50 protein-coding genes and 1 pseudogene (2 of these 51 running past the window's edge) are annotated in these 57,671 nt (G+C 42.7%); 38 read left to right on the top strand and 13 right to left on the bottom strand.

The window, feature by feature from the left end; all coding sequences use genetic code 11:
- The 11 genes and pseudogenes from pcaD to SD450_RS14610 form a co-directional block, all read left to right on the top strand.
- Nucleotides 1-175, top strand: partial view of a 3-oxoadipate enol-lactonase gene (gene pcaD, locus SD450_RS14660; protein WP_318345207.1) — the end only. The gene continues 605 nt to the left of window position 1, outside the view; only the last 175 of its 780 coding nucleotides appear in the window; the start codon falls outside the window, past its left edge; its stop codon occupies nt 173-175.
- Nucleotides 176-188: 13 nt separating this feature from the next.
- Nucleotides 189-1,532, top strand: coding sequence for a 3-oxoacid CoA-transferase (locus SD450_RS14655; protein ID WP_318345206.1), 1,344 nt, complete (start codon nt 189-191; stop codon nt 1,530-1,532).
- Entirely contained in the window at nt 1,529-2,023 is a 495-nt protein-coding gene (locus SD450_RS14650) for an FUSC family protein (protein WP_318345205.1), read from the top strand. Before SD450_RS14655 ends, SD450_RS14650 begins: the two co-directional genes overlap by 4 nt.
- A gap of 13 nt (nt 2,024-2,036) precedes the next feature.
- Entirely contained in the window at nt 2,037-3,242 is a 1,206-nt protein-coding gene (gene pcaF, locus SD450_RS14645; RefSeq protein WP_318345204.1) for a 3-oxoadipyl-CoA thiolase, read from the top strand.
- A 474-nt stretch (nt 3,243-3,716) separates the two neighbouring features.
- Nucleotides 3,717-3,860: pseudogene (locus tag SD450_RS14640) on the top strand (TetR/AcrR family transcriptional regulator); the annotation flags it as partial.
- Nucleotides 3,861-4,070: 210 nt separating this feature from the next.
- Nucleotides 4,071-4,319 (top strand): hypothetical protein, encoded by a 249-nt coding sequence (locus SD450_RS14635; RefSeq protein ID WP_318345221.1) that lies wholly within the window; start codon nt 4,071-4,073, stop codon nt 4,317-4,319.
- Nucleotides 4,320-4,899: 580 nt separating this feature from the next.
- A complete protein-coding gene (locus SD450_RS14630) occupies nt 4,900-5,127 on the top strand; it encodes a hypothetical protein (protein WP_318345203.1) in 228 nt (75 codons plus the stop codon).
- Nucleotides 5,124-6,248 (top strand): efflux RND transporter periplasmic adaptor subunit, encoded by a 1,125-nt coding sequence (locus SD450_RS14625; RefSeq protein ID WP_318345202.1) that lies wholly within the window; start codon nt 5,124-5,126, stop codon nt 6,246-6,248. The genes SD450_RS14630 and SD450_RS14625 overlap by 4 nt, the downstream gene beginning before the upstream one ends.
- A gap of 17 nt (nt 6,249-6,265) precedes the next feature.
- A complete protein-coding gene (locus SD450_RS14620) occupies nt 6,266-9,409 on the top strand; it encodes an efflux RND transporter permease subunit (protein WP_318345201.1) in 3,144 nt (1,047 codons plus the stop codon).
- A gap of 2 nt (nt 9,410-9,411) precedes the next feature.
- Nucleotides 9,412-10,824, top strand: a complete 1,413-nt coding sequence (locus SD450_RS14615) for a TolC family protein (protein ID WP_318345200.1) — start codon at nt 9,412-9,414, stop codon at nt 10,822-10,824.
- Nucleotides 10,825-10,839: 15 nt separating this feature from the next.
- The gene (locus tag SD450_RS14610) at nt 10,840-11,655 is read left to right on the top strand and encodes a universal stress protein (protein WP_318345199.1); all 816 of its coding nucleotides are present in this window, start codon (nt 10,840-10,842) and stop codon (nt 11,653-11,655) included.
- Between the two features lie 352 nt (nt 11,656-12,007).
- On the opposite strand, the gene SD450_RS14605 is transcribed toward SD450_RS14610, so the two are convergent.
- The gene (locus SD450_RS14605) at nt 12,008-12,364 is read right to left on the bottom strand and encodes a winged helix-turn-helix transcriptional regulator (protein ID WP_318345198.1); all 357 of its coding nucleotides are present in this window, start codon (nt 12,362-12,364) and stop codon (nt 12,008-12,010) included.
- 67 nt (nt 12,365-12,431) lie between these two features.
- Here SD450_RS14605 and SD450_RS14600 point away from each other — a divergent pair, with 67 nt between their 5' ends.
- The 7 genes from SD450_RS14600 to SD450_RS14570 all read left to right on the top strand — a co-directional run bounded on the left by SD450_RS14600 (nt 12,432) and on the right by SD450_RS14570 (nt 19,365).
- Nucleotides 12,432-13,118 carry a hydrolase gene (locus SD450_RS14600; RefSeq protein WP_318345197.1) on the top strand — a complete coding sequence of 229 codons (687 nt, stop codon included), beginning with the start codon at nt 12,432-12,434 and terminating at the stop codon, nt 13,116-13,118.
- Between the two features lie 1,014 nt (nt 13,119-14,132).
- Nucleotides 14,133-15,446 (top strand): TolC family protein, encoded by a 1,314-nt coding sequence (locus SD450_RS14595; RefSeq protein WP_318345196.1) that lies wholly within the window; start codon nt 14,133-14,135, stop codon nt 15,444-15,446.
- A gap of 48 nt (nt 15,447-15,494) precedes the next feature.
- The gene (locus SD450_RS14590) at nt 15,495-16,712 is read left to right on the top strand and encodes an efflux RND transporter periplasmic adaptor subunit (protein WP_318345195.1); all 1,218 of its coding nucleotides are present in this window, start codon (nt 15,495-15,497) and stop codon (nt 16,710-16,712) included.
- 4 nt (nt 16,713-16,716) lie between these two features.
- The gene (locus tag SD450_RS14585; RefSeq protein ID WP_318345194.1) at nt 16,717-17,466 is read left to right on the top strand and encodes an ABC transporter ATP-binding protein; all 750 of its coding nucleotides are present in this window, start codon (nt 16,717-16,719) and stop codon (nt 17,464-17,466) included.
- 7 nt (nt 17,467-17,473) lie between these two features.
- Nucleotides 17,474-17,719, top strand: a complete 246-nt coding sequence (locus SD450_RS14580; protein WP_318345193.1) for an ABC transporter permease — start codon at nt 17,474-17,476, stop codon at nt 17,717-17,719.
- Entirely contained in the window at nt 17,698-18,687 is a 990-nt protein-coding gene (locus SD450_RS14575; protein WP_318345192.1) for an ABC transporter permease, read from the top strand. Before SD450_RS14580 ends, SD450_RS14575 begins: the two co-directional genes overlap by 22 nt.
- A gap of 309 nt (nt 18,688-18,996) precedes the next feature.
- A complete protein-coding gene (locus tag SD450_RS14570) occupies nt 18,997-19,365 on the top strand; it encodes a hypothetical protein (RefSeq protein ID WP_318345191.1) in 369 nt (122 codons plus the stop codon).
- A gap of 83 nt (nt 19,366-19,448) precedes the next feature.
- Here SD450_RS14570 and SD450_RS14565 read toward each other — a convergent pair whose 3' ends face one another.
- From SD450_RS14565 to SD450_RS14545, 5 genes are all read right to left on the bottom strand, one after another.
- Nucleotides 19,449-20,948 (bottom strand): class I adenylate-forming enzyme family protein, encoded by a 1,500-nt coding sequence (locus tag SD450_RS14565; protein ID WP_318345190.1) that lies wholly within the window; start codon nt 20,946-20,948, stop codon nt 19,449-19,451.
- 9 nt (nt 20,949-20,957) lie between these two features.
- A complete protein-coding gene (locus tag SD450_RS14560; protein WP_318345189.1) occupies nt 20,958-21,944 on the bottom strand; it encodes a 3-oxoacyl-ACP synthase III family protein in 987 nt (328 codons plus the stop codon).
- 19 nt (nt 21,945-21,963) lie between these two features.
- Nucleotides 21,964-24,399 (bottom strand): TonB-dependent receptor, encoded by a 2,436-nt coding sequence (locus tag SD450_RS14555; RefSeq protein ID WP_318345188.1) that lies wholly within the window; start codon nt 24,397-24,399, stop codon nt 21,964-21,966.
- A 24-nt stretch (nt 24,400-24,423) separates the two neighbouring features.
- On the bottom strand, nt 24,424-25,284 hold the full coding sequence (locus tag SD450_RS14550; RefSeq protein ID WP_318345187.1) for an alpha/beta fold hydrolase: 861 nt from the start codon (nt 25,282-25,284) through the stop codon (nt 24,424-24,426).
- A gap of 64 nt (nt 25,285-25,348) precedes the next feature.
- Entirely contained in the window at nt 25,349-26,860 is a 1,512-nt protein-coding gene (locus SD450_RS14545) for a sodium:solute symporter family transporter (RefSeq protein ID WP_318345186.1), read from the bottom strand.
- A 374-nt stretch (nt 26,861-27,234) separates the two neighbouring features.
- Here SD450_RS14545 and SD450_RS14540 point away from each other — a divergent pair, with 374 nt between their 5' ends.
- The 5 genes from SD450_RS14540 (at nt 27,235) to SD450_RS14520 (ending at nt 31,781) form a co-directional block, all read left to right on the top strand.
- Nucleotides 27,235-27,972: a beta-ketoacyl-ACP reductase gene (locus SD450_RS14540; protein ID WP_318345185.1), complete on the top strand. Its 738-nt coding sequence runs from the start codon at nt 27,235-27,237 to the stop codon at nt 27,970-27,972.
- Between the two features lie 59 nt (nt 27,973-28,031).
- Complete coding sequence (locus tag SD450_RS14535; protein WP_318345184.1) at nt 28,032-29,429, top strand: hypothetical protein; 1,398 nt, start codon at nt 28,032-28,034, stop codon at nt 29,427-29,429.
- 798 nt (nt 29,430-30,227) lie between these two features.
- A complete protein-coding gene (locus tag SD450_RS14530) occupies nt 30,228-30,650 on the top strand; it encodes an organic hydroperoxide resistance protein (RefSeq protein WP_318345183.1) in 423 nt (140 codons plus the stop codon).
- Between the two features lie 106 nt (nt 30,651-30,756).
- Nucleotides 30,757-31,239 (top strand): DUF2480 family protein, encoded by a 483-nt coding sequence (locus SD450_RS14525; RefSeq protein WP_318345182.1) that lies wholly within the window; start codon nt 30,757-30,759, stop codon nt 31,237-31,239.
- Nucleotides 31,236-31,781: an NADPH-dependent FMN reductase gene (locus SD450_RS14520; protein ID WP_318345181.1), complete on the top strand. Its 546-nt coding sequence runs from the start codon at nt 31,236-31,238 to the stop codon at nt 31,779-31,781. Before SD450_RS14525 ends, SD450_RS14520 begins: the two co-directional genes overlap by 4 nt.
- A gap of 255 nt (nt 31,782-32,036) precedes the next feature.
- Here the strand turns inward: SD450_RS14520 and SD450_RS14515 are convergent, their stop codons facing one another.
- Nucleotides 32,037-32,873 carry a restriction endonuclease gene (locus SD450_RS14515; protein ID WP_318345180.1) on the bottom strand — a complete coding sequence of 279 codons (837 nt, stop codon included), beginning with the start codon at nt 32,871-32,873 and terminating at the stop codon, nt 32,037-32,039.
- Nucleotides 32,857-33,558, bottom strand: a complete 702-nt coding sequence (locus tag SD450_RS14510; protein ID WP_318345179.1) for an LOG family protein — start codon at nt 33,556-33,558, stop codon at nt 32,857-32,859. The genes SD450_RS14515 and SD450_RS14510 overlap by 17 nt, the downstream gene beginning before the upstream one ends.
- 22 nt (nt 33,559-33,580) lie before the next feature.
- Here SD450_RS14510 and SD450_RS14505 point away from each other — a divergent pair, with 22 nt between their 5' ends.
- Complete coding sequence (locus tag SD450_RS14505; RefSeq protein ID WP_318345178.1) at nt 33,581-33,850, top strand: hypothetical protein; 270 nt, start codon at nt 33,581-33,583, stop codon at nt 33,848-33,850.
- A 25-nt stretch (nt 33,851-33,875) separates the two neighbouring features.
- Here SD450_RS14505 and SD450_RS14500 read toward each other — a convergent pair whose 3' ends face one another.
- From SD450_RS14500 to SD450_RS14490, 3 genes are all read right to left on the bottom strand, one after another.
- Nucleotides 33,876-34,172 carry a hypothetical protein gene (locus SD450_RS14500; RefSeq protein WP_318345177.1) on the bottom strand — a complete coding sequence of 99 codons (297 nt, stop codon included), beginning with the start codon at nt 34,170-34,172 and terminating at the stop codon, nt 33,876-33,878.
- Between the two features lie 21 nt (nt 34,173-34,193).
- Nucleotides 34,194-34,595 carry a response regulator gene (locus SD450_RS14495; RefSeq protein WP_318345176.1) on the bottom strand — a complete coding sequence of 134 codons (402 nt, stop codon included), beginning with the start codon at nt 34,593-34,595 and terminating at the stop codon, nt 34,194-34,196.
- Nucleotides 34,596-35,409: 814 nt separating this feature from the next.
- The gene (locus SD450_RS14490) at nt 35,410-36,054 is read right to left on the bottom strand and encodes an HD domain-containing protein (protein ID WP_318345175.1); all 645 of its coding nucleotides are present in this window, start codon (nt 36,052-36,054) and stop codon (nt 35,410-35,412) included.
- Nucleotides 36,055-36,863: 809 nt separating this feature from the next.
- On the opposite strand from SD450_RS14490, the gene SD450_RS14485 reads away from it, so the two are divergent.
- Complete coding sequence (locus SD450_RS14485) at nt 36,864-37,619, top strand: phospholipase A (protein WP_318345174.1); 756 nt, start codon at nt 36,864-36,866, stop codon at nt 37,617-37,619.
- 489 nt (nt 37,620-38,108) lie between these two features.
- Nucleotides 38,109-38,840 carry a pirin family protein gene (locus tag SD450_RS14480; RefSeq protein ID WP_318345173.1) on the top strand — a complete coding sequence of 244 codons (732 nt, stop codon included), beginning with the start codon at nt 38,109-38,111 and terminating at the stop codon, nt 38,838-38,840.
- 135 nt (nt 38,841-38,975) lie between these two features.
- On the opposite strand, the gene SD450_RS14475 is transcribed toward SD450_RS14480, so the two are convergent.
- Nucleotides 38,976-39,617, bottom strand: coding sequence for a helix-turn-helix transcriptional regulator (locus SD450_RS14475; RefSeq protein WP_318345172.1), 642 nt, complete (start codon nt 39,615-39,617; stop codon nt 38,976-38,978).
- An 87-nt stretch (nt 39,618-39,704) separates the two neighbouring features.
- On the opposite strand from SD450_RS14475, the gene SD450_RS14470 reads away from it, so the two are divergent.
- The 10 genes from SD450_RS14470 to SD450_RS14425 all read left to right on the top strand — a co-directional run bounded on the left by SD450_RS14470 (nt 39,705) and on the right by SD450_RS14425 (nt 54,064).
- The gene (locus tag SD450_RS14470; RefSeq protein ID WP_275616892.1) at nt 39,705-40,310 is read left to right on the top strand and encodes a superoxide dismutase; all 606 of its coding nucleotides are present in this window, start codon (nt 39,705-39,707) and stop codon (nt 40,308-40,310) included.
- A gap of 152 nt (nt 40,311-40,462) precedes the next feature.
- Nucleotides 40,463-41,101: a TolC family protein gene (locus SD450_RS14465; protein WP_318345171.1), complete on the top strand. Its 639-nt coding sequence runs from the start codon at nt 40,463-40,465 to the stop codon at nt 41,099-41,101.
- Entirely contained in the window at nt 41,094-42,041 is a 948-nt protein-coding gene (locus tag SD450_RS14460; RefSeq protein ID WP_318345170.1) for an adenylate/guanylate cyclase domain-containing protein, read from the top strand. The genes SD450_RS14465 and SD450_RS14460 overlap by 8 nt, the downstream gene beginning before the upstream one ends.
- A 195-nt stretch (nt 42,042-42,236) precedes the next feature.
- Entirely contained in the window at nt 42,237-42,650 is a 414-nt protein-coding gene (locus SD450_RS14455; RefSeq protein ID WP_318345169.1) for a hypothetical protein, read from the top strand.
- Nucleotides 42,651-42,880: 230 nt separating this feature from the next.
- Nucleotides 42,881-45,463 carry an aconitate hydratase AcnA gene (gene acnA / locus SD450_RS14450; RefSeq protein ID WP_318345219.1) on the top strand — a complete coding sequence of 861 codons (2,583 nt, stop codon included), beginning with the start codon at nt 42,881-42,883 and terminating at the stop codon, nt 45,461-45,463.
- Between the two features lie 234 nt (nt 45,464-45,697).
- Nucleotides 45,698-46,585: a phosphatase PAP2 family protein gene (locus SD450_RS14445; protein WP_318345168.1), complete on the top strand. Its 888-nt coding sequence runs from the start codon at nt 45,698-45,700 to the stop codon at nt 46,583-46,585.
- Nucleotides 46,586-47,378: 793 nt separating this feature from the next.
- Nucleotides 47,379-48,212, top strand: coding sequence for a universal stress protein (locus SD450_RS14440; protein WP_318345167.1), 834 nt, complete (start codon nt 47,379-47,381; stop codon nt 48,210-48,212).
- A gap of 816 nt (nt 48,213-49,028) precedes the next feature.
- The gene (locus tag SD450_RS14435; RefSeq protein ID WP_318345166.1) at nt 49,029-49,193 is read left to right on the top strand and encodes a hypothetical protein; all 165 of its coding nucleotides are present in this window, start codon (nt 49,029-49,031) and stop codon (nt 49,191-49,193) included.
- 185 nt (nt 49,194-49,378) lie between these two features.
- On the top strand, nt 49,379-53,341 hold the full coding sequence (locus SD450_RS14430; protein ID WP_318345165.1) for a hybrid sensor histidine kinase/response regulator transcription factor: 3,963 nt from the start codon (nt 49,379-49,381) through the stop codon (nt 53,339-53,341).
- 198 nt (nt 53,342-53,539) lie between these two features.
- Nucleotides 53,540-54,064: a glycosyltransferase family protein gene (locus SD450_RS14425; RefSeq protein WP_318345164.1), complete on the top strand. Its 525-nt coding sequence runs from the start codon at nt 53,540-53,542 to the stop codon at nt 54,062-54,064.
- 650 nt (nt 54,065-54,714) lie between these two features.
- Here the strand turns inward: SD450_RS14425 and SD450_RS14420 are convergent.
- The gene (locus SD450_RS14420) at nt 54,715-55,149 is read right to left on the bottom strand and encodes a hypothetical protein (RefSeq protein ID WP_318345163.1); all 435 of its coding nucleotides are present in this window, start codon (nt 55,147-55,149) and stop codon (nt 54,715-54,717) included.
- Nucleotides 55,150-55,709: 560 nt separating this feature from the next.
- On the opposite strand from SD450_RS14420, the gene SD450_RS14415 reads away from it, so the two are divergent.
- Nucleotides 55,710-56,783 carry a Fic family protein gene (locus SD450_RS14415; RefSeq protein WP_318345162.1) on the top strand — a complete coding sequence of 358 codons (1,074 nt, stop codon included), beginning with the start codon at nt 55,710-55,712 and terminating at the stop codon, nt 56,781-56,783.
- Nucleotides 56,784-57,326: 543 nt separating this feature from the next.
- Nucleotides 57,327-57,671 carry the 5' end (the start) of a sodium:solute symporter family protein gene (locus tag SD450_RS14410; protein WP_318345161.1) on the top strand. 1,467 nt of this gene lie beyond the right edge of the window, so the window shows 345 of its 1,812 coding nt (coding positions 1-345); its start codon is at nt 57,327-57,329; its stop codon lies off the right edge, out of view.

Here is a 57,671-nt window from a genome sequence, read left to right as displayed (position 1 = left end):
CGAAACCTTAATTATAAGTGGGACCGAGGATGAGGTTACCACAGTTGAGCATGGAGCGTTTCTTGAAGCAGGAATACCCAATGCTACCCATGTTCAGGTAAGGGCGGCTCATTTGTCGAATGTGGAAAAGGCCCAGGAATTTTCGGAGCATGTGCTCCAATTCATTCAAAAATAATGATCGAAATTTAATGAAACATACACCGCAAATCAGTTTGGAAGAGGCAGTGGCATTGGTGAAAAATGGTGATACCTTATTACAGGGTGGGTTTGGAATGACAGGAAACCCCGTGCATTTGATGCATGCATTGGCCAAAACAGATACAAAAGACATCACATTTATCGGAAACAATGTTGGGGAGCCCGGACTGGGTGGAGGCAGGTTGCTTCGCAACGGACAGATCAAGAAAATGATAGGTTCCTTTTTTACGAGTAATCCCGAAGCTGTTAGCGCTGCCCAATTAGGAAAAGTTGAGTATGAATTGATCCCACAGGGGACCTTGGCCGAAGCGATTCGAGCCGGTGGGGCTGGAATAGGTGGGTTTTACACCCCCACTTCGGCAGGGACACTATTGGCTGAGAACAGGGAAACCAAAACCATAAAAGGAGTGGAACAAGTTTTTGTGGAAGGTATTCGGGGAAACGTGGCCTTTATCCGGGCATGGAAAGCAGATAAAATGGGAAACCTCCAATATCGTTTGACAGAACAAAATTTCAACAAGGCCATGGCTACCGCGGCCGACTTGGTCATTGTGGAAGTGGAGGAAATTGTAGAGGTTGGTCACTTGGACCCCAACCAAATCCATACGCCGGGCTGTTATGTGGATTATTTGGTACAGGCTTCACTCACCTTGGACGACCTGGGCTCATCCGCAGATGTGGATACTGCCAAAAAAGTAAGTGAAGCCCGCATGAATATGGCCAAAAGAGCACTCCAAGAACTCAAACAAGGGGATGTGGTCAATTTGGGAATCGGTATACCAACGTTGGTGGCCGATTTAATCCGGCCAGAGGATGATATCAACCTACATACCGAAAATGGAATGCTTGGAGTGGGGCCCGCACCTAAAGACGGCGGGGCATTGGACTATCCTGTCAATGCAGGGAAGATTCCAGTAACCGCCCTACCGGGAAGCAGCTATTTTGATAGCTCTGAATCCTTTGGCATGATCAGGGGAAAACACATTGATGTGGCGGTGATGGGAGGACTGCAAGTGGACGAGCATGCCGATTTGGCCAACTGGGCCGTTCCGGGAAAACCTTTGTTGGGGGTTGGGGGTGCCATGGATTTGGCCTCCGGGGCTAAGCGGCTCATCATTACCATGACCCATACCAATAGGGATGGTTCATCCAAAGTGGTGCCCCAATGTAGTTTGCCCTTGACTTCAAAAGGTTCCGTGGATATGATCATCACGGATAAAGCGGTTTTTGAATTTATAGAGGGGACATTGGTATTGACCGAAATTATGCCGGGAGCCACTTTGGAAGAAGTTCGTGCACTTACATCCGCTAAATTTGTGGAAAAACTTGCATGATGAAATCGTTGAATAGTGTATCTGAAAATTTTGATAGATCATTCTTTATTTACTTGATCCGATGTATCATAGGTTTTTTGATAGGCTATTATTTAATGATGACCTTTTCTTCCGAAGATTTCTTTTGGGCGTTGCTTTCCATCATCTTGGTGATACCACCGGAGGGAAGAAATTTGGCCCCAAAGCTGACAAGGGAGAGGGTTATTTCCAATTTTATTGGTTCCCTTTCGGGGTTGACCGTATTTTTTATAAACATTGATTATGTAGCGAAGGTGATATTGGGGATTGTGGTCACCACCATCATTTGCAAGTTGTTCAAATTAATGCAAGTGGTGCGTCCGGCCATTGTGGCGTTGCTTATCATTTTGATTGAACATCCGGGTAGTATCATATCCCCGTTCGAGCGATTTGTCACTGTGCTGATAGGCTGTCTTATAGGGCTATCCGTAACATTGATTACCTCGTTCATTATCCGAAAAACAAGAATTTGACAAAGTATTTATTATGGAAGAAGCATATATCATAGACGGAATCAGGACACCCATCGGTAGTTTTCGTGGCACCTTATCGACCATTCGGACGGATGATTTGGCAGCCATGGTGATCAAGAAATTGGTGGAAAGAAACCCTGAAATACCGAAGGATAAAATAGATGACGTCATATTGGGATGTCACAACCAAGCAGGAGAGGATAACCGTAACGTGGCACGTATGGCCCTTTTGCTGGCCGGACTGCCGTACACGGTTCCCGGGGAGACCGTCAACCGTCTTTGTTCCTCAGGTATGTCCAGCATCGTACATGCCGTACGGGCCATAAAAGCGGGCGATGGAGATATCTTTATCTCGGGAGGGGTGGAACACATGACCCGTGGACCTTTGGTGGTATCCAAATCTTCCAGGGCCTACGGCAACGATTCCCAGATGTACGATTCCAGTTTTGGTTGGCGGTTTGTGAACCCCAAGATGGATGAAATGTACGGGACCGATCCTATGGGCATCACCGCTGAGAACTTGGTGGACCAATATGGGATTTCAAGGGAAGACCAAGACCTGTTCGCCTATAATTCCCAGATGAAGGCGGTTGCCGCACAAGAGAACGGACGATTGGGAGAGGAAATCATGCCAGTGGAGATCCCACAAAGAAAAAAAGCTCCCATTGTTTTTGACCAAGACGAGTTCATCAGGCCCGATACGACACCCGAAGGGCTTTCCAGATTACGCGCTGCCTTTAAGGCAGATGGGACCGTCACGGCGGGCAATGCCTCGGGACTGAACGATGGGGCAGGGGCCGTGTTCATGGCCTCAGGAAAAGCGGTGGAGAAGTACGGACTGAAACCCATGGCAAGGGTGGTGGCATCCGCGGTGGTGGGTGTGGAACCACGGGTGATGGGCATCGGCCCGGTGTTCGCCACCAAAAAGGTTTTGGACAAAGCAGGCCTCACACTGGACCAAATGGACGTAATCGAGCTCAATGAGGCATTTTCAGCACAGAGTTTGGCCTGTATCAGGGAGTGGGAGGTACAAGATGATGATCCCCGGATCAATAGCAACGGAGGTGCCATTGCCATCGGACACCCTTTGGGCATGACCGGAACAAGAATCACCTATACGGCAGCATTGGAACTTCAAAACCAACGGAAAAGATACGCATTGGCCACCATGTGCGTGGGTGTGGGCATGGGGTATGCCATTGTCCTTGAAAGGGTTTGATTGGCATCTAAATAAGCTAGTAAATAAAACACAAGTCATCTGGATGATTTTTTAGAAGATCATAGGGCCAATTCAAATAAATAGGTCGAGTTACTGTTGATGAATAAGTAACGGGTCTTATAAAGGAGAACATGCTATAGAACAGTTTTTTGGGCCGCGGTAGGCACTGCTATTACCAAAGGAACTGACACTGTTTTAGCAATCAAAAGGGATACATGTTCGACTACATCTTCGCAACCGAAGGCATCGCCAGCGTTTATCGTATTGGGCACAGCGATTCCCTTCTGGATAAACAAAAGGGGTCAACTAGTTGCGGCAGGAATCCCCAAAAGTATTCCAGTCTTGGGCTATTGGGCGAATAAGTGGTAAGGACGCCTTGCAACAATGGACAGGAGGTTGTTCGGACATTAGGTCGAAAAAAGTTGTGAAGTAAAATAATTTTAAATTTCCAATAGAAGACAATATTTTTACACTATGATAGGTAAGAAAGAGGTTCTCAAGTGTTCAGTGGATAACTTCACGAAATTTGGAAGTAAGCATTTTACCATGGATGAACTTGCCCAAACTTTGGGTATTTCTAAAAAGACGATATACAAATACTATCCGAGCAAGGAGGACCTGGTGACGGCCAGTGTTAAATTTCTAATTGATGAATTTAGCTTCAAAGTGGAAAACATAGTTTACAGTCATAAGGATCCCATTACAAGCATTATCCTTGTCTATAAAAATGGTTTTGAAAGGTTGAACCAATTTAGGCCATCGTTTATTTTTGGAATCAAAAAGTACTACCCAAAAGCTTATGATCTTTTTGAAAATTTCAGATCCCATATGGTAAACAAAGTAATTTACGGTTTATTGGAAAAGGCCAAGAAGGAAGGGATTATTGTACCGGAGATCAACTTGCAGCTATTTTGTGATTTGTACTATAATAAGTTTGAGGAGATACTGTTCAAGGATGATTATTTTATAGACCAATATTTGACCAATGATATCTTCAATCACATGATCATATATAATTTACGGGGCATAATCGTTTCCGGATACCGTAACGACACTTTCAAAGAGTTTGATTGGTAGCCCCAACTGCTTAATCACAGGAGCCGGAAAGGGTATCAGTTGGCCTGGCTGATCTAAATCCATTCCAGATGGTTCAGTAGACTGTTAGCGGTAAGTGTGGCATTGAACTGAAGACAGGGCTTGACCATCACAGAAGGTCTTTTTCAATCCCATCGGTTGGCTAAGAGCTTCCCTTGACTTTAAAAAATACAACCAAGGTTTTCCGTTACAATCTTCATAAAATAACATTAACAAACATTTAACTTCGTTTGGTTCGAATTATTCCGAACCCAACTGTATTTTTGTCACATAAATCAAAATAAACATGGATTCGTCTGAAAAAAGAAAACGTGAACTGGTTGAAAGGCTGGGAATTTTGTTTGAGAAAAAGGAGCATATGGCCCCTGTCGCCGCTCGAATTTTCTCCTATATTATTTTATCGGGTAAACAAGGCACCACCTTTGAGGATTTGGTGCATAACCTTTGTGCGAGTAAAAGCACGATATCGACACACCTCAATCATTTACAAGATCTAAAAAAGCTGGGATATTTTACCAAAACCGGTGATAGGAAAAAATATTTCATTGTCAATACCAACACCATGATTCAAAGAATCACCGATATGGTCGAGGACTGGCAAGAAGAAAAGGAAATCCATTTGGAAATCATGGCCTATAAGAAGGATATCAATAAAACATTGAAAGAAAAGGACAAGTTTGAGCTAGACTTCCATTCGGATTATATCGAATTCTTGGATGGGGCTACAAGGTCAATAAACACGTTAAAGGAAACTTTTGAAATCAATAAAACCAATATTCATAAAAGATGAGACGATCATTCATAAATCATTCATTCCTTACCGGAATCGTAGTCATGTTGTTGGCAAGCTGTAAGCAAAGTCAACAAGGTCCCCAGCAACAATCGGTATTGCCCTTTGAGGTGACCACTGTTCCCACTAAAAACCTTACAACTTATACTTCGTACCCAACAACCATAGAGGGGGCGATCAACAGTGAGGTCCGTGCCAAAGTATCTGGATACATCCAAGAAGTATTGGTGGACGAGGGCCAAAAAGTAAGTAAAGGTCAACCTTTGTTTAAACTGGAAACGCAATCCTTGAGTCAGGATGCAGAAGCTGCCAAAGCACGCATTAGGGTGGCACAGGTAGAAGTGGATAAATTAAAGCCTTTGGTGGAAAAGAAAATCATCAGCGAGGTGCAATTGGAAACTGCCCAAGCTAATTTGGCGCAGGCCAAAAGCACATATAACAGTATTGTTGCCAATATAGGTTACGCCACTGTGTCAAGTCCAATAAATGGATATGTAGGTGCCATTGCCTTTAGGGAGGGTTCCTTGGTCAGTGCCACCAATACCGTTCCTCTGACAACGGTCACAAGCATTGACAAGGTCTTTGCATATTTTTCAATGAACGAAAGGGATTATCTGAACTTTCTCCAGCGTGCCGAAGGTGAGACATTACAGGAAAAAATCAAGAATTTCCCAAAAGTGGACCTGCTCATGGCCAATGGTCAGACCTATGAACAACAAGGCACTATCGAAACCGTAACAGGACAAATAAACGCCAATACGGGCACGGTCAGTTTTAGGGCTGTATTCGATAACCCAAATACCTTGTTGACCAATGGGAACAGCGGTACCATAAATATCCCGAAAACCTATGAAGATGCAGTTGTGGTTCCGCAAGCGGCGACCTATGAACAGCAGGGGCAAACCTATGTATATACCGTTGGCGAGGACAATACAGCAAAATCTACCTTGCTTGGAATTGCCGATGAAAACCGGACATTCTATGTTGTCGATTCAGGTTTGAAAGCAGGGGATTTGATTGTAGTGAGCGGAATCGACAAGTTGAGGAACGGTACGCCTATCCAGCCCCAAAAAGTTGCATTTGACAGTATTGCAAAGCCAATAAAACCCCTTTTTCAATAAAATAAGAAAAATAGATCATGTTAAAAACATTTATAGAAAGACCGATACTTTCTACCGTAATTTCCATCATTATCGTCATATTGGGGGTTTTGGGATATACAACATTGCCTGTTGAACAATATCCCGATATTGCACCTCCGACCATTCAGGTCAATGCCACCTATCCAGGGGCGAGTGCCGAAACGGTAATGGAAAGTGTCATTATTCCAATAGAAGAGCAGATCAATGGGGTGGAAGGTATGACCTATATAACTTCCACAGCTTCCAATGACGGTTCTGCCAATATCACGGTATATTTCGATCAAGAAATGGATCCGGACATTGCCTCGGTAAACGTGCAGAACAGAGTGGCACGGGCAAATGCACTATTGCCCCAAGCGGTCGTTCAGACAGGGGTCATTACACAAAAGCAGCAGACTTCCGCCTTGATGTTCTTGGCAGTATACACGGAAAATGAGGAAGAGTATGACGCTACCTATGTTCAAAATTACTTGAGAATCAATGTGATTCCCGCTATTCAACGTATCAATGGTGTGGGTAATGTCCAAGTTTTTGGCACCGGGGATTATGCCATGCGTATTTGGCTCAAGCCTGAAAAGCTCGCCGCTTATGGATTGGTGCCCGCCGATGTGACAGCTGCCCTGAGGGAACAGAGTCTTGAGGCTTCAGCAGGGTCCCTTGGGCAAAACGACGGACAGTCCTTTACCTATAACATCAAGTACGGTGGGCGTTTCAAAACCGAGGAGCAGTATTCCAACATTATTATTAAAGCACTTGATAATGGTGAATACCTGCGTTTAAATGATGTGGCTTCCATTGAATTGGATGCACAAGGCTATGATGTTTACGGTTTTATGGACGGTCGCCCCAGTCTAAACATGGGTATTTTCCAAACGGCGGGCTCCAATGCACAGGAAATTATAGAGAATATAAAGTCGGAGATGGATCGTTTATCACAAGACTTTCCGGAAGGTATAGATTATTTGATAAACTATGACACCAATGAGTTTTTAACGGCATCGATGAACAAGGTAAGAAGTACGTTGATCGAGGCTTTTTTATTGGTGTTCCTAGTGGTGTTTCTTTTCTTGCAGGACTTTAGGTCTACCTTGATACCGGCCATTGCAGTGCCAGTCGCGATTGTGGGTACGTTCTTCTTTTTGAATTTATTCGGTTATTCGGTTAACCTATTGACCTTATTTGCATTGGTGTTGGCCATTGGTATTGTGGTCGATGATGCCATTGTGGTAGTCGAAGCAGTACACGCTAAAATTGATGAAGGTGCCAACGATGCAAAAAAGGCAACATTGGATGCCATGCATGAAATTTCAGGGGCCATTATCTCCATAACCTTGGTCATGGCAGCCGTATTCGTCCCGGTAACGTTTATCCAGGGACCTTCGGGCGTGTTTTACGAGCAATTTGGGATTACCCTGATCGTTGCCATTTTGATTTCGGCCGTAAATGCCCTGACCTTGAGCCCGGCGCTATGTGCACTGTTCTTAAAAGGTCATGATGAAGAGGACCATGAAGGAAAAAAGAAATCCTTTTTACAGCGTTTTTATGATCGTTTTAACAAAGGGTTCAACGCCACGGTAACCCGCTATGGAAACTCCTTGCGATTTTTATACCGGAACAAATGGGCCACGGTCTTATTACTCTTGTTGTCCGGAGTGGGGATTTGGTGGGCCGCCAATAGCACTCCTACCGGTTTTGTACCGGAAGAGGATCGGGGAATCATATTCATGAACGTGGAATTGCCCCCAGGTGCATCGCTGGACCGAACCAGTTTGGTAAATCAGGAAATTTACCAAAAAGCGAAACAAATTCCCGGGGTGACTAACGTAACCACTATCAGTGGTAGAAGCCTTATTAGTGGGGCAGGTAGCAATTATGGTCTCGGTTTCATCAAACTCGGTGATTGGAAGGAGCGAGAAGGCGAGGGAGAATCTTCACAGGCCATTATCGGGCAATTGTTCGGTATAGCGGCGACCATTCCTGAGGCCAATATCATTTTCTTTGCGCCACCGAGTATTCCTGGGTTTGGGCTTTCAGGTGGGTTTGAGGTCAACTTGTTGGATAAATCCGGGGGCAGCTTTGATGAGCTTGATAAGACCACCAAGGAATTTATCGGTAATTTGATGAAACACCCTGAAATACAGTACGGACAAACGTCCTTTAATACCAATTATCCCCAATATGACTTGAAAATCGATGTTCCATTGGCCAAACGATATGGCGTGTCGGTCAGTAGTATTTTTTCCAATCTACAGGGATATATCGGTAGTATATATGCTGCTGATTTCGCAAGGTTCGGTAAGCAATATCGTGTGTATGTACAGGCCAAACCCGAAGATCGGGCCAATGTGGAATCCCTTAATGAAATATATATCAGGACAGGTAGTGGGGAAATGGCCCCGATTACCCAGTTTATTGAACTGAACCGTATCTATGGGCCACAATCGGTAACCCGATTCAATCTCTATACATCCGCTAAGGTCAATGGTGCATCCAATCCCGGTTATAGTACAGGGGACGCCATTGCAGTGGTTAACGAAGAATTGAAGACATTGCCAAGTAATTACGAATTGGCGTATTCAGGGCTTTCCCGTGAAGAGGTCAATGCAGGGAACCAAACGACGATGATATTCCTTCTGGTGATCATATTCGTGTATTTCCTTTTGGCTGCACAGTACGAAAGCTACTTTTTACCATTGGCTGTGATATTTTCGTTGCCCTTGGGTGTTTTCGGAGCGTTCTTTTCAACGAAGATGTTTGGTCTGGAAAACAATATCTACTTCCAAATCGCTTTGATCATGTTGGTGGGGCTCTTGGCCAAGAACGCCATCCTGATCGTGGAATTCGCCTTACAGAGAAGGCGTAGAGGAGAGAATCTGGTAGATGCAGCCATCCATGGGGCACAGACACGTCTACGGCCTATATTGATGACCTCCTTTGCCTTTATCCTGGGATTGATGCCATTGGTATTGGCAAAAGGTGTGGGTGCCGAGGGAAACAATTCCATTGGTACCGGTGCTGCCGGTGGAATGCTTATTGGAACTATATTGGGAATATTTGTCATTCCAAGTCTGTTCGTTCTTTTCCAATGGCTGCATGAAAAGGCATCCAAAAAACCCATTGTTGAAACCAGAGAAGCATAATTATGAAATTTACCACTAAAAGTATAATCAGCAAGTTCATGGTTGTGGCCGTAATGGCCGCAACCTTACAGAGTTGTTTCGTAGCAAAAAACTATGACCGTCCTGAATTAATGGAAATGGATCTGTTATACCGAACGGATAATTTGCCACAGGACAGTATATCCATGGCCGATGTGTCCTGGAGGGACCTGTTCAGCGACACACAGTTGAAATCATACATAGAGCAAGGGCTTGATAACAACATCGATATTAGGATTGCGCTACAAAATGTCGTGGCCGCCGAGGCCTACGTAAAGCAAGGAAAAGCGGGATATTATCCCACACTTTCCGGGACTGCGAGTTTTACAAGAACAAAAAATTCGGAAAACAGTCAGTTCGGTAGCTTTTTTACCAGTGCCCTCGAACAATATGAGCTCTCCGGAGCTCTTTCCTGGGAAGCCGATATTTGGGGTAAGATCCGAAGCAACAAAAGGGCTGCCAGTGCTTCATATCTACAGAGTGTTTCGGCACACCAGGCCATAAAAACAGACTTGGTCGCCGGTATTGCCAGTACCTATTATCAATTGTTGGCCTTGGACAAACAGTTGGAGGTAGCCAGGGAAACCTTGGAATCCCGAAGGAATAGTTTGGAAACCACCATTGCCCTTAGGGAAGCAGGACAACTGACCGAAGTTGCGGTAAAACAGACGGAAGCACAAGTGCATACCACGGAGATCATTGTAATCGATCTGGAGAACAACATAAAATTGTTGGAGAATGCCTTCAGTATCCTGTTGGGGGAAGCTCCACAAAAAATTCAACGCGGTAGTTTGGACAATCAAACCATTGACACGGAACTGAGCACAGGAGTACCTTATCTGCTACTTGCGAACCGTCCAGATGTGGTACAGGCGGAGTATGGCCTGATCAATGCTTTTGAATTGACCAATGTGGCCAAAAGTAGCCTATACCCATCATTAAGCCTGTCGGCTGCAGGAGGTTTTCAAAGTTTGGAATTTGACAATTGGTTGGATGCCAGCTCCCTCTTTTCCAATTTAGCGGCATCCTTGACCCAACCAATTTTTAACGGGAGACGATTGCGAACCCAAATGGAGGTGGCCAAAGCGCGCCAAGAGCAAGCGTTACTTGGTTATAGGCAAGTTTTGCTCATTGCCGGACGGGAAGTCAGTGATGCCCTGTATACCTATGATGCGGAAACCCAAAAATTGGAATCACGCTCAAAAGAGCTTGAGGCCTATGCCACTGCTGAAGATTATTCCGAGGAGTTGTTGGACAATGGTCTGGCCAACTATCTGGAAGTATTGACCGCCCGTCAAAATGCCTTGAACTCCGAACTTAATTATGTGAATTCACAATACGCACAATTAAGCGCGATCGTCGAATTGTACAGAGCTCTCGGTGGAGGCTGGAAATAAATCATGTCTTATATTATGGAAACCATATTAGTAGCAACAAATTTTTCTAAGACATCTGACAACGCTGTAACCTATTCGGCACATTTGGCAAAGTTGTTCAAAGCAAGGCTTGTACTCTTTAATGTTTTTAAGTTACCTGTACATGCGTCGAATACCTGGGTGAGCGTTGAATCCATGGATGCATTGATTGATGCCCAAAAGGATAAGTTAAGGGCGCAGGCATCTAGATTGTCAGAAGAGTTAGATATCGAGGTTGATTATGAGTGCAGGTTGTTGGATTTTGAGCGTGAAATAGATTCCTTGATGAAAGTTCATGAGGCTAGGTTTTTGGTTATGGGCATGTCCGCCAAATCGATGGAACAGAATTTAATGGGGAACCCGACGACCACCTTGATAAGCATGAAAAAATTTCCTGTGCTGGCCGTTCCGGTGGACGCTAAATTTACGGGTATTGACAAGATTCTTTTTGCTTGTGATCTCATGAAGGGAATTCCACTAAGAACCTTGGTTCGGTTGAAGCAAATTGCAATTGGTCTAAAATCCGAGGTCACCGTGTTTTATGTTGAAAAGAAACTGGACGAGCTAAAAGCAAATAACGATGTTTATGCGCATATTGACAAGGGGTTGGGAAATGTTGTCCACCTGTATAAAAAGGTAAATTCAGATGATGTCATAAGGGAAATTGAAAAGGAAATCATTAAATCAAACTCAAACCTACTTGTGATGATCCCAAAAACATATGGTTTCTGGGAATCTTTGATTCATAGAAGCAAGACAAGGGAAATGGCTTCCGGGCTCAACATTCCAATGCTATCCATTCCAGTAGATTAAATATAATGTACAGGATATAATACCTTTTCATGGTTGATGGATTTTGGATGGATATGAAGGAGCAAAAATGTAACATCAAATTAGACTCCTATTTATGAATACTCCCCGTGGGCTGGTCCCATGGGGATTTGTCTTTAATTTTAAGAGTTTAACCCTTGCCAAATTTAATTTAAGCTTTTGGGCGGTAAGGTTAGGGTTGCGAACTGGTAACATTTTCTCAATGCTCTATGTCGCACATCACACCAATTCGGAGAAGGCGGCATACCGTAAACCTCGGCTTGGCGTAGCAATCTTATGCGTCCAGATGGTCTCGATTTAAATTTAAATTATATCCTGTGTGGATAAAAGGCAGTTAATCCTTGGTTTCATTTTTGATTTCATCAATTATTTTTTTTCGGTGTTTCTTGCCCCATTCTTGAATGGACAATAATACAGGTTTTAATTCATTGCCATATTTCGTCAAAGAATATTCAACCGTGACGGGAACAGTTGCAAATGCATTTCTTTTGACCAACCCATTCATTTCAAGTTCTTTCAAGGCATTGGCCAAAGAACGTGGTGAAATACCGTTCAAATCGGTCTGTAATTCGTTATAACGCTTTTTACTTTGGCAAAGGCTGTAGATGATCGGGAATTTCCATTTTCCACCAATAATCTCAAAAGCATCCAAAACAGCCTGGATTTCTATAAACTCATCCTTGTTTTTCATAGCTATACTTTTTTATAGTAAGTATATTATTTTACTTTGTTTAAAAAAGTATTGTAAATATATAAATTTGCTTAAAAGAATAAACATAAATATTTTAAAAATGGTAAACATTCAAGAACACATCAACAAAAATGTAGCGGATAACTTGACAACAGCAAATGCCGCATTATTGATTATTGACCACCAAACAGGTCTGGCACAGGCAGTTAGGGATATGAGTCCTGAAACGTACAAAAACAATGCATTGGCAATTTCAAAATTGGGCAAGCTGTTCAATTTACCTACTATACTTACCACAAGTGCGGAAGATGGGGCGAATGGGCCATTGCTTCCGGAAATTAAAGCGATGTATCCAGATGCTCCTTATATAGCGCGTCCTGGGGAAATCAATGCATGGGACAATGAGGATTTTAGAAAGGCTGTAGCAGCCACGGGGAGAAAGAAATTGATTAATACAGGTATTTCAACCGATGTGTGCGTTCTGTTCCCATCTTTGTCGGCAATTGCTGAAGGTTACGATGTTTATGCGGTAATCGATGCTTCTGGAACTTGGAGTGAAATTGCCCAGCGTACAACCATAGGCCGTCTAACACAAGCTGGGGTGAAGGTTACCAGTTGGATGTCCGTTTCAGCCGAGTTACAAAACGATTGGAGAAACAATACCGGTCAACAATTGGGGCAGCTTTATGCGGAACATTTGCCCGCCTATGGTCATTTGTTTTCAAGTTTATTTGCGGCCCAAGGCAATAAATAATCAAAATTCATAGCCTGTTACGCATTGGAGTAGGGCACCGGATTTAGTACATTTTAATAAAAAGATGGGCTGTGACACCTATTCAAAAGGAGATGTAGGACACTTTTTCAGTAGAGGTGGATCAGCCCTTCATTGAAGGTTTGGGAGAGGATAATCCCTATCTGTAAAGACCCAAGGCGATTTTATCAATTCGATTATTTGGAAAAGTACTTTTACGGGCTGGAACTTAAATGAAATGGCACTTGAACCCCAATGATAAGATTTTGTGCCATGGACGATTCATCAAGAGGGCTAAGGAAACAAAAACACCAATGTACAATAAACAATTGTTCAGGTTTTTCAAGGGCAACCTCCCGAGACTTAAGATAGTTTGGGAAGTTCCTATCATAATCTATTTTGGATAAAGCTACAGTATCCTCGACATCATTTGTACAGTATCGGCCCCACGATCAAAGGTTTATTGTCACTAACTAATTTCTTTTCAGATATAGGGCTATTGGCCGCATGTTATCCGATTGGCCATAAGTGCGCCGGTATTACAGGTCACAATATCTTTTACAGAAATTTTGATTGCCATTTTTCGGAAATACCCGGATAGGCTTCCCTGTCCAATAGTCCGGCCCTGGGATAAGATGGATGTATCCATTCGCTAGGTTGTCGGCCGGTTGGACAGAGTCAAGCCCCACTCTTTTGACACAGGTCCATTCATACAATACCCCGATCATGGGCTAAATGCCATCTACGATCCATGGCTTTCCTCAAAAGTGGTTGTGTAAGGAAGGTTATGTCCCACAGATCCACCATTCCATTAAGTATCCAGTCCATTTGGTGTCCGTGAATCGATTTTAATCGATATCCAAGGGACAACAGATGCCCAATTGGGTAAATCTGCACAGGAATGCTCCTTCACAGCTATAGAAAAAAATGGAATTAAGATTATCTCTGTGGGATGATTGTTGTCATAGGAACAACTATGGGAAAGGATTATTTTGGTCACATCAAACAAAGAAAGACATGAAAGTGCATCAGTTATCCTTTGTGTTTATGGTATTCGTTTGGGGCCAAGGAACCCTTGCACAGGACAGTATTCCCCTTAGTCTTGGCAATGCCCTTGAACTGGCCCAAGAGAAAAACATCGACGTCAATATTGCCTTGGGGCAGGTCAATGCATCAGGGTTCGCCCTAAGGGAGGCCAAGGGCAATTTTTTACCAAAACTATCATTGAATGCAAGTTACAACCGCAATATCGATAGACAGGTCATTTTTCTGCCGGAACCTTTTGGTACCGGCGGTCCGACAAAGCTTGGATTTGACAATGATTACAGCAGTTCACTCAATTTGTCGCTTCCTGTATACTCAAACTTCAACTTTGCAAATAAACGCCTATCCCGCACCAGATATGATCTTCAAAAAGAGATTGCACGTGGTATCCGGCATTCGGTGGAGAACAACACCAAAAAGGCCTATTTCAACTATGCCATTGCCCAAGAAATCGTCAGGGTACAACAAGAACGGTTAAACAATGCTGAGGAGACGGTGGGCGACATCCGAAAAAGGGTCGAACAGGGTACCCTCACGGACTACGACCTTACCTCGGCCAAAGTACAGGTGGCCACGGCCAAGAACAACCTTTTGGAAGCCCAAAGCAATATCATCCCCTTGGCCAACACGTTGAAACTGTTATTGGGCCTTGACGAAGAGGTTATCCTGAAACTGACCGAGCCGATAGCGCTCACCGAGCCGGAAATCCCCCTAAGGGAAGCCCATGGACAAACCTTGGAAAACAACAGCCAATTGAAACAATTGGAGCTTGATATCGAACTGAAGAAGGACCAGATTGATGTGACGAAATCGGCCTATTTTCCCACCCTTACCGCCATAGGAAACTATAACTATGTGGCACAGGCCGATGATTTCAAGGTGGCCGATTACGATTGGGTGCAGACCAGTTTGGTAGGGCTGCAATTACGGTTCGACATCTTCAACGGAACAGTCACAAAGAACAAGGTGGCCCAGGCCAAGATCAACAAGGAAATCGCAGAGGAACAAAAAGATTTCACTACGAAGGAATACCGGATGCGCCATGGTGAACTGTTGTCGCAATTACGGCTTTCTCGGGAAAAAGTGGCCGTACAGCAGGAGAACATGGCCCTGACGGAAGAAGCCCTTGCCCTGAGCAAAAAGCGCTATGAGCTGGGCGTGGGGACTTTATTGGAAGTCAACGATGCCGAACTCTCCCATACCGCTGCCCGACTGAACTGGTTACAGGCGATATCGAACTATAAGTCCGCATACTATGATTATCAATTGCTGATCGGTGGGAAATAAAAAAGAACAAAACATAAAGATTGGGAACAAAAGCTTAAAAACAATACGATGAAAAAATTAAAATGGATAATCCCAGTGATCGTTGTGCTTGTCATCGCTGCTTACTTCGTCATAAAGCCCAGGCTCGATGCGAAGAACCTGGAATTCACCTATACAACCATTGAAATGGGGGATCTGGAGGCCATTGTTTCCAGTACGGGCACCTTGGAGGCCATCAATACGGTCGAAGTGGGCACACAGATCTCGGGCACCATCCAAAAGATCTATGTCGATTATAACGATAAGGTGACGAAGGGCCAGCTTTTGGCCGAAATGGACCTACGGTTGTTGAACACCAACCTGGAAAGTGCCCGGGCAAGTTTGGCCGTGAGCGAGGTACAGTTGAACCAGGCGAAGGTCGAATATGAAAGGGACCGATCACTATACGAACAAAAGGTCATTCCCGAGCAGAAATTCACGACTTCCAAATTCACCTATGAACAGGCTTTGAGCGCCAAGAAAGCTGCACAGGCCCAGGTCAACAGTATCAGGGTCAATATGGGCTATGGCCGTATCACATCGCCCATCAATGGCACCATTACGGAGCGCAGCGTTGAAGAGGGCCAGACGGTGGCTGCATCCTTTGCCACCCCACGGATGTTCATCATTGCGGAGGATCTTTCTAAAATGCAGATCTTGGCCGATGTCGATGAAAGTGACATCGGGCTTGTCACCGACAGCATGCAGGTGCGTTTTACGGTACAGACCTATCCCGAAAGGAATTTCTTCGGAAGGGTCAGCCAGATACGGTTGCAGCCCATCGAGATCAACAATGTGGTCAATTATCAGGTCGTCGTTGATGTGGACAATCGGGAAGGATCGTTGTTGCCCGGCATGACGGCCAATCTGGAGTTCATTGCCGATACGGTAAAAGATGCCCTGTTGATCAACAATTCGGCCCTGCGGTTCCGCCCCACGGAAGGGATGCTGGAAGAAATCAAACCAGGGCTGATCGAAAAGGCCAGGGCCATGTTGCCCGACTCGTTGCAAAAGGATTTCAACAGGGCCATCAACAACCCCGAGACCTTTACACCTGCCAATTTCAAAAAACGGCTGCCCGCGAACATTGATGGGTTTTTCTATGAAGATCACACGGGAAAGCTGGATTTCAAGTTTGTGGAACTGGGCATACGGACGGGACTACAATCCGAGATAAAACGTTTTTTGGACGGCGCTTTCATGGAAGCGGGAAGCATGGCCATCAACAGTATCAAGACCAAAGAATAAGCATATGTCGACCAAGAAGAAAGTCATAGAGACCAAGAAGATCGGCCGTATCTTCAAAAATGGTGAGATCGAGGTACACGCACTGACAGGCGTGGACCTTGTCATCGAGGAAGGTGAGTTCGTGGCCATCATGGGCTCCTCTGGTTCGGGAAAGTCCACCTTGCTCAATATCCTGGGCTGTTTGGACAAACCCACATCCGGTGAATATTATCTGGACGGTGTCCATGTCAACTCTTTGGATAAAAACCAATTGGCGGATATTCGAAACCAAAAGATTGGGTTTATCTTTCAGAGCTATAACCTGTTGTCCCGCACCTCTGCCCTTGAAAATGTGGAGCTGCCCTTGGTCTATGACCGCACGGGGCGGTTTTCAAACCCTAGGGAAATGGCAAAAAAAGCGCTGGAACAGGTGGGGTTGGGCCATCGTATAGATCACAAGACCAATGAACTTTCCGGGGGGCAGCAACAGCGGGTCGCCATTGCCAGGGCATTGGTCAACGACCCCGCCCTGATCTTGGCGGACGAGGCCACAGGAAACCTGGACAGTAAGACCAGTATCGACATTGCCGACCTGTTCGTAAGATTGAATAATGCCGGCAAGACCATCCTGATGATTACCCATGAGCCGGAAATCGCCCAGTTCGCCAAACGGATCGTGACCTTTAGGGACGGACGGGTATTGACCGACGAGATCATAGAAAACCGGAGCACCAAGGAAAGCGCCCTACGCGATCTGGAGGCAACGGCCCAATAAAACGAAGATGAGACAATTGTTGAAAACATTCAAGGTGGCCTTTCAGGCCATCAACAAGAACCGCACCCGCAGTCTGCTTACCATGTTGGGCATCATCATCGGTGTCGGGGCAGTGATCATGACCATCTCCGCCGGGGAGGGGGCCACCCAACAGGTACAGGACCAGATTTCCGGGCTGGGCACCAATCTTTTGATCATACAGGTCAAGGAAGAACGCAGGGGGGGATTTCCGTGCGGAAGGGAAAGGAACTGACCAAAAAAGATTATGAAATCCTCAGGGACAACTCCGTTTGGCTGGAAAAAGTATCGCCCATGATTGTTTCCGGTGGCAATGCCATCACTTCCCAGGGCAACAAAACGACTATTATATATGGTGTGTCCGAGGATTATTTCAGTATCATGTCGCGAGATGTGGATCTGGGGGAGGCCTTTTCGGAACTCGATGTGCAACTTGCCAAACAGGTCTGCCTTGTGGGCAAGACCATCAAGGATGAACTGTTCGGGGGTGAAAGCCCAGTGGGCAGAACACTGCGGATCGACAAAGTGCCCTTCACCGTGGTCGGCCTGTTGGAGGAACAGGGTCAGGTCGGCATGGGCGGTGACCAGGACGATCTGGTGGTCGCCCCCTACACCACGGTACAGAATCGCTTGGCAGGAAGTACCAATTTCAATGTCTTTATGGCCTCCGCCGTCACCGAGGACAAAATCGACGATGCAGAGGTGGAGGTGACCGATCTGTTGCGTGAATCGCATAAGATGCTGTCCAACCAGGAAGACGATTTTGAGATTACCACGCAAGTGGAACTAAACGAGATCACAGGTGAGATCACGGGCATCCTGACCATTCTGTTAGGTGCGGTGGCCAGTATATCGCTGCTTGTGGGCGGTATCGGTATAATGAACATCATGCTGGTCTCCGTGACCGAGCGTACCCGTGAGATCGGAACCCGTCTGGCCCTCGGTGCCCGGGAGAGCGATATCCTGACCCAATTTCTTATCGAGGCCATCACACTGAGCGCCGCAGGCGGTATCCTGGGTATTGCGTTCGGTATCATTGGTAACCAGATCATCTACAAGGCCACAGATTTTTACATACCCACAGCAGGGTACGCCATCGCCATTGGTTTTGGCTTTGCCGCATTGATCGGTGTGGCCTTTGGGTATTTTCCGGCCAGAAAAGCGGCACGGCTCAATCCCATAGATGCCCTACGGTATGAATAGCGCAAATGAAAATTATGTTTTCCACATGATAGAGGTCATGGATTTTGGGATCTTTTCATTATAAGTTGGGTGACAAAAATAAAATCACTTTTAAAGAAAAACAGCATGGAACATCCGATGGACAAAACAATGAAGACATTTACGGACAAGTGGTGGATTTTGTTGCTTTTTTGGGAATCCTCTTGACCATAACAGGTATCTGGATTTTTAGAACACCGCTGCAAAGCTATGTCTCGTTCAGTACGATCATTTTCATAACGGGCTTGTAGAAGTCTCGTTTTCTGTTATAAACCGAAACAATATAGACGGATGGGGCTGGCATCTTATGGGAGGCGTGGTGGATATTATCATCGGAATCCTCCCCTTGATGCACCCGTTGCCCACAATGATGGTAATGCCTTAATACATGGCCTTTTGGCTGCTGTTCAGGGGTATGACTTCCATTGGTATATGGATACAATTGAAAAACCACCGAATAAATTCATGGTGATTGTTGTTCATCTCTGGTATTGCAACGATCTCGTTTTCCTTTTTGATACTTGCCGACCCCAATTCGGTGGAAAGACAATAGATGTCTTTACAAGCTTTGCATTCATTTCGTTCGGGGTATACCACATTGCCATTGCGATTTTCCTTAAGTACTTTGGAAAAAGAGTTAAAAAAGAGAATGCTGATTAGGCATACTTTGTTTTTTGCCTTGCAATCAAGATACCCCTTCATGTGAAGATTAAATGAAGATTATTTGACTTAGAGGAACTTTTTTATACTTCGCCGATATTCCTCTGAATCATAAAGGATTTTTTCAATGTCTTGCGGTCAATTTTACCGGTGTCCCCTTTGGGGACGGCATCTATAAAATGTATTTCCGATGGTACCTTGAACTTGGCCAGTTTTTCCAAACAGTATTCCTTGATTTCATCCGAAGAAATCTCTTGGGCCTTCACGATCAGTGCTGCGCCACATTCGCCCCATTTTTCATGGGGAATGCCAAATACAACGGCTTCCTTGATGGCTTCGTGTTGTAACAACACTCGCTCCACTTCAACCGGGTAGACATTTTCGCCACCGCTGATGTACATGTGTTTCTTCCGGTCCACGATGTACAAAAAACCTTCCTCATCGATTTTGGCCACGTCTCCCGTCTTGAACCAACCTTCTTCCTGACTGTTTTTGGTGGCCTCCGGATTTTGCCAATACCCAGGGGTTACCATGGGGCCGGATATCCACAATTCACCTGGTTCATTGACGGAGACCTCTTTTCCTGAATCGTCCACCACCCTGACTTTCACATAAAAATTGGGTTTTCCGATGGAACCTTGTTTTCGTTCGGCTTCCCTTTGATGGAGGGAGGTGAGGTTGGGACCAACCTCCGTAAGGCCATATCCCTGACGTATGGGGACTTGTTTTTCGTGAAATTTTCTGATCAGCGGAACAGGCATACTTTCGCCTCCCACAATAATGTAGTTCAGAAAGCTGATGTCGGTATCATCAAATTCAGGGAGTTCCGCCATCATTTTCAACATGGTGGGCACTCCCATGAAAAGGTCCAGTTTTTCAGTTACAATGGCCTCCAAAACCTTAGCGGCATCAAACTTTTTGAACATGATAATGGTACCTCCATGGTGAAGTACCGGTGTCAACAACACATTCCAACCCCCTGTATGAAAAAGGGGCATGCAGTTCAAGGTCTTGGTGTTGCTGCTAATGATTAAACTGAGAGCCGTGTTGATGCTGTTCCAGAAAAGCATTTTATGGGTATATAGGGTTCCCTTCGGAAATCCGGTGGTGCCGCTGGTATACAGAATAAAAATCGGGTCGTTCTCATCTATGGCTGTTTGGAAGGTTGGTCCTTGATCTTCCACAAAATGGATGAAAGGTCCAAGAGGCTCATAGGTGGCCTTGTATTTTAACCCATGTACATTATACGAAGATTCACCGTACAACACCAAGGAACACTCAGAGTCGTTGAGCATGAATTCCACTTCTTCCAAGGCAAGCCGATAGTTGATGGGAACCAAGATGAAACCCATCTTCTGGGCAGCGGCAAATAAAAGTACCTGGGTAAGGTCATTTTCGGAGATAAGGGCAATGCGGTCCCCTTTCTTGATCTGATATTTATCCTGAAGATAGAAGGCGATGCTATTGGCGGCCCTGTTGATCTGGCCATAGGTAAGTTCCAAGCCAGATTCAGCATCTTTCAGTGCAATCTTGTCCGGCGTGTAGGCCGACCATTTCCCAAACCAATCAAACGTATTGATCATAGTTTAAAGTTACAGTATAAATGCATTTGCAGCAAAGGCCAATCCACCTCCGGAGCCAATAAAGAAAAGGGTGTCGCCCTCCTTTATGTTTCCTTTTTCCCAAGCCTTATGGAAGGCCATGGGAATACAGGCCGACCCGGTATAGCCGTAATGGTGCATCACAGTATAGGCTTTGTCTTCGGGTACCCCCAATATATTTAGGGTAGCCCTTATGGCGTTGATGTTGATCTGGGTAATCAGAAATTGGTCCACTTCAGAAATAGCTATTTTCATCTGACCGGCCAAATGGTTGGCCAACATGCTCCACATCTCTGGATTCAGTTCAGGTGGAAACTTTTTGACAAACTTTAATTTATGGTCTTTGTGGTCGATGACCTCATGGTTGGAAGGCATTTTGGTACCTCCGGCATAAATACCCATCCAGTCGGCATATTCCCCTTTGGAAATCAGCTTACCTGTTTGGTGTCCTTTGTGCTTTTCATCCGTTGAGGTAAGGATGACGGCCCCCGCGCCATCGGCAAAAAGGGTGACGGTTTTTTTATCGGTCTTGTCCAAATATTTGCTCATGCCGTAAGCGCCAATGACCATGATGTTGTTTAACCCACCACTTTTAATAAAATGCGATGCCGTTTCGGTAGCGGTCACAAAACCGGCGCAGGCCGCATTCAAATCGAACGTTCCGGCATTGATAGCCCCGATTCGGTTTTGCACTACGGCGGCTGTAGAGGGTGAAATGTATTCAGGCGTGTCAGTGGCAATGATGAGCAAATCCAACTCGGAAGCTTTCATCCCAGCATTTTGCAATGCTGATTTGGCCGCTTTTTCACACAGGTCGGCAGTGGATTCTCCCTCTTTGCACCAACGTCTTTCAAAGATTTCCACATTTTCCCTTAGCCAAGTATCCACATCCTCGCCCAGTAATTCATCAAAATAGGCATTGGTGTATATATCCTCGGGAACGTACATTCCCGAGGAGATGATTTTTGCATTCTTCATGTATGCGTTTTGTAGGTTCTTAATCCAAATTCAGTTTTGCTTCCAGTACGTAAAGTCCACCAGTAGGAGGTGCTGCGGTGAACTCCCTCATTTCGGTATTGAACAGATTGGTGGCCGCAAAGGATAGCGTAAAGTTTTTATTGAAATGATATCCAAAGTTGAGATCAAATGTCACGAAGCCCCCCAATGGACCGTAGTTAAAGGAATCCGTGCTTTTGGCATTTTCCACGATAGGTGTTCCCCTATAGGTATATCCAGGCAGAGTTTCCGAAGCAATCTGATAACTGGAGAAATAGTTGTACTCCTCGACCCATCTACTGAATGCGGATGCAAAGAACTTATCTCCGCTGTAATTGACCCCGACCCCTATTTTGTTGGTGGGTGCATTGATCAAAAAGTCCAAAAAGTTGACTTCACCGTCATTGTTGAAATCATTGTCCATATTATCTTCGTCGAACGAATAGTCAAAGTAGGAGTAGTTGGCTGTTGCGCTCCATTTGGATGATATGCTATAGGTCAAGGATAAGTCGGCTCCGTAGGTATTGACCTTTCCAAAGTTGATGTAGGTGGCAATCAACCCATTGTATATGGCATAGCCGGATTGGACCTCTTCAATGGGAGTGTCACCCCTATGGGTGGCAACGCCAATTACGGTTACCGGACTCAAGAAATCCTTATTGATGTTGTAATAGGCATTAAAATCTCCATACAATTTTGGAGACAATGACCCACGGTACCCTATTTCATAAGTATCGACCTTTTCAACTCCTTGCGCAGGGATTACGGTACCATCGTTCAAGGTAAAACCATCGGAGTTGCCCAATATTAAACCAGAAAACAGATCTCCGTACATATTCAGAATAGTCGGTGCCGCGATACCTTGACCGTAAGTGAAACGCAAAGTTCCCTTGTCAAACTCTTTCAATATCCCAAATTTTGGTATTACATTGGTGCCATAAATTTCATGGTTGTCCACCCTGGTAGCGGCAATACCCCTGAACCCATTTCCAAAGTCATAGTCCAAATGCAGATACCCCCCAATTTGGGATACGTTGATATCACCTCCTTCATCCAAAAGGTAGGATCCCTTACTATTGGCCTTGTCCAACTGCCACTGCAATCCAGTGACGAATTCCAATTTATCATCAAAAAGGGTGTTGGAATATTGTGCTTCGGCATTCCACCGTTTGGAGTCGTCGATAAACCTTGCCCCACTGGCATATGAAAATTCGCCAGAGGCCTCTTCTTCTGAAAGTCCGGCATCGATTCCCCTATAATATTGTTTTGTCCTGTCGTCAATGGAGTACGTATCATCCGTTTTACTGGTGGTGTAATAAGCTTGCGCAAAAAAGTTACGTGTTTTGAACCGCAATTGCCAAAAGCTGATTCTCCAATCAATGATCTGGTTTCTACCCACATTGGTAGGGGATAGGTACGTGCTGTTACTGTGTCCATAAGTGGCGATAAGGTCGGTTCCTTCGGTGGGCGAATAGTAGGCACTGGCCTCCGTTTTGAAAAATTTGACATCATTGTCAAGGTCATATTCTGGGTATCCTTCGGTGACCCCATCCAGGTTTCTGTCGATATATACGGAGTCTGCATAAATGAATTCGGTGGCTTTGGTGTACTCCCCTGTAGCTTTAAAGGCCCACTTGTCACTCAATTTTTTGGCTACCCGAAGTCTACCGGAATAATATCCATTGCCATCACTATTGACTCCTAGGTTGGTAGCCACGGTGATGCCTTCATGCCTCCTAGGATCTTTGGTGATAGTGTTTAAAAGGCCATTATGGGCATTGGGTCCGTAAAGAGTGGCGTTGGGTCCTAGGACCACTTCAATTTGTTCGATGTCCTCTTTTACCGTGGTGGTCAAAGGCCCCATGGGCAAACCGGTAGCAATCAAACTGGAGATACGGCCATCGGCTACCTGAAGATTCTTGGAGTTGAAGTTGGAATTGAATCCACGAATGTTGAATGCCGGGGTGGCAATACCAGCCCGGAAATAGTCGATACCTTTTTTGCGGGCCAACAATTCTGCCGGGTTACCTGCATATTCTTCAATCTGCCGTGGTGATATGGTAATGACGGTGGCAGGGGAATTGGTGATTTTTTCCGCTTTTTTGGAACCTGAAACGATTACCACTTCATCCAGGCTTAAACTGGCCTGAAGTGTAACATTGATGGTCATTCCTTCGGCCCCTAAGGTAATGGGCCTGGCCACCGGAGAAAATCCGATATAGGAAAATTGGACAATGTGCTTTCCTTCTTTCAACATCAGTTCATAGGAACCATCGGCTTTGGTTGTGGTTCCCACACTGATTTCCGCGACATAGACACTGGCGCCCTCCAAAGGATTTCCATCCTCATCGGTAACGGTTCCTGTCACGGCAACATCTTGTGCAAGAATGCTTGCCATGCCCAGAAAAAATGCAAATAGGGTCTGTAGTTTTTTCATTATCTGATAGTTTAGTTAATTAATTTATTTGTGTGCGTCGATGAATTTTTCGGTTTCTTTAATAATGCTTTCTGTTTGGTCCCAAAGCACAAAATGTCCTGCTTTGTCTACAAGCATTGTTTGGATCTTTGGATAATCCTGGTTCAGTTTTTCTGTCAATTGCGCAATGGTAAGGTCTGGGTGCAATATTTTATTGGGAATCAGGGCGTCATTTGTTCCATAGAAAACCAATACCGGAGCTTTGATGGATTCCAACCGGTCATAAACCGGACCTGACAGCATGGCTTTTATACAGTTGACAATGGTGATACAATATTGTTCGTATTTGGTAGAATCTTCCTTGATTTTCATTCTGTCCTCATACATGAACAGGGCATCTTTGGGTAGTTGGAAACCATAAAAATTTACGTTGAAATTTTGTCTGATCTGGTCATCGGATAGATTGAGGTACAGTTCTTTGTTGACCACGGCATCAAACCATGCTTTGTCTTTCTCTGTAAATTGTTCAATGCCTGCTGGAGCCAGTAAAACAAGGCTTTTTAACCACTTTGGATTTTCCAGGGCCAGTGTCATGGCAACCTGACCTCCCATGGAATGGCCAAAGAGCACCACTTTTTTCAAACCAAGGGTATTGATGAAATCGTTCACAACATGGGCATAACTGGCCATACTGATGGTTTGATTTCCTAAAGGGCTTTCCCCAAATCCGGGAAGATCTAAAGCATAGGCTTCCACTCCCTTGGGAAGATTGTTCAGTATCTTGTTATAGGCTTTTGAATAGCTGCCTAGACCATGGACCAGCACCCATTTCTGCTTTCCTTTTCCTGCTTTCAGGTAGTTGATTTCCAAGTTTTGGTTTGCCAATGTAATTTGTTTTGTTTCCATGGTTTGTCCCAGACTCAATTGGATAGCTAAGACCGCTATAATGATGAAGAGGTACTTTGTTTTATTAAGAATTGACATATGGGGTCATTTTTTTATTCATAGGTTTTATGGCGTATATGATAAGTCCGGTAAGGGTAGACAGTAGCAATGCCAATGCCGAGGCAATGGCTGGATTTTTAACGGCCATTCCTTCCATGTAGGGGGTGAGTTCCAGATAGTACACCCCAAAATGGGTGAAGATGGCTACCAAGGATGCCACAATGGGAATCCATTTGTTTCGGGTTTTTGTGAAAATGCCAAAGAACACAGGAACAAAAGCAGCCGAGAAGAAGGCATATACCCCATTTTGGGCAAAGATGCCAACACTAAGGCTCGGGTTGATCAACTGGTCATAGGACAACAGGATGGCAATAATCCCAACAATAACCGTCAATACCTTGTTTATTTTCATGGGTGCCGTATTTAGCTTTGCTATTTTGGCGATGGGCAGGATAAAATCATTGGTGATGGTGGTGGGAATGGACTGGATAAGGCCTTCCAAGGTGGACAACCCAGCTGCCAGAAGTCCCAAGATCACCACAATGCCCACATACACCGGGAATCTATGAAGCACATAGGCCGATACAATTCCATCCATGTTCAATTTGGTGCCATTGAACATTAAATCTGGAAAGCTCAATCTGGCATATATTCCCACAAACACCACGGAGAAAAATAAAATCAGCACCAGAACAGTGTAGAGCAAGAATCGGTTGACCTGTGAATCCTTTTTGATCAACAATGATTTTGTCAAAATATGGGGTTGGCAAACTATGGCTATACCCACAATGGTGTTGCAGACCACCACTTCAAAGAAATCCCGAAACAATGGACTTTGTTCGTTGAATGCCTGTGTCAATGACGGGTCGATGAGATTTAACTGATGGATAAAACCATCGTCCCCGGTCTTAAAAAGCAGGGCGGCACCGGAACCGAGCAATAATACGGCTACAATGATCATTAAGATGGCCTGTACAGAATTGGTGTAGACCATGGTGTTGGCACCACCGATCATCATATAGGTGAACACAATCACTACAATGATGATGAGAATGGTAAGCTCGTTGGCATTCAGGGCTTTGCTGACCACTTTGGTCATCCCTACACAGATCAGTACAATGAAGGTGATCAACAGCATGCTCAGAAAGCCAAAAAATATCTTTAGAAAGCGGGAATCATATCGTTTTCCAACCCAATCCGCAATGGAAATGGACTTGACGTTCATACCATATTTGCGAAACCGTTTGATGAAGATGATAAGGGCGGCATAAATGGCAAAGGGCATCACCACTCCAAAAGCCAAGAAGGCGCTTAGACCATATAGGGCTATAAATCCTGGGTTGATGATAAAGGTGGCGGCACTGGTAATGGAAGCGGCCAAAGAAAGGGCCACGGACAGCGAGGAGAATGATTTATTGCCTACGGCATATACTTCCAGGCTCTCTGTCTTGACTCTTGACTTGTATACCAAATAGAAGAGAACGGACATGAATCCGCCAAGTACGATCAATGTGGTGATTTGGTATGAGTCAGTCATAATTTAAAATCAGTGATAGGGGTATTAAAAAAATGAACATTCCATAATATGTATAGTGTAATTATGTGAAAGTCGCATTTAAAGATTATTTTTTTTGATGGAAAAGATGGAAATAATTTTTAGAATTTGGATATTGACTTTTTGAGGCTTTTTAGTCCATTTTGTTCCTTTTTTAGAGGTGAAAGCATATATTATATATAAAATACTCTATTTTTAAGTATTTAAAATAAAAAGTCAATATATATTTAGTGTATCATATTTATTTGATAATAAGATATTTATAAAAGTTTAGTGGTAATAGTCAATAAACAAATATTGAGTTTTGTTAACTTGTCAACTGGAGGAATGCTTTAGCTTTATTCAAAACTTAAAACATGGAACGACTAAAGAATAAGGTTGCCGTAATAACAGGCGGGGCCAAAGGAATAGGTAAAGCTACGGTAAAAAGATTTCTGGAAGAGGGTGCCACCGTTATTTGTTGGGATATAGATGCTAAGGCAGCAGGAGATCTTTTCAATACATATAAAGGTATGCCTTTTCATTTTCAAGAGGTGAATACGGTGGATCGTGCTTCTGTGGATGCTGCAGTAGCCGAGGTAATCAAAAACCATCAAAAAATTGATATTCTTATCAACAACGCAGGTATAACACGGGATGCCACATTGAAGAAAATGACCCCTGAACAGTGGAAAATGGTCATTGATGTGAACTTGACGGGTGTTTTCAACTGTACCCAAGCCATTTCGGAGTACATGGTGGAGCAGGGTAGTGGAAGAATCATCAGTGCCGCTTCCATCGTAGGACTCTACGGAAATTTTGGACAAACCAATTATGTGGCCACAAAATCGGGCGTAATAGGAATGACCAAAGTCTGGGCGCGAGAGTTGGGAAGGAAAGGAATTTGCGTAAATGCCGTTGCCCCGGGATTCATTGCCACGGAAATGGTAGGGACCATTCCGGAAAAAGTAATCCAGAATCTGGAGGAAAAAACCCCACTGGGAAGAATGGGGACCCCAGAGGATATTGCCAATGCCTATGTGTTCTTGTCTTCGGATGAAGCCAGTTTCATTAATGGCACCGTACTCAGTGTGGACGGTGGATTGGTCATGTAGATCAATTTTGGATGAATCCGCAGTGGGGAAATTGAATTTTAATAAAGTAGTTGGATTGTATGAAGCTCAAGAAATTTCAAACCTATGCGGAATCTTTGTTGCCCCATGAAGTCATCTTGTTGAACAGTGTCAAGCAGTTTCAGGATGAAGAACGGGCGCAGATTTTTGAGATTCTTTTTCATAATGTATGCGGTACGGAAAGGGCCAGGGAGTATGACCCGAAAATAGACAAACGCAAGTATTCCCATTTGATGAACTGGATGCAGTCCCGATTGGACGGGTTTTGCACCGATCAGTATTACGAGCGGCTCAACTATTTTGATATCAGGATCAAGACAGATACCATATCCTCGGATGAGGAAAAGGAACTATTGCAATTGATCAAGCAGTATGAGCCGCACCATTTTCATTTTATCCGTTTTTACGAGGTGGTCAAAAACTACCTCATGTTTCTTTTGGTACGTGTACGGCTCAACGATTATGAGCTGATCCATAAGTTTGTCCATGACTACCACGACGATTATGCCCGTTGCAAGGAAGTAAGCAACAGGATGACGCAGGCCACGGTGGACATTGTGACGGATTACCACAACCTGAAGATTTCCCAAAATTCCATCAAATGGATTTCCTGGCTTACCCGTCTTTGGTCCGATGCTGGATTGGATGGCTACAACCGATACCAAACCCTTATTCTGCTAAGTTATGTGTCACTTCTCAAGGATGACAATTTAGAAGAGGTACTTGGGTATTATGGGGAATTGGAACCAAAATTGGAAGATGGGTCATGCTATTCCAAAAAATTGCTATTGAACTATTATGGTAACAAGCAGTTGATCCTGATGAAGATGAACCATTACGATTTGGCACTGTATTATGGTAAATTATCCATAAGTGAACAGGGGAACGATTATATCATGTATTTAAACAATTACTCCTTTAACCTGTCCAAATTGGGGAGGTCGAAAGAGGCATTGGACCTTTTGATAGAAGCACGGCCGTTTGCGAGACAGATGTCCAACAAATACAACCGTACCCTGTTCATTTCATCTTTGATGAAAAGTTATAACGATAACGGTCAGTACCTTAACTCCAGACGGTATGCCGAGAATCGTTTGTCCATTTATGAAAAGGATATTCTGGAACACAATTGGAACAAGTTCTTCAGGACCTATATAGAAACATTGGTGCACTTGGAAGAGTTCAAGCAAATAAAGAAAACTATCAGACGGTACAACCTTATTGAGCGGGAGTCCCAGTTCGTAAAAAACTATATGTCCTTTTCTTATTTTAAATGGTATTTGGCATTGGCCGACCATAAAGAGGGGATTATTACAGAGGCAAAATTTTTGGGCGGTATCCGGAAAGAGACAGATCGAATGATGGCTACATATCAAATTGAACCTTCCGAACGCGTAATGAGGTTACTGGGGGCATCCATGAAAAGGACAATCCAGTGAAATCATAATTTTAAGCTTTTAAACTCTGAAATTTGGATGATATTGTGAGATTTGTCGGATGTTCTGTGTTAGGTTTAGAAAAAGCACCTTTTTTTTCCATCGGTCATAAATTAATCATTTTCAAGCTTATTTTAAATTATTGATCCATGTTTCTGATATGCAGATTTTCCTACTGATAGGGTTGTTGGACAATTCAAATATTTTTCCAATAACCCATTATAAAAACTGACATATTTTGCTGAATTGGTTTTTAATGGTGTCTTATGGGTTGATTAATTTATGCGCGATCGGCCTAAAATTTTTAAAGCGTTATAATGTCTTATAACCAGTATTGACAATACCAAAATTTGTATGCTCGGGCAATATCAAAGGACTTAAATCAACTTCGCCTCATTAAACATAATAAAACAAGTAAAAATTTTGTTTAATTAAAATTACCTTTATCTTTGTGAAGTCAACTATGATATAAAATTTCAATCATATATGCTCTAGCTGAGTTGACGTATCCCTATGATGCTTCGAAGCACATTGTTGATGTTGAAGCCTCAAGGCTTCGCTATCATCAAAGACTTGGGGAAGGTTTCAATAAAGCATTGAAGAATGGACATCAACATTATAAATCAGGTATATTCAATTTTCGGGCTTGAAATCTGGGAACGTGCCTTTTACGTGAAATTATAAAGAACAAGGCAGATTATATGAGTGCCTTTTGGCAGGTTCTTGATTGGAAGGTGGAAGGGTATGAATATGGGGAAGACATTATAACTAAAATAATATTGAACAATTAAATTGACAATAATGAAAACATTATATACTGCAACTGTAACCACCATAGGTGGTAGAAATGGACATGTGCAAAGTGATAACAATGTCCTCGATTTTGAAGTTAGGATGCCCACTGGCCTTGGTGGATCCAATAATGAATATACCAATCCGGAACAGCTTTTTGCCGCAGGTTACTCGGCTTGTTTTGGGAGTGCCCTTGATTTGGCCATATCACAATCGAAGATAAAGACCGGTACTACAAGCGTGACGTCAAAGGTCAGTTTGGGGCAAACCAAAGAAGGAGGATATAAATTGGCCGTCGAGATGGTGGTTAACATTCCTGATGTCGATTTGGAAAAAGCGCAGGAATTGGCAGATTTTGCACATCAAATTTGTCCTTATTCCAATGCGACGAGAGGTAATATAGATGTGACCATAATGGCTGCTAACGAATAAAGGAAAATCCTTGGGTAAGGGTTGTGTTTCCCAAGGTTTTTTTAGTTGAGGGTTCAGGGGTGCACTTTTGTGCACTCCTGATTTAAAATTGAAATCTATAATAGGGATGGTACAAAATGGAATATTAACCTTAGACCTTCTAGAATATCAACCAAAAGAGAAAAGTCAGCCATTTGATATCAAAGATGGTTTGACCCATGGAATGATTTTGGTGGAAAAGGAATTTAGGTTATTTCTGTCACAAATGGATTGGGAGTTCTTTAGGGGCAAACCTGTAGCTGTGGCCTGTACTGAAGATGCCATTGTGCCCCAATGGGCCTTTATGGCCATTAGCGCAAAATTGCAGGGCATAGCCTCAGAAATAGCTTTGGCAACCCCTGATCAATTGAATCTCCGATTATGGCGGGAATCCATTGAATCATCTGATTTTTCCCATCTCAAAGGGCAACGGGTTGTGGTCCAGCAAAACAGTCACATAGCTCCCGAACTGTATATGTCCATCACGGAGAAACTCAAACCATGGGTTGCTGCCCTGTTTTATGGGGAAGCCGGGCTGCCCAAGGTCATCTATAAAAGAAAGGAAAAATGAAGGCATTAATATTCAATGGTGCGGTCGAACGCAGCGAGAATACAACTGCTAAACGTCTTACGGGGTATTTGGAAGAACTTCTGGGTAACCTAGGAATTGAAACCAATGTATTTACCATTACCGACTCCGAGATTCCGGTATTTGAGGTTCCTATGGGCAAGGTACCTGAATCAGTGGTCCGTATGAACCAGATGTTCAGGGAACCCGACATACATATATGGTTAAGTCCACTCTATCACGGAGGTATGACCGGGGCAATGAAAAACTGTCTGGACTGGATGGAATATAGTTCAAGGGAAACACATCCCTATCTAAGTGGTAAGGTGGTAGGATTGGTCTGTTGGGCTGATGGTGTTCAGGCCATACAGGGCATAACTGCAATGGATGCCGTGGCAAAGGCATTGCGTGCTTGGACCGCTCCCTTGAGCATACCTATTCAACGCAGTGAACTGTATGATGGGCACGGTGAAATAAGTCAAACATATCAAGAGCGTTTTGAGCTTTTACTTCAATTATTGTTGAAGGGTCCAACTTTTTTTTAGTAATGATTATGAATTTTTGGAATGGGTTTATTTCTATGTTCGGGAATCATTGAATAATTCTGAATTGAACAAAAAAGACGATAATTGACCGGCCAACAAAATATTAATTATTGAAATCCATGATGGAAATAAGATACGATGTGTTTTGAACAAGGATATGCTATGGCCTTATGGTAATATAACTAATAGCAAATATTCAATACAATGCCATGGATTCATTTCATTGCCGAACAGATAATCTTTACTGAATCCACTCTATCCATTATGAGTGACAATTTCCTTGAATTCGTCAATAACCTGCTGTTTTTTATCCATAGAAATTCGAAATTGATTTAAGACTTTAGGGTTGTCAACAACGTCTTTGCAAAGTACAATATTTCGATTGATAAGCTCTTGCTTTTCTTTTTTTGAAAGGATGGTACTACAAGTAACAGGATACATTTTAAAAAGATCGATCATGGCTCGTAGCCCTCTTTTTTTAGGGTAATCCCAACTTAATAACATCAAGTTCTCACAATTTGCGTAAGCAATCGCATCTTCAGTAAAACAGGTATTGGTAATTAGCCATCCACCGATGATTTCTACATCTTTATTGTTCCATGTATCACGGACATCATCAAAACGGGCCTTAATATACAATGGAGCTTTTACATTACTTTTCCTTTCGTCACTGGAGTGAAACTTACATTCTACTATAAAGGCCTTACCCTCTTTAGTGGCCATTACGTCTACTTCATGATTCACACATTTACCTGGAAGAATAACGCCTACATCTGTATTGAAACCCATTTGCGTCAATATTGCCCCTATATAATTTTCGAAAGGGTACCCGGTTGGACCCAATTCAAAAAGAGCTCTTTTGAGTTTATATTTTGCAGCACTGGAACTTCCTTCTTCCTTGAGAAGCTTAAAAACGTATTCAAAAATTTCTTCTACAGGAATACCATCATAAAGTATTGACTTGACTTGGTTTAGCACAAACTGTTGTTTAGGCTCTGGCAAGCCGATTACCTTTATGGAATCCGCCAATTTCTCCATTGAAAAGGGCACCAACTCATGATAGTCGTCAAATACTTTAATTCTTTTTTCCATTATTGAATAATCTTTGTCTAGCTATTTTTATTCTTTTTTCATAGAGCAACCACAGGGGTCTTTTAGGTTTTGGTATGATATCCATGTATGTTGCTATATGGATCATTGTGTCATGGACACTATCGGTAAATTTCAGAAGCTTTAAGTCTTCTTGTGAGATGGATTCTCGTTGACACATTATTTCAAGAAACTCAAAAAGCTTATCATAATAATCTGTCCCTATTACTACAACAGGAAATTTTTCAATCATTGCCGTTTGTATCAATGTTAGTGTTTCAAAGAGTTCATCCATCGTTCCAAAACCCCCTGGCATAACTATAAAGGCATATGAATATTTTAGCATCATATACTTACGAACAAAGAAATAGTTAAAATTCATAAATCGATGCATATACGGATTTGGTTCTTGCTCGAAAGGCAGCTTAATGTTACAGCCTACGGAAAGCCCATTATTTTCATAAGCCCCTTTATTGGCAGCTTCCATAATACCAGGCCCACCACCTGTCATTGTGGTAAAGCCCTGATCAGCAATTCCTTTTCCTATGTCGTATGCTTTTTTATAGAAATAATCGGTTTTAACAGTTTTGGCAGAACCGAATACCGTAACGCAAGGCCCTATAAAATGAAATAATCTAAAACCTTTCAAAAATTGTCCTGCGACCTTAAATACAAATAAGAGTTCCAATAATCTACTCTTTGGGCCTCTTATGTGTTCTGCTGTTGAATATTTAGGTTTTGATGAAGTAGAGGAATTTTTCGGTGGCATTATGGGTATTATATATAAAACAATAAAAATAAACAATCAAAAATTGATTTTAGCCGAATATGGTGTAGTTGATAATTTTCCAGTTCGAATTGCGCAATTTCAATTACCACAAATGGAAAATCGCAAGTATAGTACAGGGTTAAAATACCTAAACATTCAATTACTGCTGACCGTTTTGGTTCCCCCATATTATGCTCATGCGGTATCGTAACAAGTCTTTTACCCCATTGAGTAAATCAATAAAGTTTTATTTTATGGGATATGCTCTTTAGAGAAACCTCGGCATAGGATTCTTCAAAGTATATGGACGAGGAGGAACCCACCGGATGCTCTAGCGCATATTTGTACGTGGCCTTTCCATAGGAGTTGTCCTCATGATATGTACATGGATTTTTGGGATGGACTTGAGTAGGGGTTTCAAAACCTGTGACATAGCAGTTCATATATTCAAACTGAAGTGAAGCCCTTCCATGGATAGCCTCAAGGGTGATTTTCCTTGGATATTCAGGTACACCATAATAGAGTTCCTCCAAAATAACGATGAACGCCTTTCTTCAGAATTGCTTGGTCAATGGTTTAAAGGCCGTACTGGAATCATGGCAAAGTGTATGGTGAACAGAAGTGATGGCCATATCGAAATAATCTTTGGAATAGGGCTTGCACAAAAAATCGATACATCCCAGTTCTCTCGCGATTAAAGCATATCCGTCCTTTGTGGAACTGGATATAAAAGGGATTCTTCCCCCGAACATTTCAAGAAAAGAAAGCCCATCCATGCCTGGCATCTCAATATCGGTCATGACAACTTGGGGCTTACAGGTCTGAATATGGATCCAGGCATCAATAGAGTCCTGGAAAGTTGTTACCCTTCCCACCAGAGGATGGAGCTTTGCAAGTTTTTCTGCAAGGGAAAGCCATAAGCGGGAATCGTCAACAATCACGAGGTCAAGTTTCATTGTATCTATGATTTAGGGACTGGAAAATTAAATCTTTGTCACGTTGCGGGCAACAAACATGGATGAAGTGACCATAAATAGGTATAAATTGCATAGGCTTAAGTTCAGCATACCAACCTTAATTGGCTCTAATAGTGGATATGGCTTAATTGTTTCTTAGGTATTTGAATTTATACCGGGGAATTTCGTTCTGATCTTGGCATATGTCATTCATAATATTGACCCTGAAAAAGTTCAAATTAAAAAAGTTTAAATGAGTTCCATAGCTTTAGGTCCATAGCCTTAAAGCCATTAATGGATTTCTAGAAGAAAATATCTTGAAACAACCTATTGCTCTTCTTTTAAGCACAAGACTCCTTGATGGAAATGAGAAGCATTGGCTCACAGCTTTCCATTTTCAAAGATAATGTGACATTTGATAGGGTGGATTCACAAAAAGGGGTATGGTGCGAAATCTGGGACTGGCAATGGAGCAAGTCAACATCAATTTATTTGTTTTGTTTTTTATCCGTCTTGATAAGATAGTATTGGGAATAGTGATTTTTTCAATGAACACATACTATACTGAATGGCTTATACCTTGCCGATTTACAATCATTACTCCATTATTTCCAACCGGGAGTAGTGTGTCTATTTAGGAAATGAAACAGAAACGGACGTCTTCCTTTATTATATCCGTAGCCGATTGCTTTCCAATATTTGCATGGAAAAGCATCTCTATTTGATGGGTGGGATGGAGCTTGTTAACCCCCTTCGTATTGACGTCCAAATCTACAAGGACAAAAAAGATTTTGCGAGGGATATTCTTGGAGCATCATGATGTTTTGTCCGATGGACCATTTGTAGTGCAATCGTCTAAGGAGACGTTTTCCGTTAGAAGCTTTTTGATATTCTCTTGTTTTATGGGCTCCCAGTTATCCTTGGCATAGGGCGTATAAAAGGTATGGCGGTTTTGGAGAAGATCGATGTTCTGTTCCGCCCATTCTTTTGGAGAATAGGAAACAATGCCCCGTTTGATGAATTCTTGTCGAAGGTGTTCCGCTATTATATGGTAACTCGCTTGACCAAAATGGGAGCAATCTGCATCACAAATGATCTTTTCTGAAAAGTCTTTTGGTTTATATCCCATTTTTGTGGCGGCAATCAGGGATTCCACCTTCTTTATCCGGTTCTCTGGGCAGCCGTGTTTTTCTAAAAAATCACGCGCCATTACCATTCCCTTGTCCTCATGGTGCTGTGGATCTTTAATATACCCTATATCATGTAACCATGCTGCCAATAACAAGGTTTCGGTTTCCTGCTTGGGAAGACGATGATATTCGGCCATTTCCCGGACAGATTGTACAACCCGTAGGGTGTGATCGATGTTATGATATAAAAAATTAGGGTCGAGAACATTGATCAGAAGCTGTTTTGCATAACTCTCAGCCTGTTCGAGCAAGGTGGAATTTGGAATCATTTTTTATAGTTTTTATATCTCTTCTCTTATGGTAATTCCTAGAAAATTAAATTCTTCTCCCTTCAACATTTCATAATAACACCCCTCTTTTCCTATTCCGAATCGTTGAAAGGTCCATAAAGTATGCCCCAATGGGGTCCAATTCTTACATCTGTCAAGTTAATCATTATTGAAACACGTACTGGGGTTAAATATTGTCCATTTTTTTTGCCAAGCGGGAGAAAAATGCGAAATAGTGGTGTGATTAAAAAATGAAATGCCATTAAGTAGTTTGTAATCAATTAGTTGAATGATTTATGCCGAGCTTTTGGAAACAATGTTCACAGTGATAAATTTATGTTAACAATTACATTCTGTTTGTTTACTTTTTATGAAAATAGGTTCTGATTTTTGGGTCTTGGTCATAAAAATATACCAATCCGTAGGAAGCATCATTGTGGTATTTTTGACCGATATGGCAATCGGTATTCCATGGACATATTCGAATTGACCATTGTATTTGGTGCAAGGCCGGATCCATTGGTGCCTCGGACATTCAAAAAGCATTTGGTTTCCAAGCGGTGCCCCGAGTGTTGGTTCGTTTCAAAAACAGGTTGTGTAGTTCTATTGGCGGTGTAGTGCGAAAAGTGTTCAAGTAAGACCGATCCGGTAGTATTGGTGTATCTTTGCGCTTTGATTTTCAGGTGTTCCTTTGAAAAACACCCAAAAAATGTACAGCCATGAATTTTAGTAAAATACTATGTTGTTTTGTGTTTATACTCCCGTTTTGTGTTCCATGCTGTAATGCACAAAGAATAAGCAAGTCTGAATTGAGTGATTCCATCCAAAACTTTTCTTATTTCACAATACACAAGGATAACTATTTTATCACTGGAGTACCATTGACCAACGACATCAATAGCAATACGGCAGATGCCAAATACCAGATAAGTTTCAAACAGATGATTACAAGGGACAAGCTTCCATGGGAAACCTATCTGTTCATTACCTATACACAAAAGGCCTTTTGGAACATCTATAAAGATTCCTACCCGTTCCGGGATATCAATTTTAACCCGAGTTTGGTGCTGGGAAAAACCGTTTTTAACAAAAACCAGAAACTGGAGGGTATCGCAACCATTGCTTTTGAGCACGAATCCAATGGCCGGGACAGTATTTATTCAAGGAGCTGGAACCGAATTTCCGGCAGTTTTATCACCAGCCTGACCAAGAGAACGGTGACCGAACTCAAAGTCTGGATACCATTTGGTTACAGAAGCGGTAATCCAGAATTGTTGGAGTATGCAGGATTGGGGGAGATCAATCTGGAACATGAATTGAAAAAGAATAGGATATACCTTAATTTGATGCTCAGAAAAGGACTGAATTTTAAAGCAAAGGGTGTATTTCGCCCACGCCTTTATTTTGCACCTTTTGGGAAAAATATATCGAATCAATATATTATGGTAGAATGGTATTGGGGGCAAGGGGAAAGTTTACTTGAATACGAAGAATCAAGAAGTATGATCCGTGTTGGGTATGTCATTAAAAGCAACGAGTTTAATTTTTTTAGAATGAAGAATTAGGTTGTTGGGGACGGTGTCATCAACTGTTTTGCCGTTGATGAAGGATTGGAGTACAATAAATCACCATGGCCCAATACGAGTAGGTCAACCGTTTAAGGTTGCTTTTTTTTGATTTTTGAACCTTTCTGCCGAACTTTTGGTATGGGATGGGAATCTGTGGTTTTGATGGGGAATACGAATCGATTAGGTCGTATTTCTTTGTCCAATGCTTTTTTCGTGCTTACCCCAAAAGACAATGGAAGCCCTTACGGACAACCTCATCCTGAGCAGCGGAGTCCATTTTGAGGATGTATGGACACAAGAATATTTTTTATCTGTGCTTGACCAATGGTGTGTCGTTAAGAGGGTGCTTGTATTGTAATCGGCATTGAATGCAGGAAGGTGGGTGCAAAAGGATCCCATAGGATTCCCATCTTTATTGGTTGGGATGTGCAGGTAAAAAGAGTAAATTTCTATTATGAAAAATTGGAACTGCTATAGATAAAACATATGATACACAAACACGGTATAGAGAAAAAGATCAGAAGTCAAAAAATTTCCAGTTTGTTCCCTGGATGGGGGATGACAAACGAAGATACTGGATTGGGTACTATCGGAAAGATAGATCATGCCCAGATCCCTTCTGGGATAACTATAAAGATGCATCCGCATATCAATGATGATATTCTGTCCTATTTTAGGTTAGGTGTGTCAAAACACATTGATTCGGAAAACATAACCGCCGAAATATCAAGAAAAAAGTTAATGTTGATGCAGGCAGGAAAGATATTCCACCACGAGGAGCAAATTCTGGAACCTTTGGAAGGCCTTCAGATTTTTATTAGGCCCCAATATAAAGATGACAGGCCAAAGGTCTCTTTTTTTGATTTGGATGAAACTGATAGCCTAGATGAATGGCGATTATTGGCTTCACCGGGAAACCAAACCCCATTGCGCTTCACTAGCGAAACCTGGATATATGATATTGCCATAGATGAGATAACACGATTCACTTTGCCAAAGCTCCCACAGAAAGGCCTAATCGCCTTATTGTATGTTTTTCAAGGGCAACTGTTATTGAATGAAACCACAGAACTGCTCAAGGAAGAAAGTGTTGTCATCAAAGAGGAATCCATAAAATTGGAGGCTGAACCTGGTGCCGAACTCGTCTTATTTTATACGAATGAGGATTCCAATTGTTACAAAAATGGAATGTACAGTGGCAATCAATTTAGGTTATAGGATGTTATGGAAGGGTCACCCCATTTTTTAAGCCTTCCATAGGTTCCCATTGCCGATGGGACCCTAATCGTCCATAATAATCCCGAGTTGGGTCAATCATGTACATTTCCGGAAAATTAGTTGGATAAATTGATTTTAAGTATTTGATTTTTCCTTTATCAAATAGGTGCAGCGCCTGTCACCGGCCAGAATATGTCTTACCCTTTCCACTTGGATATTGGGGCCAAAAACTGCTTGGAATACACTGAGCTCCGATGAGCAAAACTTTTGGCAAATGCTGGCGGCATCACAAATGGGACAATGGTTTTCGATAAGTTCAAAGTGGCCATCCCCCGTTTTTTCAAACGTGGCCATGTACCCCTCTTTCTCCCTTAATTGTGCCAATTTTTGGACTTTTTCTTCCAGGGTGTCCGTTTCAGCTATGGTCTTCCGATAGTTGTCGAGATTATCTTTTCCTGTGGAAGTGATGATTTTGGACAATGTCTCCTCTCCAAAATCTTCCTTGATTTTATTGATAAGTCGTAATGTCAGTTCAGAATGTTTATTGGGGAATTTTGCATGTCCTTCTTTGGTCAATGACCAAAATTGTTGTGGCCGCCCCCTTCCTTTGGCACGGCTTTCTGATTTTACATATCCTTCATTCGCCAATTTTAAAAGCTGGAACCTGGCACCTTCCGTTGTTATACAGAGCATCTTGGCCAAATCCTTTAAGGTTTTTTCCCCTTCATTTTTAAGGATGCACAAGGCGCGCTCATTTTCCTGTATCATCTTATCCATAATAAACAAAGTAAATATTTGTTTTATTGTGTAAATATACTATCTTTGTGTTGTTATCAAAAGATATTTAAATCAAATCTACATATTATGAGTCACAAATTACCGGAATTACCGTATAGTTACGATGCACTTTCACCGTACATTGATGCCACAACAATGGAAATACACCATACCAAGCATCACCAAGGATATGTAAACAAATTGAATGCGGCACTGGAAGAGGCTGGATTGGAAGGGTCGGATTTGGAGGACCTTTTCGGAAAAGTGTCAAAGCTATCCAGTGGTATCCGTAACAATGGGGGAGGTCATTACAACCACAGTTTATTTTGGACCATTTTAACGCCCAACGGATCGGAAATGCCTTCTAAACTATTGGAGGCCATTGAAAATACCTTTGGCTCTTTTGAAGAGTTTAAAACCATCTTTTCCAATACTGCCGCTACCCGTTTTGGATCTGGATGGGCCTGGTTGATTGTTGCTGCGAATGGTGAATTGAAAGTAACCTCGACACCAAACCAGGATAACCCCATGATGGATACCGCACCAGACCAAGGCACCCCTATTTTTGGGTTGGATGTTTGGGAGCACGCCTATTATCTTAATTATCAAAATAAAAGGCCAGAGTATATCAATGCTTTTTGGAATGTAGTTAATTGGCATGAAGTCGAAAAGCGGTATTTAGCAGCTGTGTAACTCGCTCTCTGAGTCCTTAAACCATGCCCGGTTTTATGATTGTCCGGGTGTGGTTTTAAACCTTTTATATCCTTGCATATCAAATACTTTGATCTTGGGTAATTCCTTTCTTAATGCCCAAAAGGGGCATATATGCCAATTTCAAAACTACTATGGATGAGAACCTACCCAATGTTTCATTTTTGACCATTGTTTTATTGGACTTGGTTGGTTCATGTGGGAAGAAAGAGACCGTCCAAGCTGATTTGGCCCATCGAGGGGCATTTCAAAATGCCAATGGGGCCCGTGCCAGTTTCCATCCATCATTTACCATTACTGGGGCCGTTGGTTTTTCGAGTTTCGAGCTTGATGACCTTTTTAAGAAGAATGTAGGGTTATTTGCCAATATTACAGGTGGACTATTGCAACCCATTTTCAATTGTGGAACCTTGAAGGCAAGTCTGGAAGTCACAAAATCCGGACAACAGATTGCCTACTACAATTTCGAGCAGACGATGCTGAAAGCTGGCCAAGAGGTCACGGATGCACTGTTTGCCTATCAACAGGCAGATGATATCAAGTACAATAAAAGATTGGGCCAATGGGATGCCTTGAATACGTCGGTATTTTATGCCAAACGATTATTGGAAAACAATTCACAGACCAATTATACCGATGTACTGACATCGGAGCAAAATTTGTTGTCCGTGGAAATGCAGGGGATTCTGGATGTGCTTGAACGCAAGGTGAGTGTCATCAACCTGTACAGGGCGCTGGTACGTGGATGGAAAATTACAGGGGACGATGAATGATAAGGTTAGAAGATATCATCACATCACCATTGTCAACGATGCTTCATTTTTGATCAGTTCGGATGATTCCATCTTAAAGGCGGCCTTGAAAAAGAAAATCCCTTTCTGTTGTGAATGTGGTGGGAGGGCAAGATGTTCCACCTGTCGGATTTTGGTGATTCACGGCGAGGAACATCTTTCGGAAATAAATGTTGCGGAACGAAATGTACAGAAGTACTTTGATTTGCCGGATAACGTCCGTCTTGCCTGCCAGACTTATGTAAAAGGTGGATCTGTTAAGGTCAAGCGTATCATGAACGATGAGAGCGACTATCCGTTGTACCTAAGAAACAAGATCATGAAAGGAGAAAACATAGGGAAAGAAATGCGGCTGTGCCTTGTATTTTTGGATATTAGAAACTTCACTCCCTTTGTGGAACACCATTTGGCCTTTGATGTGATCCATGTGGTAAGAAAGCTCTTTTATCACTTTGAAGAAATTATCAAAGCGAACAATGGGAGGATCATTGAAACGGCAGGAGATGGGCTTTATGCGGCCTTCGGCTTTGACCAAACAACGAGGGAAAGTACCAACAAGGCGGTTGCCTCTGTTTGGGAAATGTTCAAGGCTTTGGAAAAATTGAACGGGGAGTATTTTAAAAGATATTTTAACCAAGAAATTGAAATAGGTGTTGGTGTCCATTTGGGAAAGGTAGTTACAGGAGATCTCTTAATTCAAGATAATCCACATCCATTGGTAATGGGATACCCTGTAAATGTAGCGGCTAGGATACAAGATCTAACCAAAAAGTTCAACAATAATTTTATAGTATCCGAGGAAGTTTATAGAGAATTGCGGCACAAACCAATTTCGGTTCACACTTTGGAACGATTGAAAGGAGTCGAGCAGCCTTTCACACTATTTTTATTGGGCGAGGAATTTTCGTATCAGAAGGAATAAAGGAAAATGGGTAAGGGCAAAAGATGAGGCTTTGAAAACACTGAAAAAGCAATCTTATGGGAATTTTGTTTTCAGCTGGGATGCCGAAGGGGTAACTGTTGATGCCGTTAAATATTATGAATAAAATGTAAAATGTTGAATTTTGATGATTTTAGCACGAATTTAGGTAAGGTACTTCTAGAGTGCAGTCTGTTTATGAGTTTTGGGACGACTCCCTATACCTTTGATAAGGTCAATGGAGCGGAAGTAGAGGAAAAATATGATTTTCAAAAAGGGGTCATTACCTATCTAGCTATTTACCTGTGGGAAGAATATGGCGTTGCCGAATTGGAGGATTTTTTACGGAATAGCCAGGAGGTGATAAGTATGGAGGAACACACTACGGAACAGTTTATCCAATATAGTGTGGATAGATATCTGAATCATGATCTAATGTATGCTTGGAAGATTAAACAGGGAACCATTGCCTTTGGATATTTGGTGGCTAAGTTAAGGTCTACCCAAGATTTGACAGTCTATACGGCTAATCCTAAGGAGTTGGAGTTTTTGGAGGATGTTCTTCCCAAGCATAGCAACATGAAACTTTTTGCTGTTGCAATGCTCAAATAGGGCCCTCCTAAAGGTTGGCCATTATTGATGTGCCTTGGAAGGTATTGATGCCATATCATCTGCCATTCCCTATGATATCGATGGGAAACCGTACCTAGGGCAGATGAGGTGGCCCCATGATAATTTAGCCTATTGTCCATGTGCCCTTCAATTCGTAAATTACTAGTGACTTAAACCTTTGACACATGGAAACGATACGTAGAATTATAGCAACTCCCGAAGGACATCAAATGGTGAATCTCGGTTCGATCCCTACAATTGAACAACTACCCTTTTCGATAAGGATACTATTGGAAAACGTAATTCGAAACTATGATGGTTTTTCCATTACCAAAGAACATTACAATATTTTGGCCCATTGGGCAGACCAGCCATCGGATGCGGATGTACCCTATAAACCGGGCAGGGTTTTGATGCAGGACTTTACGGGAGTTCCAGCCATTGTTGATATTGCATCCCTTCGCTCGGAAATGATTCGGAGGGGGAAAGATGGGACAAGGGTCAATCCTTCCATACCAGTGGACCTTATCGTGGACCACTCGGTCCAAGTGGACTTTTACGGAAGTAAGGATGCCTATCCCAAGAATGTATCCAAAGAATATGAGCGCAATGGGGAGCGTTACAAAGTTCTCAAATGGGCGCAAAGTGCTTTTGATAATTTTAGGGTGGTCCCCCCTGGTATGGGCATTTGCCATCAGGTCAACTTGGAAAATCTGGCGCAAGGAATCAGTCTTAGGGACAATTGGTTGTTTCCCGATACGCTTGTAGGAACGGATTCACATACTCCCATGGTAAACGGTATCGGGGTATTGGGCTGGGGGGTCGGAGGTATTGAGGCAGAAGCTGCCATGCTCGGTCAACCCATTTATTTTTCCTCTCCGGAAGTGATTGGCCTGGAGCTTCAAGGAAGGCTTCCCGTCGGTACCACCGCCACGGATATGGTGCTTACCATCACAAATCTACTGCGTGAATACGGGGTTGTCGGCAAGTTTGTCGAAGTCTTTGGGGAAGGGCTCGATCATTTGACCGTACCAGATCGGGCAACGATTGCCAATATGTCCCCTGAATTTGGTTGTACCGTGACCTATTTTCCTATAGATGAACAGACAATCGATTATATGCGGTTTACGGGGAGGCCGAAAAATTTGCTCGATAGGGTAAAGTCGTATGCCCAGAAGAATATGCTCTGGCGTACCGGAAAGGAGGAAATACAATATACTGATACCATAAGTTTGGATTTGGGGACCATCGTGCAGACCATTTCCGGTCCAACACGACCCCAGGATAAGATTCCCATCGATCGAATCAAAAAGGATTTTCCCGGCCTATTGGAAAAAGTAGGGGCTTCGAAAGGGAAGCTCGCTTGGGTGGAGAGAGATAAAATGGGCTTCTACCTTGAAAACGGGGCAGTTGCCATTGCGGCCATCACTAGTTGCACAAATACTTCCAATCCCAGTGTAATGGTAGGTGCCGGACTATTGGCACGAAACGCTAGGAACAGGGGGCTGAACGTTAAGCCTTGGGTGAAGACAAGCTTGGCCCCAGGAAGCAAGGTGGTCACAGATTATCTGGTGCGTTCCGGTCTACAAAACGATTTGGAAGCGCTTAATTTCTATACGGTAGGGTATGGATGCACCAGTTGCATAGGGAATAGTGGACCTTTGGATCCTGATATTTCGGAGGCCATTAACAAGAACAATCTCGGTGTTGCCGCTGTTCTGTCCTCCAACCGTAATTTTGAGGCTAGGATTCATCCACAAGTCAAACTCAACTTTCTCGCTTCCCCGCTTTTGGTCATTGCTTATGCAATTACCGGTACCATTGATGTGGATCTTACCATGGAACCTCTGGGAATGGATAATAAGGGAACGCCGGTTTATCTTAAGGATATTTGGCCTTCCAACCGGGAAATCCAAGCGGTGATTTCAGAATCTATTAAAAAATCGGATTTTGAAAAGACCTACGATGTGATTTTCGATGGTGAGGAACAATGGAAGGACTTGGCGTTTGTACCATCTGAAAATTATCAGTGGAGCGAGGAAAGTACCTATATTAAGGAGGCTCCTTTTTTTAAGGGATTGTCAGTGGAAGTAAAGCAACCCCGGGATATTGAAAACGCAAGGGTATTGCTTAAATTGGGGGATTCCATAACCACGGACCACATTTCTCCCGCAGGGGCGTTTTCCGAAACTTCCGAGGCCGGACGCTATCTCAAGGCCAATGGAGTGGACCGAAGGTCCTTTAATTCCTATGGCTCTCGCCGAGGAAATCATGAGGTTATGATGCGGGGTACCTTTGCCAATGTGCGAATCAAGAATGAGTTAGCGGAAAAGGAAGGTGGGTATACCCGTTATTTTCCTTCCCAAGAAGATGTAACCGTATTTGATGCGGCTATGCGCTATCAGTCCACTGGCACGGATTTGATCGTTTTGGCGGGAAAGGAGTATGGTAGTGGCTCATCAAGGGATTGGGCTGCAAAAGGAACATTGTTATTGGGGATAAAGGCAGTTCTGGCCGAGAGCTATGAGAGGATCCACCGCAGTAACCTAGTGGGTATGGGAGTCCTCCCCTTGGAGTTTTTAAAAGAGGAAAGTGCTGAGGGCCACGGCCTGAATGGAAATGAATCCTTTACAATTTCAGGGATTTCCCAACGACTTTCCCCAAAAAAGATATTGGATGTCACAGCAACAAGACGTGATGGGAGCTTAATTACCTTTAAGGTAATGGCCCGATTGGACTCCCTTATTGAGGTGGACTATTATAAGAATGGAGGCATTTTGCATTATTATCTGAGGGGCAAGCTTGAGGAATAGGGGGATATAAGCAAATCTTGCTGCTTTTGACGATGGTCAACCTGACAGGGACATAAGGGTTTAATGTTAACCTATTGTCCGTTCATGGCCCAAGGGTATGGGGAGGCCTATAAAAGCAATACGGTGCAAAAAGCCATATTGTCGAGACCTTTGAGCAAAGGTTTTGCTTGATATGATTGGCTTGATACAGTGTTCAGTGTTTACAAAACAAGTTTTATTTGGCAAATGGAAGTCATGCTATTTGAAAAAGAAAAAGGCCCAAACAAGGAAACTGAAACTTTTAAAAATTTCGTACTGGTCTTTATTGTTGTTTTTTGGTCCATCGGAGCTCAAGCACAGATGGAAGATCAATCGGATTCCCTGCAGACTGGGACATGGGAGTTGTTCAAATATGATATGGGGAATGTCTTCGGAGGGATTGTGCACTCGTACTCTAGGCCCCTACATTGGAAAGGTGAGGAATGGATGACCTTAGGGGCAGTAGTGGCGGGGACGGGCCTAATATATCTTTTTGATGAGCAGGTGTCCCAATTTGCTAGTAGGCAGCGAGATGGAGTCCCTGATTTTGTAAACTATTATGGAGCAAGGGTAGGTAGCCCAACCTACAATTATATGCTTACCGGGGGCGTTTATGTGACAGGGTTGTTGATCAAGGATGAAAGGACCAGGCGCTTGGGGGTCCTATTGTTGGCATCAGCTTCATCTGCCGGATTGTTGCAGCAAGTAGTCAAATCCATGGTGGGAAGGGCACGTCCAGAATACGGTAATGGTAAGGATACCTTTGACCCCTTCAACACCAATAGAAGTTTCCATTCATTTCCATCGGGACATACCATTCTTGCTTTTACAAATGCACATGCTATTGCCAAACAATTTAAAGATCCATGGCTGAAAGCGGGTATATATGTTATAGGGTCAGTCCCTGGAGCCACTAGATTATGGGAGGGACAACATTGGCTTACCGATATTGCCTTGGGTGTTGCCTTAAGCATCTTTACGGTCGAGACGATTGATAGGTACTTGGATTCAAAATATGATGACAAATTTAATGGAAAAGAAAAAGGGGTGAGTTGGAACATTGGATTTGGGTTTGGACAAATTAGGATATCCGGGCGTTTTTGATGCACAAATCAAAGCTCTTTGGGCAGGGGCCAAAATTGCCAAGGGTAAGATTGATATTTTATTTAGAAGACCTGGGGTTCAAGATGCATGTCCCTTATTGGAATATGGTGTTTAGGTGGGATATGGATATTATGAAGAACAGTTTGGTTTGGATGAGGGGCGGGATGGGGTCGTGGGTATGCCTAGTTGAAGGTGGCGACATTATATTTCAACAAAATAATGGCCCTACATAGGATGAATGCTCTTTGAAAAAAGATCCTATGGTTAAGCGCTCTATTCCAGTGACTTCATCGTTATTTTTCCATTGGATTTTGGTGTGCCGTATTTAGGAATTGAACCCTTATATGAATAGTTTGTTTCTGTCGGTTATCCAAAGTAGCCATCACGGTATTGGTCAGAAACCACCTATTGTGAAGTAATTACCAAGAGGACAGTGAAAACGTCTAGATGTTGTCTTTTGTTTTTCATGGGAGGATTAACTTGTAAGAAAATAATTGCTGTGACAACCTACAACGACAGCCAGTGAACAAATTCAAAATATTCTTATTATTTATTTTGTTTATTGATATAAATTCAATTTTTAATAGGTATTTTTGAATATGCATAAAAGTACCAATATCTATGGCATTTCATAGGTCAAGGACCTGTCTTGATTGTGGTCATTTGAATGAAGTCATAGTGTGGTCCACAATTTTAAGTCGGTTTATTGGCGTGTCATATAATGAAAATTCGGTCAATGTATGATTAAAAGTATTTATCGTGATTAAGATTAAAATCTAAAAAAATTGATAATATGAGCTCGAAAATTTTAGTTCCCTACGACTTTTCCCAAGAAGCCAAGTATTCTTTGAAATTAGGAAAAGAGGTTGCAGCTCGATTGGGGTATAAACTTAAAGTATTGCATTGCCTTGACTTTCCGGAGTACCCTTATCTTGGGTCCGACAGGATAAAACCCCTGGAAAAAACTTTGATCGATGAAGGAGCCAGTGCCGTGATTGATGATATCACCAAGATGTTTGGATCTATGGAAGGCTTGGAGGTCGATATTGTTAGTGGATCTGCATCCTCCAACATTCTTAATGCAACTTTCGATAAGGAGGTCAGCTATACCTTTATGGGTTATAAGAATCGACAAATACCGAATCACATCGGGTCTACCACCAGAGATATCCTAAGGTTTGCGAAAGGCTCTGTGATGAGTTTAAAAAAGGAAGTATCCCTGGAATCCATCAAGCATATCTTGGTAGTCACGGATTTTTTTAATACGGCAGTAAAGGCGATTGAGAACTTGAAACTTATCCAGAGAATAACAAAAGCCAAACTGACCTTTGTTTATGTAAATACCCGCGAAAGTTGGCTTACGACCAAGGAAACGAAAAGAAGCATGAAGGATTTTACTGAAATCCATGGTTTGCATGAAGCGAATTTGGAAATCGTTAATGATGATACGATAGTATCCGGGGTGCTCAACGGATTATTGACCAGTTCCTATGATTTGATTGCCTTAAAGCTCAATGGATTGTCCGATGCAAAGAAAGTCAATGACCTCCACCTTATGGGAGAAGTGCTGCTTGAGAGCACGGATATCCCAATATTGACCTATGTCCACGAGAACAATTATAGATAGGAAATTTGTAGGCGTATCACTACCAAGTCTGCCGATATGAATAATGAACTTTAAGAAATAATCAAAAACTTTGGCATGAATGGGGAGGTCCTTGTTATTATAGCCACATGAGTTTTTGGCTATGGGGATTGGTAATTTCCAGTGCGGTTGGGATCAGGTCCTAGTCGAGGTGGAGATTTCCGGTATCACCAAAGACGATTTTGGGCTATACGGTTGTATTTTCGGATTGCTGGGATAAGGGATGATGTAAATAAATTTAAGACTGGCAAAACTATTTTTTAGCTGAGTGATAGACAGCTAGAAAAAATGATATTCCATTAGGGTAATTCGCGGAAACGGTGAATCTGAAATTTGCTTCGTGGGCCCGTAGTGTCCTTTGAAAGTACCATGTGTACTTCTGATGTAGTTTTGATGGATTCATGGTGTACTCCCGTATGTTCGGGAGAAACATGAACATTAAAATTTGCACTGGAAGTTTCATTGACTGAGTCAATTGTCCATTCTGCAAGTTTTCCATCAACTCTACAATGTACAATACTACGTTGTTCCTTAGTTAAACCCTATCAATTTTGACCAACTTTTCGATGACATACTGGATGGCGAGCTAGAAAAGAGTTCGTATAAATTCTGGGTTGAAATTTTTGCTGGTCGGTACCAATAGCTTTGTTAGGGAATTCTTTTTTTACATACTTCAAAAACAATGGCTTCATCAATGGTATTTAACCCTTTCAGTGAACACTGTTAATTTTGATGTTTTTGGATAGAATATGAGCTGGAATAGATTTCTTAAATAACCCAGATGCTTAAGAACAAAATATGAATGTCAAGTACGTTGGGTCATTGGAAGATATTACGCAAACCTTTATCATCAACGCCGCCCTTTTGTGGGGCAGGGTTCTGTACAGTGCCTTTTTGGATGATTATTCGTTAAGGCCAAACAGCGACAATGTCAGTGGAAAAGTGCCCATTGGGACCTGCTAAGGAAGCACTGGTGCTTTGGTGATCCTTCTGTGTCAAGGGCAATCTGCACATAGATGCACTCCTTTACGATAGGCCCAGTCTTGGAACGGTTGACCGGTCACTCTTATTAATGTGTTCTTTGGACATTGTTTAGTATCTTTAAAAGGCGCCCTTTATTTTTAGGACAAGACCCAAAACCACCATCTATGTACAGGCTTGGATTTCATTGTTTGATTTGCCTTATGGGTTTCACGGCGCTCTCCCATGCCCAAGAGGGGACCCTTTTCAATAGGACCATCCAAATACCCCAACTCAATGGTCAGGTGGAAGTCCTGGCCATCTTGCAGGATCGGACAGGGTATCTTTGGTTTGGGACCAGTCAAGGCCTTTACCGATTTGACGGTATCGATTTTAAAGGATATACAAACAGCTATGGAGAGCCTGGATCATTGGTGGACGATGTGGTCTATTCGCTTGCAGAGGATTCCGAGGGAAATATCTGGATTGGCACTAAGTCTGGAGGAATCAGTGTTCTGGATCCGGTAATGGAGCATTTTTCGAACTATCGCTACGACCCTAACAATCCCGTTCCATTTTTCAATTATTTTATTTCAAGCATTTATAGGGACCATAGAGGGGGGATGTGGGTTGGAAGCCAAGGCGGTGGGTTGGGAAGGTATGGACCACGGACCGATTCCATAGTCTACCTGCAACAAAACAAAAAAGTAAATTCTATAGGCCAAAATTATGTTACTAAGATGTTGGAGGACCATAATGGCCAACTTTGGATAGGGCTTAATGGCGGTGGCCTCGATAGGTTGGACCCATCGACGGGATGGTTTGAACATTATCGTTTTTCGGATGCCGACAATCCCACGCTGAACTTTCGAAACAATGTCATTCGTGATTTGTACGATGATGGCAGGGGAAATATTTGGCTCGCAACTTATGGTGGGTTTAACAAGTTCAATAAGACCAACCGAAATTTTGAACATTATGACACTGACAACGAACCCTTACTAAAATCAAATTCCCTGAATTCCATCAGTGTGGCCGACCAACTACTTTACATCACTTCCTACGATGGCCATATTTATCGATATGATCTTGAGCGTGAACGTTTCCTGTCCGTTGAGAACGTTGGATATAACATTAGGACCGGGTACGCGGATAAAGATGGATTGCTCTGGCTCGGATTGACAAACGGGACCATCATGGGAATAGCGCAAAGTTTCGATTTTCCATTTTACAGGGCGGGTGGGAAAGAGGACCAAATCACGTCCATGGTAGAATCTAACGGAAAGGTGTTCTATGGCACTGCCTTTTCCGGTCTGTATATTGGAGATGGAAACCAAAGGATAGGGAAGCATTCGTTTTCGGACGCCTCGATATTGAGTATTGTCCAAGTTTCAGATGGCTCCTTATGGATTGGTACCAACAGTGGGGGCATCAACCGTTATGATCCAGATACCGGGAAGACTTGGACCCTCCGGTTTCAACCAGGTGACCCCGGTAGTCTTTCCCATGATACGGTCCTGGATATTTATCAGGATCTTTGGGGAACAATCTGGGTGGGCACCTTGTCCGGTCTTGGTAAATGGATGGACGGTACAGCGAGCTTTTCGAACCAGGGTGCCGCACAATTCAAGGATATTATCCGTTTGGACGAAAATGAATTATGGGCGGCCACCAATATTGGTATTGCGGTCATCGATCCGGTGACCAACGCTTTTTATATGAAACAGGCGGATGTTGAACAAGATCGGGGAAGTCTGTTGCACAATGAGGTGAATGTGCTCTACTCCCCAGATTGCGACAGTATATTGATCGGTTCGAAGAAGGGGTTGAATCTTTTCATCAGAAACCAAGGCAAAATGTTGAATGTGCACGAACAGTTCGACTTTCCCTATGGAGAGATCAAGGCAATAGCACAAGACCACCGTCAAAATTATTGGATGGTCTCGGACCATGGAATCTATCAGGTCGATTTGGGCAGGGGAACCTATAGATTTTATGACGCCTCCAATGGCCTGCATGCCAATACCGGCATCAGCCCCTATATCCATTTTGAACCACGAACCAAAATGCTGACCATTGGGGGTGTTGGTGGGTATTACCGGTTCGTACCGGAACCTCTGGTCAAGAACGAAAAAAGCATTCCGGTCATCGTCACCGATATACGACTGTTCAACAAATCTATCAGGGATTCCGGAATGTTGCAGAGCTTTAAGACAAACCGACCATTGGAATTGTCCCATGAACAGGACATGATTTCTTTTTCCTATACCGCTTTGGATTATATGAACCCTGATAAGATTTCATATATGTACAAGTTGGAAGGCTCAAACGACGCTTGGATAAATACCCGTGACCGCAGGGCTGTTTTCACCAATCTTTCCCCCGGGGATTACACCTTCAAGGTCAAATCGACCAATAGTGACGGTGTTTGGAGCGATTCGGTCACCTATCTGCCCTTCACGGTCGCACCGCCTCTGTGGGCCACATGGTGGGCATACGTTCTGTATGCATTGTTGGGTATTGGTACTATCTGGTTCATGATCAAGAATTTTATTCAACGGGAACGGTTAAAGGACAAATTGCAACTCGAGCGGTTGGAATTGCAAAAATTAAAAGAATTCAGCGATATCAAGTCTAAATTTTTTGCCAACATTTCGCATGAATTCCGAACCCCATTGACCTTAATCACCGGCCCAATCGATGAATTACTGGAAAGCAACGGGGATGGAAATACTCAACAAGGGCTAAAGATCATACAAAGGAACGCCCAGCGCATGAAACGTTTGATTGACCAACTGTTGGACTACTCCAAGTTGGAGGCAAAAAAAGTTGAGGTACGGAACGAACCTTGCAACTTGTTCCATTTTTTGAAACCCATTGCCGATTCATTTGCTTCTTTGGCCGAAAGCAAGCAGATGGACTACTATATGGATATGCCATCAGAGGACAAATGGGTCTTTATCGATACGGACAAAGTCGAAATGATAATGAACAACTTGATTTCCAATGCCATCAAGTATACCCCGGACAAGGGCAAAGTCCGAGTCAGTGCCAAGTTTGACCGGCAAGATCACATAGGAACATTGACCATTGAGGTGGCGGACAATGGACCCGGTCTGGATCCTAAGGAGATGGGGAACATCTTTGAACGGTTCTACCGTCTTGAAAAGCAAAACGATCATCAGGGAACCGGTATCGGCCTTGCCCTTACCAAAGAGCTTGTGGAATTATTACGCGGGGAAATTGTTGTTGATAATGCAGAAGGTGGGGGAACGGTTTTCAAGTTGATACTTCCCGTAGAATTGATGGAGCCATCACAACTCTTATCCAGTACCGAAGGGGAAATTCTAGGTAAAGAACCAAGGGAAGACACGGAATCAAATACAGGTGAAACTATCTTATTGGTCGAGGACAATATGGATTTACTGATGCATTATAAGGGGATTTTCGATAATAACTGGAGGATATTTGAAGCTACCGATGGAGAAATGGGCAGGATCATGGCCCTTGAACATATCCCCGATCTTATCATCAGTGATCTGATGATGCCAACAATGGATGGTAATGAACTCTGCAAGTTGCTCAAACAGGACGAGCGCACGGCCCATATTCCCATCATCATGCTTACGGCAAAGGCCTCCCAACAGGACAGGATGGTCGGTTTGTCCCATGGTGCAATTGATTATATCACCAAACCTTTCAATAAAAAGGAACTGCTTTTGAAATTACGCAACCTGCTCGCCCAGCGTAAGCAGATGCAAGAAAACATCCGTAAAGAACTTCAAAGGCTTCCCATGAAATCCCCTGAGGTGATGTCCGATCAGGAAAAGTTCATTTGGAAACTCAAGAAATATATCATGGACCATTTGGATGACACCGATATGGACGTCAACTCGGTCGGCCGAGCCATGGGGTATGGTCGCATACAACTTTATCGCAAGGTACTTGGACTGACCGGCCTGCCCACTTCGGATTTCATTCGACACATCCGTATCCATAGAGCTGCCGAACTGCTACAAAAAAGATGGGGATCCGTCTCCGAAGTGGCCTATGCGGTGGGGTTCAATAATCTATCCTATTTTACCCGATCGTTCAAGGAAATCTACAAGCTCACCCCTTCCCAATATACCAAATCCAAAGCGGTTCGATAAGTCAGGTGTAGGAATCAGGACCAAAACGGACTGATCAGGCCATTTCTATGGCCATCACGACCATTATCAAGAGGTGTAGGCAACCAAAGTGTCAAATAATGAAACCAGAGGACAAATTATTGTTGGACGGGACTTTTACTTTTAAAAAGGCTCCAGTGCCTCCATAACTATGATTTCCAATCTCAATTAAATACGGATATGAAAACTACAAAAACTATCGTAAAGGACACTAGCAACAAAAACTCCCATTATTACATTCTTTATGCCCTGTTGTTCCTCTTGGGTATTTCCTGTAGTGGCGAAGATGAAGAGGAAGTTGCCATTTCTTTGGATGGGCCGGTCCTGTCCGTTTCGGATTTCTCCGGAAACTGGACGGCCACCGGTGCGATTTTTGAAAACTTCGACGGTTCCCAACGGTTGGACTTGGTCCATGAGGGGGGCAGTGCGTCCCTTTCCGTGGAACCCAACGGCAGGTTCAGTATCAATCTGGACGTTCCCGGCCAAGGAGCCGAGGTCATTTCAGGAGAACTTGGGTTCAATGAAGGGGAATGGGGTGACCGCCTAGTCGTTATCTTTGATGGGGAACCCAAGGAAGACTATGAGGTATACAATATCAGTTTGGAAAACGGTATGTTGTACCTTAGCGGAGTGACTACATTTGATTTCACTGGAGGGGGAACCGAGGAACCTGCCGTCATTGATTTGATCTTGACCAGGAGTTGATACGGTCTACCCGACCCACTTACCCTTATTGTTAGGTCATCCCTTATTAATCGTTTGCCTCGTTCTAGTAAAACCGACCTGTCATTGTGGGGTTCTTACATTGCTGCTATTATAATGATATCAGTCCCATGTAATAAGCTTCTTGACGCACTACGACTGGTATTCAATTTTTACGTTAGGGCATGCCATATTCACTACAATCCTATGTCTTTTCGTCCATTGGAATACTCATTACTATAGAAGCTTATGTTCATTTGATATCTAAGGTTTGGTTAAGATGGATAATGGGCGGTTGACCAGAATTCAATATATATAATTTCAAGTTCCCAACCTAGCCCCTAAAGTTTAAGTAAACGTTGGAATGTAGAATATTAATTGGCATAGATAACAACTTTATAAAAATATTGGAATTGTTTGAACTCGAAGAGTTCAATTATATGGTGGTTTAAATTCATTAAACTAAAAATGTCTATAAATTTTATTAATTTAGTTCCGAAAAGTATATCGGAGTGGTCAAAAGTTACCTATTCGGTTACCTATTATTGAAAAAACAATGTAACATATTGGTTTATAGTGATGTATTGAATTTTTATTGATTCAGTCATCCCTAATTGGAAAAATAGATGCTTCTTATTGGAGATTAGCATTTATTAGTTGGCTAATCTATATCCAAAACCCGGACCATCACATGGAAGATAACCTCCATTGAATATTTCCTTGTCGTTCAAAATAGAGATATGCTCTTTAAGCGAGCTTCCACAGTTTTGAATTAAATAGCTTTCTTCATCATACTCGAATTCATAATACTTCGAGTCTTCTGATTCAATTAATAGATAATTGCCTTTGGCAATACTGGTACTGTCCGGGTACACCCTTCTTTTGACAAAATGATTATCAGATGAAAACTCAATGAATTCGTTAAACTCCAAGTCCTTCTTTTCGATGATTTCTCCAGACATTCCCGCATTGATATACTGAAGTTCAAAAAGGTTGTTACCCTGAAGGTCAATTTCTTCATCTGTACTATCACAGGACTGATTGATTATTAAGGAGGTCATTGAAAGAAATATGACAAGCTTTTTCATGGCAAAAAGGAATTGATTTATCTATTAGATACATTGAACCTTAATTGGTTGCTTACCAAACAAATGCCTAAATTAATGACGTGAAACTCCCATAAGTTTTGCCTTTGGATGTACCGATTTGAACACGGTTCAGGGTTCGGTTAATTGGTCTTAGTTAACGGTGTAAAAATTGAAAGTCAACTATTTATGTTTTTAGGGATGGGCCTGCCACCTGCCACCATATTAAGAACGGCGAACTATCGACCATTTATCTTGCTCCGGAAAAGTTATGCAGAAATTATAGGGGATATAAAGCTTCCAAATTAAGATGTTGCCTCGCTCAGTAAATTAGGTTTCGGTAAGATTTGGCTTGCAGCACTTCGCCTTGCTTCGTTCGCTTTTTATGTTCATGGCTTATTATTAAAAACTGGAATTCCATTCTGATATGTAATTCTAAATAACGCAACAGGAATAGAGGACTTTTATAATAATACACCATATGTCGATAAAAATGTAATATTTCGACATATATTTGTGTTGTGTCGAAATTATCGACATAGTTTTATCTATATGTCGAAACCATGTACAATCCAAAAGAAGCATATAACGATTTACCCCTGTTGCCACCCAAAAATGAGCTTGAAACCAAAAAGGTTCTGAAGCAGACCATTTCTGCTACAAGAGTATTAGCAGAATTAAAGGGTAGGGCCAATGAGATTCCAAATCAGTCAATGTTAGTCAATGCAATCACCTTGCAAGAGGCCAAGGATAGTTCTGAGATTGAAAACATAGTCACTACCCAGGACAGCTTATACCAGGCTTTTACTGCCAACACAAATATTACGGATGCCCAGACCAAGGAAGTTTTGAGGTATAGGCAGGCCTTATGGGAAGGGTATCACAATCTGGACAAGCGTCCCCTTTCAACCAATACTTTTATATCCATTGTACAGACCATTAAAGAGAACAATGCAGGTATACGAAAAACAACGGGAACCAGGATTACAAACAACGGAAAAACAATTTATACACCTCCAGAGGGCGAAAAAAAAATTAGGGATTTACTCAAAAATTTGGAGGATTTTATACATGCGGAAGACGGATTGGATGATTTGGTGAGATTGGCTGTCATGCACTACCAGTTTGAAGCCATACACCCTTTTTCGGATGGAAATGGAAGGACCGGCCGTGTTCTGAACATCCTTTACTTGGTTGAAAAAGGACTATTGGATGCGCCCATCCTATATTTAAGCAAATATATAATCGACAATAAGAACAAGTATTACAAGAATCTTAGAAAGGTTACAGAAAACCATGATTGGGAGGAATGGTTATTGTTTATGCTGAAGGGAATTGAAGAAACTGCTGTTTATACGTTGGATAAAATAAATACCATAAATGCGCTAATGCAGGAAACCATAGCATTTGCAAAAGAAAAATTACCTGCGCGGGTCTATTCCAAAGAGCTTGTAGAATTATTGTTTGAACAACCTTACTGTAAAGTAAAGTTCGTTGTGGACAAAGGCATAGCGAAAAGACAGACCGCAGCTGAATATTTACAGGAATTGGAAAAAATAGGTATTCTCAAATCCCAGAAAGTAGGTGTTGAAAATTTGTTCTTAAATGTGAACTTATTTGAAATTTTAAGGGAATAATACGTCGTAGGCGGGTCAGTTTATCCGGCTCATCCAGTCTAGGCTCACATCGTTAAATAATGAAAATTAAATACTTGAAATTCAAAAGATTGAGTTCCTATCCCGATCTAACCTTTTTTAAGCAAAATCAAAACACTGTTGATCTTATGGTTTTAAGTGTTTTGTGTTTTCTGACATATTGTTTAAAATCCTTATAATTGAAAGCACATATTTTAACGTATTGAAAATATGGTGGTGATTGGTATTGATGAGACTCATTTTTCCTCAATTTACAATGTGTTCGAGCACAAAATCTTTGTGCTCGAACACATTTTTTTATATATTGCATCAAATATGGAATTCCAAGGTGTTGGATTCATCATCTAAATTGTAAAAATCAATGATAAATACTCCCCAGGGAAGTCAAACGAATTTAAATATTGGGACAGTGGATTCCCCAAAAAGAAAAAGCCCTTTGTTTGAATATCGTGAACGCCCCATCTTATCGAAGATTCCATGGACTATCGATGGAGCTTTTAAGAAGGGGCCAAGAAAAAGAGAGTTATGGTGACGTTGGGTTTATGGGATTATGGGATCATAGTTGGCTTTTTTGCACTCACCTTGGGCATTGGTCTGTATGTGTCCAAAAGTTCGGGGAAAAGCAGCGAGGATTTTTTCCTATCTGGCAGGTCAATGCCATGGTGGTTGTTGGGCATGTCCATGGTTGCCACTACATTTTCAACCGATACCCCAAATTTGGTGACAGATATAGTGAGGACCAATGGGGTTTCGGGCAATTGGGTGTGGTGGGCCTTTTTGTTAACCGGGCTGTTGACAGTGTTCATTTATGCCAAGTTGTGGAGAAGGTCCAACGTGAACACCGATCTAGAGTTTTATGAACTGCGATAT

Source organism: Flagellimonas baculiformis (assembly GCF_033441575.1).
Classification (GTDB): Bacteria; Bacteroidota; Bacteroidia; order Flavobacteriales; family Flavobacteriaceae; genus Flagellimonas; species Flagellimonas baculiformis.
This window is presented reverse-complemented; position numbering and strand designations above follow the sequence as displayed.

Excerpts from the sequence above, each read along its gene's own strand:
- SD450_RS14655 (WP_318345206.1), top strand. The coding sequence starts at position 189 with ATGAAACATACACCGCAAATCAGTTTGGAAGAGGCAGTGGCATTGGTG.
- SD450_RS14650 (WP_318345205.1), top strand. The coding sequence starts at position 1,529 with ATGATGAAATCGTTGAATAGTGTATCTGAAAATTTTGATAGATCATTC.
- pcaF (WP_318345204.1), top strand. The coding sequence starts at position 2,037 with ATGGAAGAAGCATATATCATAGACGGAATCAGGACACCCATCGGTAGT.
- SD450_RS14635 (WP_318345221.1), top strand. The coding sequence starts at position 4,071 with ATGGTAAACAAAGTAATTTACGGTTTATTGGAAAAGGCCAAGAAGGAA.
- SD450_RS14630 (WP_318345203.1), top strand. The coding sequence starts at position 4,900 with ATGATTCAAAGAATCACCGATATGGTCGAGGACTGGCAAGAAGAAAAG.
- SD450_RS14625 (WP_318345202.1), top strand. The coding sequence starts at position 5,124 with ATGAGACGATCATTCATAAATCATTCATTCCTTACCGGAATCGTAGTC.
- SD450_RS14620 (WP_318345201.1), top strand. The coding sequence starts at position 6,266 with ATGTTAAAAACATTTATAGAAAGACCGATACTTTCTACCGTAATTTCC.
- SD450_RS14615 (WP_318345200.1), top strand. The coding sequence starts at position 9,412 with ATGAAATTTACCACTAAAAGTATAATCAGCAAGTTCATGGTTGTGGCC.
- SD450_RS14610 (WP_318345199.1), top strand. The coding sequence starts at position 10,840 with ATGGAAACCATATTAGTAGCAACAAATTTTTCTAAGACATCTGACAAC.
- SD450_RS14605 (WP_318345198.1), bottom strand. The coding sequence starts at position 12,364 with ATGAAAAACAAGGATGAGTTTATAGAAATCCAGGCTGTTTTGGATGCT.
- SD450_RS14595 (WP_318345196.1), top strand. The coding sequence starts at position 14,133 with ATGAAAGTGCATCAGTTATCCTTTGTGTTTATGGTATTCGTTTGGGGC.
- SD450_RS14590 (WP_318345195.1), top strand. The coding sequence starts at position 15,495 with ATGAAAAAATTAAAATGGATAATCCCAGTGATCGTTGTGCTTGTCATC.
- SD450_RS14585 (WP_318345194.1), top strand. The coding sequence starts at position 16,717 with ATGTCGACCAAGAAGAAAGTCATAGAGACCAAGAAGATCGGCCGTATC.
- SD450_RS14580 (WP_318345193.1), top strand. The coding sequence starts at position 17,474 with ATGAGACAATTGTTGAAAACATTCAAGGTGGCCTTTCAGGCCATCAAC.
- SD450_RS14570 (WP_318345191.1), top strand. The coding sequence starts at position 18,997 with ATGGGGCTGGCATCTTATGGGAGGCGTGGTGGATATTATCATCGGAAT.
- SD450_RS14565 (WP_318345190.1), bottom strand. The coding sequence starts at position 20,948 with ATGATCAATACGTTTGATTGGTTTGGGAAATGGTCGGCCTACACGCCG.
- SD450_RS14560 (WP_318345189.1), bottom strand. The coding sequence starts at position 21,944 with ATGAAGAATGCAAAAATCATCTCCTCGGGAATGTACGTTCCCGAGGAT.
- SD450_RS14555 (WP_318345188.1), bottom strand. The coding sequence starts at position 24,399 with ATGAAAAAACTACAGACCCTATTTGCATTTTTTCTGGGCATGGCAAGC.
- SD450_RS14550 (WP_318345187.1), bottom strand. The coding sequence starts at position 25,284 with ATGGAAACAAAACAAATTACATTGGCAAACCAAAACTTGGAAATCAAC.
- SD450_RS14545 (WP_318345186.1), bottom strand. The coding sequence starts at position 26,860 with ATGACTGACTCATACCAAATCACCACATTGATCGTACTTGGCGGATTC.
- SD450_RS14540 (WP_318345185.1), top strand. The coding sequence starts at position 27,235 with ATGGAACGACTAAAGAATAAGGTTGCCGTAATAACAGGCGGGGCCAAA.
- SD450_RS14535 (WP_318345184.1), top strand. The coding sequence starts at position 28,032 with ATGAAGCTCAAGAAATTTCAAACCTATGCGGAATCTTTGTTGCCCCAT.
- SD450_RS14530 (WP_318345183.1), top strand. The coding sequence starts at position 30,228 with ATGAAAACATTATATACTGCAACTGTAACCACCATAGGTGGTAGAAAT.
- SD450_RS14525 (WP_318345182.1), top strand. The coding sequence starts at position 30,757 with ATGGTACAAAATGGAATATTAACCTTAGACCTTCTAGAATATCAACCA.
- SD450_RS14520 (WP_318345181.1), top strand. The coding sequence starts at position 31,236 with ATGAAGGCATTAATATTCAATGGTGCGGTCGAACGCAGCGAGAATACA.
- SD450_RS14515 (WP_318345180.1), bottom strand. The coding sequence starts at position 32,873 with ATGGAAAAAAGAATTAAAGTATTTGACGACTATCATGAGTTGGTGCCC.
- SD450_RS14505 (WP_318345178.1), top strand. The coding sequence starts at position 33,581 with ATGTGTTCTGCTGTTGAATATTTAGGTTTTGATGAAGTAGAGGAATTT.
- SD450_RS14495 (WP_318345176.1), bottom strand. The coding sequence starts at position 34,595 with ATGAAACTTGACCTCGTGATTGTTGACGATTCCCGCTTATGGCTTTCC.
- SD450_RS14490 (WP_318345175.1), bottom strand. The coding sequence starts at position 36,054 with ATGATTCCAAATTCCACCTTGCTCGAACAGGCTGAGAGTTATGCAAAA.
- SD450_RS14480 (WP_318345173.1), top strand. The coding sequence starts at position 38,109 with ATGATACACAAACACGGTATAGAGAAAAAGATCAGAAGTCAAAAAATT.
- SD450_RS14475 (WP_318345172.1), bottom strand. The coding sequence starts at position 39,617 with ATGGATAAGATGATACAGGAAAATGAGCGCGCCTTGTGCATCCTTAAA.
- SD450_RS14470 (WP_275616892.1), top strand. The coding sequence starts at position 39,705 with ATGAGTCACAAATTACCGGAATTACCGTATAGTTACGATGCACTTTCA.
- SD450_RS14465 (WP_318345171.1), top strand. The coding sequence starts at position 40,463 with ATGGATGAGAACCTACCCAATGTTTCATTTTTGACCATTGTTTTATTG.
- SD450_RS14460 (WP_318345170.1), top strand. The coding sequence starts at position 41,094 with ATGAATGATAAGGTTAGAAGATATCATCACATCACCATTGTCAACGAT.
- SD450_RS14455 (WP_318345169.1), top strand. The coding sequence starts at position 42,237 with ATGAGTTTTGGGACGACTCCCTATACCTTTGATAAGGTCAATGGAGCG.
- acnA (WP_318345219.1), top strand. The coding sequence starts at position 42,881 with ATGGTGAATCTCGGTTCGATCCCTACAATTGAACAACTACCCTTTTCG.
- SD450_RS14445 (WP_318345168.1), top strand. The coding sequence starts at position 45,698 with ATGCTATTTGAAAAAGAAAAAGGCCCAAACAAGGAAACTGAAACTTTT.
- SD450_RS14440 (WP_318345167.1), top strand. The coding sequence starts at position 47,379 with ATGAGCTCGAAAATTTTAGTTCCCTACGACTTTTCCCAAGAAGCCAAG.
- SD450_RS14435 (WP_318345166.1), top strand. The coding sequence starts at position 49,029 with ATGAATGTCAAGTACGTTGGGTCATTGGAAGATATTACGCAAACCTTT.
- SD450_RS14430 (WP_318345165.1), top strand. The coding sequence starts at position 49,379 with ATGTACAGGCTTGGATTTCATTGTTTGATTTGCCTTATGGGTTTCACG.
- SD450_RS14425 (WP_318345164.1), top strand. The coding sequence starts at position 53,540 with ATGAAAACTACAAAAACTATCGTAAAGGACACTAGCAACAAAAACTCC.
- SD450_RS14420 (WP_318345163.1), bottom strand. The coding sequence starts at position 55,149 with ATGAAAAAGCTTGTCATATTTCTTTCAATGACCTCCTTAATAATCAAT.
- SD450_RS14415 (WP_318345162.1), top strand. The coding sequence starts at position 55,710 with ATGTACAATCCAAAAGAAGCATATAACGATTTACCCCTGTTGCCACCC.